We start from the raw sequence: 57,671 nt of genomic DNA, 5'->3' as shown, positions 1-57,671 counted from the left end.
CAGGTAGAGGTTGTCGAGCAACCAGTCGCCCGCCGGCGTCAGCCGGCGCTGGGCGTGCGCGGCATCGCTGAGCAGCCGGCTGGCGCGCTCGATCACCGCTTCGTTCGCGCTCAGCCGCGCCAGCAGCAGGTCGGCGCTGCGATGCCCGCTCAGCCGGTGCGCCTGCGCGAGCACGCGGCCGTGGCGCTCCATCTGTTCGGCGCTGAACAGCTGCGCGCGCAGCGGAGCCTCCTGCGGGCTGGCCGCGGCGTCGGCGGGCGTCCTGCGGCCCGCGGTACGGCGTGCCAGCCACTGCCGGCCGGTCTGGCCGGGATGTTTGCGGACCTGTTTCACGTGCCGCGCATCCGGATCAATGGCCGAGCGCGATCGCTACCCGGTGCACGCCTCCATCGTCGCTCAGCGGTATCAGGCAGGGCTCCACTTCCAGTGCGCGGCCATCGAGTTCGCAGCTGGCGATGCCGCGACATGCGCCGTGCGGATTGGCGATCTCGATCACATAGCGGCTGCCGCCGTGGCGATACTCGATCGAGAACCCCGGCCAGTCGCGCGGGATACACGGGTCCAGCCGCAGCTTGTCGCCCTGCAGGTAAAAGCCCAGGATCGCCTCGAGGCCTGCGCGGTACAGCCATGCGCCGGAGCCGGTGTACCAGGTCCAGCCGCCGCGGCCGACGTGCGGCTCGACCGAGTACACGTCGGCGACCGCGACGTAGGGTTCGACCTTGTAGCGCGCCACGCCCTCCGGCGTCGATGCATGGTGGACGGGGTTGATCAGTGAAAACAATTCCGCGGCACGGTCGCCGTCGCCCATCTTCGAGAAGGCGAAGATCGACCACTGCGCGCCGTGCGTGTACTGGCCGCCGTTTTCGCGCAGGCCGGGCGGATAGGCCTTGATGTAGCCGGGGTCGTGGTCGGTGTGCTGGAACGGCGGGGTGAACAGCAGCGCGACCTTCTCGTCGCGCAGGATCAGCTGGCGGTCGACCTGCTCCATCGCCGACTTCGCATGCGCCGGATCGCCGCCGCCGGCGATCACGCTCCACGACTGGGCGATGGTGTCGATGCGGCACTCGTCGCTCTCGTGCGAGCCCAGCGGCGTGCCGTCGTCGTAGTAGCCGCGGCGGTACCAGTGGCCGTCCCAGCCGCCGTCGTCCAGGCCCTTGCGCACGGTGGCTGCGACCTGCTCCCAGCGCGCCGCACGGTCGTGCTCGCCGCGTGCCTTCGCATGCGGCGCGAAGGCGTCGATGGTGGCGCACAGGAACCAGCCCAGCCACGAGCTCTCGCCCCTGCCCTGCTCGCCGACGCGGTTCATGCCGTCGTTCCAGTCGCCGGTACCGAACAGCGGCAGGTCGTGCGCGCCCAGCGACAGGCTCACGTCGATGGCGCGCGCGCAGTGTTCGTACAGGCTGGCGTCGGTGTCGGCCGTGGTCGGCCGGTAATAGGCTTCGTGCGCGCCGGGTTCGAGCTCGGGCCCTTCGATGAAGGGCTGGCGCGTGTCGAGTACATCGGTGTCGCCGGTCGTGTCCATGTAGTGGCAGGCCACGAAGGGCAGCCACAGGCGGTCGTCGGTCATGCGCGTTCGGATGCCCTCGCCGCCCGGCGGCAGCCACCAGTGCTGCACGTCGCCTTCCTCGAACTGGCGCCCGGCCGCGCGCAGCAGCTGCGCGCGGGTTTCGTCCGGTTTGGCGATACAGGTCGCCATCACGTCCTGCAGCTGGTCGCGGAACCCATAGGCGCCGCTGGCCTGGTAGTAGGCGGTGCGCGCCCATACCCGGCAGCACAGCGCCTGGTACAGCAGCCAGCGGTTGAGCAGCAGGTCCATGCCGCGGTCGGGCGTGCGCACCTGCACGGTGCCGAGGATGTCGTCCCACTGCCGCGTCGCGGCCTGCAGCACGGCGTCGAGGTCGGCCTCGCGGTAGCGCCGCACCAGCTCGCGCGCGGTGTCCGCATCCTTCGCGTCGCCTAGCAGGAGCACGATCTCGTCCTCGCCGTGGGCTGGCAGTTCAACCGAAGCCTGCAGCGCGCCGCAGGGATCGAAGCCGGCGCCGGTACGTCCGGCCAGCGGCTGCCCATCGCGCAGCGCCGCAGGCGATGACAGGTTGCCGTGGCGGCCAAGGAAACCGAGGCGATCGCCGTCGTGCGATGCCTGGCGCCCAAGCAGGTCGATGAACGCCACGCGTTCGCCGAACTCCGCGCGCCACGTATTGGTGGCCAGCAGCGCGCCGGTATCGCCGTCGAGCGAAGTGGCAACGAACGGCGCCGGCCGCGTGCCGTTGGGTCCCAGCGCCCACTGCACGAACGCGGTCACCGACAGCCTGCGCGTGCGCCCGGAACGGTTGCGCAGGCGCAGCCGCGAGATCTTCAGCCCATCGTCGATCGGCACGTACTGCAGCAGGTCGAGTTCGATGCCGTGCTCGGCGTGCTGGAAGCGGCTGTAGCCGTGGCCGTGGCGCGCGACGTACTCGCCGTCGTCGCCGCAGCGCGGCAGCGCGGTGGCGGTGAACAGCCGGCCGTCCTCGTCGTCGCGCACGTACAGCACTTCCTGCGGCGGGTCGGACACCGGATCGTTGGCCCAGGGCGTGATCGGATTGCGCTGGCTGTTCTGCGACCACGCATAGCCGCCACCTGCCTCGGTGGTGGTGAAGCCGAAATCGGGGTTGGCGACGACGTTGAGCCACGGCATCGGCGGCAGCACGCCGTCGCGGATCACGGTGACGTACTCGCGGCCGTCGTCGGCGAAGCCGCCGTGGCCGTTGGGGAATTCGAGCCTGGCTTCGTCGATGAAGCCACCGCGCTCCGCTGCGGGCGCGGCTGCGATGGCGGCGGCAGTGTCCGGCTTGGTTCCGCCGGTCGTGTCGTCATCGCGGAGCAACGCATCGACCTGCGCAGCCAGCGTGCCGTTGCGCTGCTCAAGGACAAGGCCTGCAGCAGTCACGAGGCCCGCCTGCAGTGACTCGACCGCCTCTCCCGCGACAAGGACGAACAGGTTCTGCCTGCCATCCGGCCGCGGGTACTGCTTCGCATGCGCGTCGAAGCGCGCCTGCAGCGCGTCGCGCAACGCGGTGGTGGCAGCGATGGCCACGAGGTCGGCGTCCAGGCCGTGCGCATTCCAGAACGCGCTGGCCTGCAGGAGTTCGTCCGTAAGCGCCAGCCCGGCGTCGTCGTCGATGCGCAGCAGCGCGATCGGCCGGTCGCCGGAAACGCCGCCGGCCCACAGCGTTGGCGGCCCGCCCTGCCCCTTCGCCAGGTCGTCGGGCGCGGCGCGCAGCGTCGGGTCCGGGTACAGCAGCGCGCCGGCCAGCCGCTGGAAGCGCTGCGCCTGATCGGCGTCGATGCCAAGTGCGGCCATCGTCTCCTTCGATCGCTGCGATGCGCTTTTCGAAGCGTCGACAAAGACGCCCGCACCACGGAATCGTCCGGCAAGCGCCAGCGCCTCTTCGCGCGTTCCGGCCGCGACCGTCCACAGCTGCAGCACGACGGTCGCGCCGGGTGCGATGCGCACGCGGCGGCGCAGGCCGAACACCGGATCAAGCACGGTGCCGACCGTTCCCGACAGCTCGCCGTCCAGCGCCGCCGGCGCACGCAGGTCGCGCCCGCGGCCGATGAAACGCGCGCGATCGGTTTCGCGCTGGGGTTCCTCGTCGCTGCCGCCTTCGACGTCGAGCCACTGCACCGCGCAGGCCGACGGGTCCCCCGGCGAGCGCACCCGCCGCGTGCCCACCAGGCACCGGTGTTCGGGCAGCCATTCGGTACGCACGAACATCTTCGAAAACGCCGGATGCGCCGAATCGCCCGCCTGCGGCGCAAGCACCAGTTCCGCGTAGCTGGTCACCTCGATGCTGCGTTCGCGTACGCCGTGGTTGCGCAGGCTGATGCGGCGCACTTCGGCGTCGCCGTCACCCGCCACCAGCACCTCGGTGGTGGCTTCGATATCGCCGTCGCGGCGGCGGATGCTTGCCCGCCCGGCTTCGAACCCGACTTCGTACTCGTCCGGCGCGCCGTCGACCGGCTGCAGGCCCGCCGACCATGCCGTGCCGTCGTCGAGGTCGCGCAGGTACAGCCAGCAGCCGTGATCGTCTCGGGTCGGGTCCGCGTGCCAGCGGGTGATCGCGCAGTTGCCCCAGTGGCTGTACCCGGCGCCCGACCGGGTCAGCATGACGGTGTAGCGTCCATTCGAGAGCAGCTGCAGCCCGGGCGGTTGGCGACGCGCGTGATCGTGCATGGAACGTGGACTCCGGACAGGCGACCACCCCTTATGGCACGAAGAGGGTAATGACCGGGTAAACGTCATGGCCCGCTAACGACATCCGGCATAGACTGCGGGCCAAGGTGCCGAACACGATCGACAACAGCCTGGCCGCAGCGGACGCGGATACGGCCGCTTTCGCCGCCCGCGAAGGCGGAGCACGGCAGGAAGGCGCCGCGACCGACGAAGCGCTGCTCGAGCGCTACCAGCGCGCGGCATTCGACTACTTCGTGCACAACCGCAATCCCGCCAACGGCCTGTACGCCGACAATTCGCGCGACTGGTCGCCGATCAGCATCGCGGTGGTCGGGTTCGCGCTGTCGGCGTATCCGGTGGCGGTCGATCGCGGCTGGATCGCGCGCGAGGAGGCGGTGGAACACTGCGTCGCCGCGTTGCGCTTCTTCCGCGACAGCAACCAGGACGGCAGCCCGGAGTCCACCGGCTACAAAGGCTTCTACTTCCACTTCCTCGACCGCGACACCGGCGCGCGCGTGTGGCGCTGCGAGCTGTCGATGATCGACACCGCGCTGCTGATCGTCGGCGCGCTCATGGCGGGCCGCTACTTCGATGCCGACACGCCCGCGGAGGCGGAGCTGCGCTCGATCGCCGACCTGCTTTACCGGCGCGTCGACTGGTGCTGGTCGCAGAACGGCGGCGAGACGATCATGCAGGGCTGGAAGCCCGAGTGCGGCTTCCTGCACTACGGCTGGGAGGGCTACAGCGAGGCGATCGTGCTGTACGTGCTGGCCCTGGGTTCACCCACGCACCCCATCGGCGTGGACTGCTACCGCGCGTGGACGCGCACCTACCAATGGGAAAACATCTACGGCCACGGCTTCCTGTATGCCGGACCGCTGTTCATCCACCAGTTCTCGCACGCGTGGATTGATTTTCGCGGCATCCAGGATCGCTTCATGCGCGAGAAGGGCTGCGACTACTTCGAGAACAGCCGCCGCGCCGTGCACGTGCAGCGCGCCTACGCCTGCATCAACCCGCGCGGCCACGCCGGTTACGACGAGGATTGCTGGGGCTTCAGCGCCTGCGAGGGTCCGACCGACGAAGTGCAGGCGGTCGATGCGGAACCGCGCCATCTGTTCGGCTATGCCGCGCGCGGCGTGCCGTACGGGCCGGACGACGGCACCCTGTCGCCGCCGGCGGTGCTGGCGTGCCTGCCGTTCACGCCGGACCTCGCGCTCGAAGCGCTGGCGACGATGTGCCGCCGCCATCCGGAGATCGTGCACGAGAACGGCTTCACCAGCGGCTTCAACGCCGACCTGCGCGACGGCGAAGGCAAGGTGTGGGTGTCGCCGGGCCTGTTCGGCCTCGACCAGGGAATCATCGTGCTGATGGTCGAAAACCACCGCAGCGGCCTGCCGTGGCGTCTCATGCGCGGCTGTCGCCCGATCGTCGACGGACTGCGCCGCGCGAGCTTCGACGGCGGCTGGCTCGATGCGACACCCGGCGGGGAGAAAGCCTGATGCACCATCGCGACTCCGGTTCCGGGACCACGGTCGATCCGGCCGTTCGCGACGAACTGCGCGAGAACCTGCGTCCGGTGCGCTGGCGCAACCCCGAACCGGCCGATCGCTACGGGCTGGTGGTGATCGGCGCCGGCGCTGCGGGCCTGGCGGCCGCACAGGAGGCCGCGGCCGGCGGCAGGCGCGTCGCGCTGATCGAGCGCGACCTGCTCGGCGGCGACCGGCTCAACTTCGGCTGCGAACCCTCGAAAGCCCTCGTCCGCACCGCCCGCGCCTACGCCGAAATGCGCGACGCCCGCAGCTACGGCGCGGTGGTGCCGCCGCGGGTCGACGTGGACTTCCACGCCGCGATGGAGCGCGTGCTGCGGCTGCGCGCGCGCCTGAGCCGCGCGACCTCGCCGCGGATGCTGCGCGAAGCCGGCATCGACCTGTTCTTCGGCCATGCCGTATTCAAGTCCCCCGACCACCTCGACCTCGACGGCGTCCGGCTGGGCTTCGACAAAGCCCTGATCGCCACCGGCGCGGAGCCCGACGTACCGGATATCCCCGGCCTGCACGACGTGGGCTTCTTCACCAACGAAACCATTTTCGGCATCGGCGCCCTGCCCCGGCGGATGCTTGTCATCGGCGGCGGCCCGCTGGGCTGCGAACTGGCGCAGGTGTTCCGCCGCTTCGGCAGCAGCGTGATCATCGTCCAGGACATGCCGCTGTTCCTGCCGCACGAGGAGCGCGACGCGGCGCAGATCCTGTCGGTGGCGTTCGCGCGCGATGCCATCGAGGTGCGCCTGAACACCGAAGTGACCGCGGTGCGCCGCGTCGGCAACGAGATCCACGCCGACCTGCGCAGCGACGACTACGTGTCCAGCGTGGTTGCCGACGCGATCCTGGTCGGCACCGGGCGCATTCCACGCATCGACGACATGGGGCTGGACACGGCCGGCGTCACCCACGACATCACTCGCGGCGTCCACGTCGACCAGCACCTGCGCACGCACAACCCGGCGATTTATGCGGCCGGCGACGCCTGCATGGCGCACCGCTTCACCCACGTGGCAGTCGCCACCGCGCGCATGGCCGTGGCCAATGCGCTGCACGATGCGCGGCAGCGGCTGGACGACCTGGTCATTCCCTGGTGCACGTACACCGATCCCGAGATCGCGCACGTCGGCCTGTACGTGCGCGAGGCGATGCGCGACGGCATCGCGATCTCGACCAGCACGATCCCGCTGCACGCCGTGGACCGCGCGGTGCTCGACGGCGACGATGTCGGCTTCATCAAGCTCCACGTCGCCGACGGCACCGACCGCATCCTCGGCGCGACGATCGTCTCGCGCAGCGCCGGCGAGCTGATCGGCCAGGTCACCCAGGCGATGGCCAACGGCATCGGCGTGCGCGGACTGGCACGGGTCATCCACCCCTACCCCACCGAATCCTCCGCGATCGGCGCGGCGGCGCAGGCCTGGTGCCGGGAGCATCCCGCGCCGCCCGGATCAGGACAACCCGCGTGACCCGCCACTGCGCGCGGCCACCTTCAATACATCGACTGCAGAAAGAGGAAATACAAATGGAACTCGGCATGATCGGCTTGGGCAAGATGGGTGCGAACATGGCGCAGCGCCTGGTGCGTGGCGGCCATGACGTGGTGGGCTTCGATCCGAAGCCCGAGGCGCGCTCGCTGGTCGAAGGATTCGGAGCGAAGTCGGCGGCGTCGCTGGAAGAACTCGTGGACAAGCTGCCGGCGCCGCGCGCGGTCTGGATGATGGTGCCGGCGGGCGAGATCACCGGCGGCACCGTCGACGCGCTGATGAAGCTGCTGTCGCCTGGCGACACGATCATCGACGGCGGCAATTCCAACTACAAGCACACGCTCGAGCGCGCGAAGGCAGTCGCCGACAAGGGACTGCATTACGTCGACTGCGGCACCAGCGGCGGCGTGTGGGGGCTGGCCGAGGGGTACAGCATGATGGTCGGCGGCGAGAAGGACGCGGTCGAGCGCCTGCGCCCGATCTTCGAAACGCTCGCGCCGGGCAAGGACCAGGGCTGGGGCCACGTGGGGCCGGTCGGCTCGGGCCACTACACCAAGATGGTCCACAACGGCATCGAGTACGGGTTGATGCAGGCGTATGCGGAAGGCTTCTCGATCCTCGGGCACAAGCAGGAATTCGGCCTGGACCTGCACCAGGTCGCGGAGATCTGGCGTTACGGCAGCGTCGTTCGCTCATGGCTGCTGGACCTGACCGCCGACGCGCTGGACAAGAACCCGACGATGGACGGCATCGCCCCGTTCGTGCCCGACTCGGGCGAAGGCCGCTGGACCGTGGCCGAGGCGATCGACCTCGACGTGCCCGCGCCGGTGATCACCCAGTCGCTGATCGCCCGCCTGCGCTCACGCGACGGCGAATCGTTCGCCGACCGCCTGCTGTCGGCGATGCGCAACGAGTTCGGCGGGCATGCGATGAAGAAGGAATAAGACGCCCGCGACCCCGGCTTCACGCAGGAGCGGCTTCAGCTGCGAGCTTTGGCCTGGCCCCTCCCCCTGCGACGGCAGGGGGAGGCTGGGAGGGGGTGCCCACGGTTCGGGCTGATCCAAAAGACACCCCTCCCCAACCCGCCCGGCCCGCCAGCGCAGCTGGCGAGCGTTCGTCGGCGCGCGAGCCAATGGCTCGCAAACGCGCCTCCTCACCCCCTGCCTTCGCAGGGGAGGGAGCAAAAGCCAAGGCTGCCATGACACCTGCGTAGGAGCGGCGGAAGCCGCGAGCTTTTGCTCTGGCCCCTCCCCCTGCGACGGCAGGGGGAGGCTGGGTGGGGGTGGTCACGGCTCGCGCTGATCCCGAAGACACCCCTCCCCAACCCTCCCCTGCCTTCGCAGGGGAGGGAGCTAACGCTCGCGGCTTCCGCCGCTCCTACAGGGCGGTGGCCCGGCGAAGGTGGCCGGTCAATCTTTCGACTTCTTCAACGCCCCGCCCTTGTGCACGGCGACGTGGTCGGTCTTGTCGCTCTTGATCTCATACTGCGGGTCGTCCTCGCTGCAGTGGCGGGTGTAGCCGTGCCAGTCGAAGTCCTTGACATGCACCTTCGTGATCTTGCCGCTGACGTGGCCGGCTTCGGAATTCCACGTCACGTGGTCGCCAACCTTGAATTCGTGGGACATCAGGACTCCTCCTTTCCGAGCAGCGCACGCGCCCGCGCGCAGACGTTGTCTACGGTGAACCCGTAGCGCTCCAGCATCTCGCCGCCCGGAGCCGACGCGCCGAAGCGATCGATGCCGAGCACGTCGCCGCGATCGCCGACGTAGCGGTGCCAGCCCTGCGGCGACCCCGCCTCTACCGCCAGCCGCGCGGGCACGGACGATGGCAGCACCGATTCGCGGTACTCACGCGGCTGTTCGTCGAACAGCTCCCAGCACGGCATCGACACCGCACGCGCGGCGACGCCTTCGCCCTGCAGCCTTTCCACGGCGGCCAGCGCGATGCCGGTTTCAGCACCGGTGCCAATCACGATGACCTCCGGCTTGCCGTCATCGGCATCGAGCAGCACGTAGGCGCCCTTGCGCAGGCCGTCGGCCGACGCGTACTTGCCGCGGTCGAGCGTGGGCACCTTCTGCCGCGACAGCGCCAGCGCCACCGGCCGGTCCTTTGCTTCCAGCGCGACGCGCCAGGCGACCGCCGTTTCGTTGGCGTCGGCCGGCCGGATCACCAGCAGCTCCGGCACCGAGCGCAGGCCGGCAAGCTGCTCGACCGGCTGGTGCGTCGGTCCGTCCTCGCCCAGCGCGATGGAGTCGTGGGTGAACACGTGCACCACGTGCAGGCGCATCAGCGCGGCCAGGCGCATCGGCGGGCGCATGTAGTCGGAGAAGATCAGGAACGTCGCGTCGTAGGGAATCACGCCGCCGTGCGCGGCCATGCCGTTGCAGATCGCGCCCATCGCGTGCTCGCGCACGCCGAAGTGCAGGTTGCGACCGGAATAGCTCCAGCCGCCGCCGGTCGAGCCCTGTTCGTCCTCGCCCGGCGTGGCGCGCGGGTCGAAGTCGCCCAGGCCCTTCACCGCGGTGAAGGTCGAGGGATCGAGGTCCGCGGAGCCGCCGGTCAACGCGGGCAGCTTCGGCGCGATCGCCGACAGCACCTTGCCGCCGGCCTCCCGCGTGGCCATGCCCTTCGCGTCGGCGGGGAACACCGGGATGTCCGCATCCCAACCGTCCGGCAATGTCGCTTCAAGGCTGACGCGCAGTTCGGCCGCCTCGCCGGGAAAGGCCTTGGCATAGGCGTCGAAGCGCTGCTGCCAGGCGTCCTCGTCGCGCTTGCCGCGGTCGAGTGCGGAACGGAAGTGGGCCATCGCGTCGTCCGGCAGCAGGAACGGCGGCTGTTCCGGCCAGCCCAGCTTGCGCTTGGTCGCGGCGACATCCTTCTCGCCCAGCGGCGAACCGTGTGCCTTGTAGCTGTCCTGCTCCGGCGAGCCGTAGCCGATGTGGGTGCGCACCAGCACCAGCGAAGGCCGCGTCGTTTCATCGCGGGCCTGCTGCAGCGCCTGTTCGATGGCGGCCACGTCGTTGCCGTCGTCCACGGTCTGCACGTGCCAGCCGTAGGCGGCGAAGCGCGCGGCGCGGTCTTCGGTGAAGGTGATGTCGGTGCCGGCGGCCAGCGTCACGCTGTTGTCGTCGTACAGCACGTTGAGCTTGCCCAGCCGCAGGTGGCCGGCGAGCGACGCGGCTTCGGACGCGACGCCTTCCATCAGGTCACCGTCGCTGGCAATCACCCAGGTGTGGTGGTCGATGACGGCGTGGCCGGGACGGTTGTAGCGCGCGGCCAGCTGCGCCTCGGCCATCGCAATGCCCACCGCGTTCGCCAGCCCCTGCCCCAGCGGCCCGGTGGTGACTTCCACGCCCGGCGTGTGGCCGCGCTCCGGATGACCCGGCGCCTTGCTGCCCCACTGCCGGAACTGCTTGATGTCGTCGAGCGACAGGTCGTAGCCGGTCACGTGCAGCAGGCTGTACAGCAGCGCCGAGCCGTGGCCGGCGGACAGCACGAAGCGGTCGCGACCGGTCCACAGCGGATTGGCCGGGTTGTGCCTGAGGAATCGCTGCCACAGCACGTAGGCCATCGGCGCGGCGCCCAGCGGCAGGCCGGGGTGGCCGCTGTCGGCGTGCTGCACCATGTCGACGGAGAGGAAGCGCAGCGTGTCGATGCAGCGCTGGTCGAGGGATTGGGGGCTGGAGTTGGGTGACATGGAGTCCTCTTGGGTGAAGTGGCCGCGGGGCGCAGGTGGCAGGGCCGGTTTTCTCGCGTGATGACGCGTGATACATCCGTTCGCACGCGGCGACGCGTGATGTATCCGTTCGCACGCGACGGCGCGTGATGTATCCGTCCGTCATTCCCGCGAAAGCGGGAACCCAGCGGCTTTGCACTCCAAGGAACCAAAGTCACTGGGTCCCCGCTTTCGCGGGGATGACGACACTTCCTGATGGCCGCGATTGGCGCGAATCGCGGCCGCTGCCGCTCCCACCTGGGGAAGTGCGTCTTCAGGTGGCGGCGAGCGCCGCATCCACGATCCCCTGCGCCTCGGCGAGGATCGCCTGCAGGTTGTCGCGGCTTTCGAAGCTTTCGCCGTAGATCTTGTAGATGTCCTCGGTGCCCGACGGTCGCGCGGCGAACCAGCCGTTGTCGGCCACCACCTTGATGCCGCCGATCGCGGCACCGTTGCCCGGCGCCTTGTCCAGCACCTGGCTGATCGCGGCGCCGGCGAGAGTATCGGCCTTGAGCTGCGCGGGCGCGAGCTTCGCCAGCACCTGCTTCTGCTGCGCGCTGGCCGGCGCCTCGACGCGGTCGAAGAACACCTCGCCGAAGGCGTCGCACAGGCCGCGGTAGTGTTCGGCCGGGTCGTGGCCGTTGCGCGCGGTGAGTTCGGCCGCGAACAGCGCCGGCACCATGCCGTCCTTGTCGGTGGTCCACACGCTGCCGTCGCGGCGCAGTAAGCTCGCACCCGCGCTCTCCTCGCCGCCCAGCCCGAGCGATCCGTCGAACAGCCCGTCAGCGAACCACTTGAAGCCCACCGGCGTCTCGTACAGCTTGCGGCCAAGCCGCGCGGCGACGCGGTCGATCATGCTGCTGCTGACCACCGTCTTGCCCACGGCGGCGTCCGCGCTCCACTGCGGGCGGTGGCGGAACAGGTCGTCGACCATCGCCGCCATGTAGTGGTTCGACGGCAGCAGGCCGGCCTTGGTCACCACGCCGTGGCGGTCGTGGTCGGTGTCGCAGGCGAAGGCGACGTCGAAGCGGTCCTTCATCCCGATCAGCCGCTGCATCGCGTACGACGAGGACGGATCCATGCGGATCTGCCCGTCCCAGTCCAGGGTCATGAACGAGAACGTCGGGTCGACCTGGTCGCTCACAACCTCCAGCCCGAGCGAATAGCGCTCGGCGATGCGCGCCCAGTAGTGCACACCGGCGCCGCCGAGCGGGTCGACGCCCATGCGCACGCCGGAGCCGCGGATCAGGTCGAAGTCGAGCACGTTGCCAAGGTCTTCGACGTAATGGCCAAGGAAGTCGTGCTCGCGCGTGGTCGCCGCGCCGCGTGCCTGTGCCAGCGGCATGCGCGCCACGCCCTTGAGGCCGGCTTCGAGCAGCGCGTTGGCGCGGTCCTGCACCTGGCGGGTGATCGTGGTGTCGGCCGGGCCGCCGTTGGCAGGGTTGTACTTGAAGCCGCCGTCGCCGGGCGGATTGTGCGAGGGCGTGACCACGATGCCGTCGGCCAGTCCCGATGTGCGGCCGCGGTTGTGGACCAGGATCGCGTGCGACACCGCCGGCGTCGGCGTGAACTCGTCGCCCTGCGCGATGCGCACCTCAACGCCGTTGGCGGCCAGCACTTCCAGCGCGCTGTCGCGGGCGGGCGCGGACAGCGCGTGGGTATCGATGCCGAGGAACAGCGGGCCGTCGATGCCCTGCGCCTTGCGGTACTCGCAGATCGCCTGGGTGATGGCCAGCACGTGCTGCTCGTTGAAGCTGCCGTCGAACGCCGTGCCGCGGTGGCCCGAGGTGCCGAACGCCACCCGCTGCGCGGCGACCGAGGGATCGGGCTTCACGTCGAAATAGGCAGCGAGCAGCTTGTCGATGTCGACCAGCTGCGCGGCCTGCGCCGGCTTGCCCGCCAGCGGACTGACGTTGGTGCCCATCAGCGGCTGCCCCGCTGGTCGAGGTAACGGCGGATCAGCTCGTTCGTGGAGCTGTCATGGCGCAACTCCGGCGGGCTGTCGGCGCCGAGCTCGCTGGCGGTCTGCTTCGCCAGCACCTTGCCCAGCTCCACGCCCCACTGGTCGAAGGAATCGATGTCCCACACCACGCCCTGCACGAACACGCTGTGCTCGTACAGCGCCACCAGCGCGCCCAGCGCGTGCGGCGTGAGCTTCTGCGCCAGGATGGTGCTGCTCGGGCGGTTGCCCTCGAAGGTCTTGTGCGCCACCAGCGCCTCGGCCACGCCCTCGGCGCGCACCTCGTCCGCCGTCTTGCCGAACGCCAGCGCCTCGCCCTGCGCGAACAGGTTGGCCATCAGCAGGTCGTGCTGCTCGTGCAGCGGACTGAGCGGCTCGCAGAAGCCGATGAAATCGCAGGGCACCAGCCGCGTGCCCTGGTGGATCAGCTGGTAGAACGAATGCTGGCCGTTGGTGCCCGGCTCGCCCCAGTACACCGGCCCGGTCTGGTAGTCCACGCGCCGGTCGTCGAGCGTCACCGACTTGCCGTTGCTCTCCATCGTCAGCTGCTGCAGGTAGGCCGGGAAGCGCTTGAGGTACTGCGCGTACGGCAGCACCGCCACCGTCTCCGCGCCGAGGAAGTTGTTGTTCCACAGCGCCACCAGCGCCATCAGCACCGGCAGGTTGCGCTCGAACGGGGTGTCGCGGAAATGCACGTCCATGGCGTGGAAGCCCGCGAGCATGTCGCGGAAATTCTCCGGGCCGATCGCGATCATCGTCGACAGCCCGATCGCCGAATCCATCGAATAGCGCCCGCCGACCCAGTCCCAGAATCCGAACATGTTGTCAGTGTCGATGCCGAAATCGCGCACGCCGTCGGCGTTGGTCGACACCGCCACGAAATGCTTCGCCACGGCAGCGTCGTCGCCGCCGAGCCCGTCCAGGCACCACGCGCGCGCGGCGTGCGCGTTGGCCAGGGTTTCCAGCGTGGTGAAGGTCTTGGAGCAGACGATGAACAGCGTTTCGGCCGGGTCCAGCCCGCGCACGGCTTCGCTGAAGTCGGTGCCGTCGACGTTGGAGACGAAGGCGAAGTGCATGTCGCGCCGGCTGAAGTCGCGCAGCGCCTCGTAGGCCATCACCGGGCCGAGGTCCGAGCCGCCGATGCCGATGCTCACCACGTTGCGGATGCGCTTGCCGGAATGTCCCGTCCACTGCCCGCCGCGCACGCGCTCGGCGAACGCCGCCATGCGGTCGAGCACCTCGTGCACCTGCGCGACCACGTCGACGCCGTCGACCTCCAGCCGCTCGCCCTTCGGCATGCGCAGCGCCACGTGCAGCACCGAGCGGTCCTCGGTGCGGTTGATGCGCTCGCCGGCAAACATCGCGGCCGTGCGCGCGGGCAGACCGCAGGCCTCGGCCAGTTCCAGCAGCAGGCGCAGTGCGTCCTCGTCGACGCGCTGCTTCGAATAGTCCAGGTACAGGCCCGCGCCCTCCGCGCTGAGCCGCTGGCCGCGCGCCGGGTCGGCGGCGAACAGTTCGCGCAGGTGCGTGCGCGCAATCCTGCCTGCGTGCGCCTGCAGCGCCGCCCACTGCGGGCGCTGCGTCAGTGCGGTCGGTTGCGTATCCATGGGCACCCGCACTCAGCCGCCGGCCAGCGACTGCGCCTTGTCGGCGATGCGCTGCATCAGCTGGTTCCAGGACTTGACGAACGCCTCCGCGCCTTCGCGCTGGAGCTGCGCGGCAAGCGCGTCGATGTCGACGCCGGCCGCTGTGATCTTCTCCAGCGTGGCGGCGTAGTCGCCACCGTCCTCGGCCATCGCGCCGCGCACCTTGCCGTGGTCGGCGAATGCGCGCAGGGTCTTCTCCGGCATGGTGTTGATCGTGTCCGGCGCGGCCAGCGCCTCGATGTAGAGCGTGTCCGGCGCCTTCGGGTCCTTGGTGCCCGTGCTGGCCCAGAGCAGGCGCTGCGGTTGTGCACCGGCGGCGGCAAGCTTCTTCCAGCGCTCCGACGCCAGCAGTTCGCGATACGCGCGGTAGGCCTGTTGCCCGACGGCGATGCCGAGGCGGTTGTGCAGTTCCTCCGGCAGCTGGTCCGCACTGCCCTTGTCCCAGCGGCTGATGAACAGCGAGGCGACGGAGCCCACCACCGGGCCCAGGCCAGCTTCGATGCGGCGCTCGATGCCACGCAGGTAGGCTTCCGCGGCCGCCATGTACTGCTCCGTGGAGAACAGCAGGGTCACGTTGATCGGCACGCCGGCGAAGATCGATTCCTCGATCGCCGGGATGCCTTCCGGTGTGCCGGGGATCTTCACGAACAGGTTCTCGCGTTCGGCCTGGGCGTGGATGCGCTTGGCGGCCTCGATGCTGCCGGCGGTGTCGGCGGCCAGCAGCGGCGACAGTTCCATCGACACCCAGCCGTCGACCCCGCCCGTGGCGTCGAACACCGGGCGGAACATGTCCGCGGCGCGCCGCAGGTCCTCCAGCGCCAGTTCCACGAACAGCCCCGCGTCGCGCTTGCCCGCCGCGGCCTTCTCGCGGATGCCCGCGTCATAGGCGCTGCTGCCGCCGATCGCCTGGTCGAAGATCGTGGGGTTGGAGGTCAGCCCGGTGATGTCGTACTCGTCGATGTAGCTCTGCAGCGTGCCGTCGTCGAGGATCTCGCGGGTGATGTTGTCCAGCCAGAGGCTCTGGCCGATGTCGCGCAGGGATTGCAGGTGGGTCATGTCGATTCCTGTCAGTGCGTTGCGAATTCCGTTGGTCCGCCGGGCGCTGCCTGGCGGCAGGCCCGTGGCCCGAATTGTTGCAGGTCGAAGGTAGCCAGCTCGCCGATGTCGTCGATGGCCAGGTCCGGCGCCGGGTCGATCGTCCTTCCGGCCGCTTCGTCCGCGTAGTGCCCCTGGCGCACGAAGACGGTGGTCAGGCGGTCGCCCATCACGTCCTTCATCTGCGCCAGCAGCGCCGGCTTGTCGTCGACCATCACGTAGTGGCGCGCGGGATAGCGGCGCTGCACCGCGTCGAGCATGTGCTGCTTGTGCAGGTAGATCAGCACCCTGCCCCGCATCGCCTCCCACAGGCCGGATCGCTGCACCTTGCGCGGCTGGAACACCACGTCGCCGTCGGACAGCACCACCGGCGTACCCAGGGCGTGCAGTCGTTCCACGGCTTCCAGCGCGCCGGGGTAGACACGCTCGGCGAAGGGATAGTCGAGCATGTAGCCGGACATGCGCAGCAGGTCGGGATCGTCCTCGCGGCCCTCGCGGAACGCCTGCAGCGCGGCGAGGTAGTCGGCGTAGCCGAGCCGCTTGCGCTCGCGCTCGTACAGCTGCCAGTAGTCGTCGCCCGCATCGTTGCCGAAGTCGCGCCGCAGGCGTGCGTCGAGGTCGGCCTTGAAGCGGTCGTTGTCCAGCAGGGTGTTGTCGACATCCAGCAGGAAAACCACGTCCGTGGCGGGATCCCGGTCTAGCACGGCGCGCTCGTCTCGGGCTGCGGATCGTGCCAGCCCTCCTCGCCCTCGACGATGCCCGTCGCCGATGGCGGGCCCCAGGTGCCGGGCTCGTAGACCTCGACCGGGGGGTGCTCGCGCAGCACCGGCTCGACCACTTGCCAGGCCGCCTCCACCGCTGCGTCGCTGGTGAACAGGCCGGCGTCACCGCGGACCGCGTCGCCGAGCAGGCGTTCATACGGCGACTTCTCGTCCACGTGCTGGTGGCGCGCCGTCAGCTCCACGTCCTCGCCCCGCATTTCGTCCCCGGCGCGTTTGACCCGCACGCCGGTGGAGATCACCACCTCCGGGCTCAGGCGCAGGCGGAAATAGTTCGAATGCGCCGGCGCGACCTCGTCGAAGATCTGCATCGGCGGGCACTTCAGGTCCACCACCACCTGGGTGGAAGTGATCGGCAGGCACTTGCCGGCGCGGATGTAGAACGGCACGCCGGCCCAGCGCCAGGTGTCGATGTACAGGCGCAGGGCGGCGAAGGTTTCCACGTCCGAATCCGCCGCCACCCCGGCCTCGTCGCGATAACCGCGGAACTGCCCCCGCACCAGATGGCCAGCCTCGAGCGGGCGCATGGCGCGGAACAGGCGCAGCTTTTCCATGTGGATCGACTGCGGGTCGCGGCCGATGGGCGCGTTCATCGCCAGCAGCGCGACCACCTGCAGCAGGTGGTTCTGGACCACGTCGCGCACCGCGCCGACGCCGTCGTAGAAGCCGCCGCGCCCCTGCACGCCGAATTCCTCGGCCATGGTGATCTGCACGTTGTCGACGTGCTCGCGGCTCCACAGCGGTTCGAGGAAGGCGTTGGCGAAGCGGAAGTACAGCAGGTTCTGCACCGCCTCCTTGCCCAGGTAGTGGTCGATGCGGAAGATCGCCGACTCGTCGAAGACCTCGTGCAGGGTCGCGTTGAGCGCCTGCGCCGAGGCCAGGTCACGGCCGAAGGGCTTCTCGACCACCACCCGCGCGCCGCGGGCGCTGCCGCTGGCGTCGAGCGCCCGGACCACGGTGCCGAACAGGCTTGGCGGAATGGCCAGGTAATGCAGCGGGTGTTCGGCGTCGCCCAGCTCCGCGCGCAGACGCTCGAAGGTGCCGGCGTCGTTGTAGTCGCCGTCGATGTAGCGCAGCTGCGAGGAAAGCTTTTCGAATGCCGCCTCGTCCACGCCGCCGTTGTGCTCCAGGCTGTCGCGGGCGCGTTCGCGCAGCCGCTCGACCGTCCAGCCCGAATGGGCCACGCCGATCACCGGCATGTCGAAGCCGCCGCGCGCGACCATGGCCTGCAGCGCGGGAAAGATCTTCTTGTAGGCAAGGTCGCCGGTGGCGCCGAAGAACACGAATGCGTCGGAAACGGGAGTCAAGCGGAGTCCAGTCCATGAAACAGTGCACCGGCCATGCTAACGGCGGCCGGGTTAATAACGGGTCATCGCCCTCCAGCCCTGAACCCACTGCCGTAGGTCGGGGCTACGCCCCCGACGGCTCTTGACCTCCGCCGTTCCGTCCCGCCCCTCCGAAACGCGTACGCCGCATCACCCGAAAGCCGTCGGGGGCGTAGCCCCGACCTACGAAGGCAGGGGGAGGTTGGGAGGAGGTACCCACGGCACGCACTTCAATGCCCGGCATACACCCCGGCATCCCGCTCCGGGTAGCTCTCATACACATGCTCGAACAGCGCCGCGCACTTGGCGCGATAGATCTCCGGCGTGTAGGCGCGCGGCAGGCCCGAGTCCAGCGTGTCCTCGATCGCCAGCTTCAGCGACGAGCACGCGGCGGCCTTGTGCCGCCAGTCCAGCACCAGCAACTGCTTCAGCTTCGCCAGCAGTTCGCGCGCCACCTTCTTCACTTCCGCCCGCTCGTCTGTGTCCAGGGCCCGGTACGGATGGGACAGGAAGCCGCAGCGATGCGGCTTTTTGTTTGGGCGCCGGCACGGAATGCGGCGGCCGTGCCGTCCGAAGTGGCGCCGGCGCCCCATTTTGGTGCATGAAAGGCGCTGCGGGCGGCGGCGTTGCCGTCTGGAACGGCGGTAGGGGCGAAAAAAGCGGCACGACTGGCGCCCGGTGCGGCAATGATGCCGTAGGTCGGGGCTACGCCCCCGACGGCTCTTGATCCGCGGGCATTTGATTCCCGTCCTCCGAAACGACCGCCACGCCTCCGAAAGCCGTCGGGGGCGTAGCCCCGACCTACGCGGCTGTCCCCTGCCCCACGACGCGGGCCGGGGGATTGATCCAGATCAAGTCGGCGGGGCCGCCCTTTCAGGACAATGCGCGGGCACGAAACAAGGGTGTTCCATGGGCATTGAAACCACGCAGCCCGCGCCGGCAGGCGCGCCGGGCGCGCTACTGCGCGTCGACTCCGCCGCGACCTACAACGACAAGGTGGTGCACCAGTTCACGGTGGCCACGGTGTTCTGGGGGATCGTCGGCATGGCGGTGGGCGTGTTCATCGCCGCCCAGCTGTACTGGCCGGCGCTCAACTTCGACATCGCGTGGCTGAGCTACGGCCGGCTGCGGCCGCTGCATACCAACGGGGTGATCTTCGCCTTCGGCGGCTCGGTGCTGTTCGCCACGTCGCTGTACGTGGTCCAGCGCACCTGCCACGTGCGGCTGATCTCCGACAGGCTGGCGCAGTTCGTGTTCTGGGGCTGGCAGGCGGCGATGGTCGGCGCGGTGATCACGCTGCCGCTGGGCATCACCCAGGGCAAGGAATACGCCGAACTCGAATGGCCGCTGGACGTGCTGATCGCGGTGGTCTGGGTCGCCTACGGCTGGCTGTTCTTCGGCACGATTGCCAAGCGTCGGGTCAAGCACATCTACGTCGCCAACTGGTTCTTCGGCGCCTACGTGATCGCGGTCGGCCTGCTGCACATCGTCAACAACCTGGTCATGCCGGCCAGCCTGTGGAAGTCGTACCCGGTCTACAGCGGCGCGGTCGACGCGATGGCGCAGTGGTGGTACGGCCACAACGCGGTGGCGTTCCTGCTGACCGTCGGCTACCTGGCAATGATGTATTACTTCGTGCCCAAGCAGGCGCAGCGGCCGATCTATTCCTACCGGCTGTCGATCGTGCACTTCTGGGCGCTGATCTCGATCTACATGTGGGCGGGCCCCCACCACCTGCACTACACCGCGCTGCCCGACTGGGCGCAGTCGCTGGGCATGGTGTTCTCGGTGATCCTGCTGGTGCCGAGCTGGGGCGGCGCGATGAACGGCATCCTCACGCTCTCGGGCGTCTGGTACAAGCTGCGCACCGACCCGATCCTGAAGTTCCTGATCGTGGCGATCAGCTTCTACATGATCGCGACGTTCGAAGGCCCGCTGCTGTCGATCAAGACGGTCAACTCGCTGAGCCACTACACCGACTGGACCATCGGCCATGTCCACGCCGGCACCCTGGGCTGGGTGGCGATGATCTCGATCGGTTCGATCTACTCGATGTACCCGCGCCTGCTCGGCCTGTCGAAGATGCACTCGACCAAACTGATCGACGCGCACTTCTGGCTGCACACGCTGGGCGTGGTGTTCTACATCGTCTCGATGTGGATCGCAGGCATCACCCAGGGCCTGATGTGGCGCGCCACCAACGCCGACGGCACGCTGACCTACAGCTTCGTCGAGTCGCTGGTCGCGACCTATCCCTACTACCTGGGCCGTTTCTTCGGCGGCGTGCTGGTGCTGGCCGGCATGGTGCTGATGGCGTGGCACATGTGGCGCACCTGGCAGGACGCGCGCGGGCTGGCGGTCAACCCGGTCCTCGCGCCCGACAGCCCCGAAGCGGCCTGAGGACCGGACATGGGCATTGCACACGAGAAGATCGAGAAAAACATCGGCCTGCTGGCCGTGCTGGTGGCGGTGGCGGTTTCACTCGGCGGCCTCGCCGAGATCGTGCCGCTGATGTTCCAGGCCGAGGCGATCAAGCCGCTGCCGGGCATCAAGCCCTACCCCGCGCTGGAACTGGCCGGGCGCGACGTGTACATCCGCGAGGGCTGCTACAACTGCCATTCGCAGATGGTGCGCACCCTGCGCTTCGAGACCGAGCGCTACGGCCACTATTCGCTGGCGGGCGAGTCGGTGTACGACCGCCCGTTCCAGTGGGGTTCCAAGCGCACCGGGCCTGACCTGGCGCGCGTGGGCGGCCGCTATTCCGACGACTGGCACCGGGTGCACCTGATCGACCCGCGCGCGGTGGTGCCCGAATCCAACATGCCCGGGTTCCCGTGGCTGCAGGACAACCGGCTCGACGGCAGGCAGATCGCCGCGCACATGACCGCGCTGCAGCGCCTGGGCGATCCCTACACCGACGAGGAAATCGCGCAGGCGCCGGCCGAGGTCGCCGGCAAGACCGAACTCGACGCCGTGGTCGCCTACCTGCAGGGCCTCGGCAAGCACGCACCGCGCGGGAACTGACATGGTCTCCGGAATCTTCACCCTGATCCTGATGCTGCTGTTCGTGGCCCTGTGGGCCTGGGCCTGGCAGCCGCGCAAGCGCAGCGACTTCGACGAGGCCGCACGGCTGGCGCTGGACGACGAGGAGCCGCAGGCATGAGCACCGGCTGGACCGTCTTCATCGTCGTCCTCACCGCCTTCAACATCCTCGGCTGCGCGTGGCTGCTGTGGTGGACGGCCAAGCGCCGCCCCGGCGACCCGAAGCCGGAGGAGACCAGCCACTACTGGGACGGCGACATCACCGAGTTCAACAAGCCGATGCCGCGCTGGTGGATCAACTGGTTCTACCTGATGATCGTGTTCGGCATCGGCTACCTGGCCTGGTACGGCGGCCTTGGCGGGATCGACGGCCTGAGCAGCTGGAGTTCGCACGACGAGCACGCACTGGCCAAGGCGGCCGATGACGCGCGGCTCGAAGAAACGTTCGCGCCCTACAAGGGCCGGCCGATCGACCAGATCGCAAGGGACCCGGCGGCGATCAAGCTGGGCCAGTCGATCTTCAGCAACAACTGCGCGACCTGCCATGGCTCGTCGGCGCAGGGAGCGATCGGCTTTCCGAACCTGGGCGACGACATCTGGCACTGGGGCGGCTCGCCCGAGGAGATCCTCACCTCCATCCTCGACGGCCGCGAAGGCGTGATGCCCGAATGGGGCACCGTGCTGACCGGCATGGGCGGCGACAGCGCGGTGATCTCGGTGGTTGCCTACGTGCGCTCGCTGTCCGATCCCGCGCGCAGCAAGGATTACCTCGCCGTGCAGGGCCAGCGCCTGTACGAAGGCGTGTGCATCGCCTGCCACGGCGTCGACGGCAAGGGCAACACGGCGCTCGGTTCGCCGGACCTGACCGACGACTACTGGATGTACGGCGACAGCACCGCGCAGCTGACCCAATCCATCGCGCACGGCCGCCACGGCGTGATGCCGGCCTGGCGCGATATGCTGGGCGAAACCCGCTCGCGCCTGGTGGGCGCCTACGTCTGGTCGCTGTCGCACCCCGGCGGCGAAACGGCCACGGCCACGGCCACGCCCGCCGCGCAGGAGACAGCCAGCCAGTGACCGACTTCACCGAGCCACGCTTCGACCACCCGCCGCGCCCGATGGCGCAGCGGGTCGGCGCGATCCTGTGGCCGAGTTTCTTCTCCGCGGGCGTTGCGACGATGGCGTTCTTCGCCTTCGTCGATCCGCTGATGCTGCGCGACATGACCTTTCCTTCGATGCCGATGACGCGCGGGGTGGGCTACACGATCGGCTTCTTCATGTTCTGGGTCGCGACCGCCTCCGCGAGCCTGTTCACCTGGATCCTGCTGCGCCCGGCCAGCCGCTTCAACAGGCCGATCCCGCACAAGTGACGCCGCACAAGTAATCCGGCACCGGTAAGGCAATGAGCAAGAAGATCGAACTGGACCTGCTCGACGAGGGCGGGTCGCACTACGTCAGCGAGCGCAAGGTCTATCCGCGCGACGTCGCCGGCACGCTCAACCGTTTGCGCGTGGCGGCGGTGTTCTGGCTGCTGGGCATGTACTACGTGTTCCCGTGGCTGCAGTGGGATGGCCGCCAGGCGGTGCTGTTCGACCTGCCGGCGCGCAAGTTCCACGTCTGGGGGCTGACCTTCTGGCCGCAGGACTTCACCTTCCTGGCGATGCTGTTGATCATCCTGGCGCTGGTGCTGTTCTTCGCGACCGCCCTGCTGGGCCGCGTGTGGTGCGGCTACGCCTGCCCGCAGACGGTGTGGACCGAGGTGTTCCTGTGGATGGAGCGCTGGACCGAGGGTGACCGTGCGAAGCGCATGAAGCTCGACGCCGGCCCGTGGACGCGCGAAAAGGTCCTGCGCAAGGGCGCCAAGCACGCGCTGTGGCTGGTGTTCGCGCTGTGGACGGGTTTCACCTTCGTCGGCTTCTTCACCCCGATCGTGGACCTGGGCGCGCGCCTGTGGCCGTTCGACTGGAACGGCTGGGAGGTCTTCTGGGTGCTGTTCTACGCGTTGGCGACCTGGGGCAACGCCGGTTTCCTGCGCGAGCAGGTCTGCAAGTACATGTGCCCGTATGCACGCTTCCAAGGCGCGATGTTCGATCGCGACACCCTGATCATCGCCTACGACCCGATGCGCGGCGAGCCGCGCGGGCCGCGCAAGCGCACGCTCAAGGACGTGTTCGAGCGCGGCCGCGGGCTGCTCGACGTGGCCACCGCCTACGACTACGTGTTCCGCGCCACCCGCCATCCGAGCGCCGCCGACAACCGCCTGCAGGCGGCCGGCACGATCGTGCTCGGCGACGTGAACGCGGAGGCCAAGCCGCTGCCGAAGTTCGCGCCCGAGGAACTGGGCGACTGCATCGACTGCACCATCTGCGTGCAGGTCTGCCCGACCGGCATCGACATCCGCAACGGCCTGCAGTACGAGTGCATCGCCTGCGGCGCCTGCATCGACGCCTGCAACGACGTCATGGACAAAATGGGCTACGCGCGCGGGCTGATCCGCTACACCACGCAGAACGCGATCGACGGCGGCAAGACCCGGGTGGTGCGCCCGCGCATCCTGGTCTATACCGCGCTGCTGGTGGCGCTGGTCGCGGCCTGGACCTGGGGCGTGACCACCCGCAGCCCGCTGATCGTCGACGTGCTGCGCGACCGCAACGCGCTGTACCGCAGCGCCAGCGACGGGCGGATCGAGAACGGCTACACGATCAAGCTGGTCAACAAGGTGGCCGACGCGCGCGCCTTCACCATCGATGTGGAATCGAAGACCCCGGGCATTACGCTGCGCGGCATGGAGCAGCCGGTGCGCGCCCTGCCCGAGGAAGTGCTGTCGCTGCCGGTGGTGCTCAGCGCGCCGGCCTCGGTGAAGGGACGCCAGGACGTGGTCTTCACCATCCGCAGCGTGGACGGCGAAGCCAGCGAAACCGTTGAAACCACCTTCTTCGGGCCGATGTAATGACCGACGAACGTGACGGGAAGGACCCGATGGAAGACAAGCGCCGCCACCCGCTGCGCGAGCCGATGGTCTGGCTGGTCATCGCCCTGCCGCTGGCCGCGGTGATCGGCGGCATCTCGATGATGGTGCTGTCTTCGCGCAGCGGCAGCATCGACTCGGTCCCGGACGACGTGCAGCGCACCGGACAGATCCAGACCACGGACCTGGGCCCGGACGAGCGCGCCGCGCAGCTCAAGCTCGGCGCGGTGCTGCAGTCGGAGGAAGGCGTGCTGCGCGTGTTTCCCGCCGGTGGGCAGTTCCGCCGCGGCGAGCCGCTGCAGCTGCACGTGCTCCACCCGTACGAGGCGGATGCCGACCAGGTGATCACGATGGCGCCCGACGCCACGGGCTGGCAGGCGGAGTTCGTGCTCGACGCCAGCCACGACTGGAACCTGCAGCTCGCCGACGAAGCAGGCAGCTGGCGGTTGCGCGGCCGCCTGCCGCGCGGCCAGCACGCCGCGCACCTGGGGCCCGCGCTGGAAACGCAGTGAACGCCCGGCCCGACAACGCCTGCTTCCACTGCGGCGAACCGCTTCCTCCCCACCCTGCCACGGCCACCATCGACGCAGTCGCGCAGGCGTTCTGCTGCGAAGGCTGCGCCGGCGCAGCGCAGTGGATCCGCGACGCCGACCTCGGCGACTACTACCAGCTGCGCAGCGCGCCTGCCGGCCAGGTGGGCGTGGAGCCGATGGATTTCTCGGCCTGGGATCGCGACGACCTGCTGCACGAGCACGTGCACGCGGTCGAGGGCGGGCGCGAGATCACCGTGCTCACCGACGGCATGCGCTGCGCCGCCTGCGCCTGGCTGGTCGACCGCGCGCTGCGTCGCGAGCCGGGCGTGCTCGACACCAGCGCCAATGCGGTGACCGGGCGCATCCGCATCGCCTGGGACCCGGCCCGCGCCGTACTGTCGACGCTGCTGCTGCGTATCGCCGCGCTGGGCTACCGGCCCTACCTGAGCGGCGGCGAGGCCCGCGAGCAGGCGCGCCGCAGCGAGCGCAACCGCTGGCTGCTGCGGCTGGGCATCGCTGGCATCGGCGCGATGCAGGCGATGATGTTCGCCGAGGCGCTGTATCTCGACTTCAACAACGAGATGCCGCTGGCCACGCGCGACTTCTTCCGCTGGATCACGCTGATGGTGTCGTCGCCTGTGGTGTTCTACTCGGGCTGGCCGTTCATCGCCGGCATGGTCCGCGAGTTGCGCGGGCGCAGGCTGGGCATGGACACGCTCATCGCCAGCGCCACCCTGCTCGCCTACGGCGCGAGCCTGGTCGAGACGATCCGCGGCGGCGTGCACGTGTGGTACGACGCGGCGGTGATGTTCGTGTTCTTCCTGCTGGCCGCGCGGATGCTCGAACAGCGAGCACGCAACACCGCCAGCGCGCAGGTCGATGCGCTGGCGCGGGCGCGGCCGGTGATCGCAACGCGTGAACTGGCAGACGGCGGCCGCGAGGCCGTCCCGGTCGCCGCGCTGCGCGTGGACGACGTCGTGCGCGTGTCCGCCGGCGACGTGGTCCCCGCCGACGGCCGCCTGCTGGACGACGACGCCTGCTTCGAGGAAGCCCTGCTGACCGGCGAATCCACGCCGGTGCGCAAGCGCGCCGGCGCGCAGGTCTACGCCGGCACGGTCTGCCGCGAGCATCCGGCGCGCGTGCACGTGCAGGGCGTCGGCGCCGATACGCGGCTGTCGCAGTTGGCGCGCCTGGTCGAGCACGCGCAGGCGCACCGGCCGCCGCTGGCGCGGCTGGCCGACCGCATTGCCGGCTGGTTCGTGGCCGCGCTGCTGCTGGTCGCGCTGCTGGTGTGGCTGGGCTGGCGCATCCACGATCCTTCGCGCGCGTTCGAGGTGACGCTGGCGCTGCTGGTGATCAGCTGCCCGTGCGCGCTGTCGCTGTCGATTCCGGCCGCGCTCGCGGTGGCGCACGGCGCGCTGGCGCGGATCGGCGTGCTGGCGCTGCGCCCGGACGCGCTGGAAACGCTGGCCGGGGCCACCGACGTGGTGTTCGACAAGACCGGCACCCTCAGCGACGGCCGGCCGCGCCGCGCGACGGTCGACACCTTCGACGGCTTCGACCCGCAGGCCGCGCTGCGCATCGCCGCCGCGCTGGAGCGCGACAGCGGCCATCCACTGGCACATGCGTTCTCCGACGTCGACGACGCGCCGCCTGCCGACGGCGTGCGCGCGGTGCCCGGCGCGGGCATCGAGGGCTCGGTCGAAGGCGTCGCCTGGCGCCTGGGCCACGCCGGCTTCGCCTGCGGCGGCGAGGACGACGGCAGTCTCTGGCTTGGCGACGGGCGGCGCAGCGTCGCGCGTTTCGGCGTGCAGGAATCCGCGCGGGCAGAAGCCGGCGAGGCAATCGCGGCGCTGCGCGAACTGGGGCTGCACGTGCACCTGTCCAGCGGCGATTCGTCCGCGGCGGTGGCGCGCTTCGGCGAGGCGCTGGGCATCGACGACGCGCACGCGCGGCAGACGCCGGAGCAGAAGCTGGCATTCGTGCGCGCGCTGCAGGCCGAAGGCCGGCGCGTGGCGATGGTCGGCGACGGCCTCAACGATGCCCCGGTGCTCGCCGGCGCCGACGTCTCGCTGGCCGTGGCCGACGGCGCGGCGCTGGCGCAGCGCGCCGCGGACCTGGTGGCCACCCATCCCTCGCTGATGCGCATCCCCGACGCCATCGTGCTGGCGCGGCGCACGCGCAAGGTCATCCGCCAGAACCTCGCCTGGGCGCTGGGCTACAACGTGCTGGCCCTGCCACTGGCCGCCGCCGGGCTGGTGACGCCGTGGCTGGCCGCGCTGGGCATGGCGGCATCGTCGCTGGCGGTGACAGTCAACGCGCTGCGGCTGGCGCCGCGCGGCAAGCGGCACGAGCGGCCGGCGGCTGAGATGATTCCGCCCGCGCCCGCGCCGGTGAAGTGACCGATGGCCATCCTGCTGTTCCTGATCCCCATCAGCCTGCTGCTGCTCGGCGTGGCGATCTGGGCCTTCGTCTGGTCGGTGCGCGGCGGGCAGTACGACGACCTGGACACGGCGCCGCTCGACATCCTGCGCGACGACCCGCCGCCGCAGGCGCCTTCCACCGGCGACGCCACCCCGAACGACAAGGCCAAGCCCGGCGATGCCGATTGACTGGCCCGTCCTGCTCGCGGCCCTGCTCAGCGGGCTGACCGGCGGCCTGCACTGCGCCGCGATGTGCGGCGGCATCGCCACGTCCTTCCCGGCGATGGGGCCGCGCGGCGACCTGCGTTACGTGATCGAGCCCAACCTCGGACGCGTGCTCGGCTACGTGATCGCAGGCGCGGTGGCCGGCGGCATCGGCGGCGGCATCGTGGCCGTGGCGCGCTCGCCGTGGCTGGGCGTGGGGCTGCGCGCGGCGGTGGGCCTGGTACTGGTGGTCGCGGCGGTGCGCCTGCTCGACAGCCGCGGGCGGCTGGCCTTCCTGCGCGGCAACGGCGCGATGTGGCGCTGGCTGCGCCCGCTGCAGCGGCGCCTGCTGCCGGCCAACACGCATGCGCGCAGGATCGGGCTGGGCGTGCTCTGGGGCTGGCTGCCCTGCGGGCTCAGCACCACCCTGCTGGCTGCGGCGTGGCTGCAAGCCGATGCGCGCAACGGCGCGCTGACGATGGCTGCGTTCGGCCTCGGCACGCTGCCGACGATGCTGCCGCTGACCTGGTCCGGCGCGCGCCTGAAGCTGTGGCTGCAGCACGGCCATTGGCGGATTGCCGCGGCGCTGCTGATCCTCGTGGCGGGCCTGCTGACGATCGCCGCGCCGTGGCTGATGCACGTGCCGGCGCTGCACGACACGCTCGCAGCGCTGGGCTGCACGCCTGCGCCGATCTGAGGCTCAGGCGCGGCGGCGCTGTTCCGGCTGTGGCTGCTGCGGCTCCCCGCCGTGCGCCAGGCGCGCCAGTTCGGCCGGGTCCAGCACTTCGACCTGGCGGCCGGCCACCGCGATCACGCCATCGTCCTGCAGCCGGGTGAAGCCGCGGCTGACGGTTTCGATGGCAAGCCCGAGGTAGCTGGCGATGTCCTCGCGGCTCATCGCCAGCCGGAACTGCCGCGGCGACTGCCCGATGTGCTGCAGGCGCTCGGCCAGCCCGTGCAGGAACAGCGCGATGCGCTCGTTGGCGTGGCGCCGCGACAGCATTTCGACATGCTCCTGGTCGAGCAAGATGCTCTGCCCGATCACGCGCATCAGCTGCCGCTGCAGGCCCGGCAGCTGGGCGGCCACGTCGGTGAGTTCGTCGAACGGCACTTCGCACACGTCCGAACCGTCCAGCGCGACCGCCTCGCAGCGGTGGTCGCCGCCGACCAGCGCGTCCAGGCCGATCAGTTCGCCCGGCAGGTGGAAACCGATCACGCGCTCGTCGCCGCCTTCGCTGAGGCTGACGGTCTTGAATGCGCCGTTGCGCGCGACGTAGACGGACGATGACGCGTCGCCGATGTGGAACAGGCGCTCGTCCCGCTTCAACGGCCGCCGCCTGCGGACCAGGCTGTCCAGGCGCGCCAGGTCTTCGGCGCCGATGCCGGCGGGCAGGCACAGCTGGCGCAGCGAGCAATGCCCGCAACTGCGGCGCAGGCTGGCGAGGTCGACGGGGGCGGGATCGGCCATGCGGGCATTCTAGCCCGCGGCGACGGATTCCCGCCCCGGCACCGTGGCGGCGCTCAGCCGCCGGTCAACCCGAAGCTGGCCGGCGTGCGCACGTGGAACAGCGAAAGCCCCGCGGCGGCGATGCGCTGCAGCAGGCGCCCGGCCTGTTCCTCCGACAGCGCCAGCCCCACCTCGACCGGCAGCGTGCCCTGCAGTTCGACGAACGACTGGCTGTGCAGCTGCCGATGGTGGCCGTAGCCGCCGATCGAGCGGAACACCGAGCAGCCGGGCAGGTCCAGTTCGGGGGCGAGGTCGACCAGCCATTCGTGCACCAGCCGGCCCTCGTGGCGCAGGTTTTCCTGCAGGTAGAACCTCAGGTAGATGCCTTCCATCAGGGTGTCCTCCGGATTCATGCCGCCACCGTGCGCAGCGCGCGCAGCGTGGCCAGGCCGAGCACGGTCATCGAGAACGAACCCAGCACGTGCAGGGCCACCGATGCGCCCGCCCAGGCGTACTGCTGGCGCAGCAGCATCTGCACGGTTTCGGCGGAAAAAGTGGAAAACGTGGTCAGGCCGCCCAGCAGTCCGGTGATCACGAACAGCCGCCACTCCGGTGACAGCCCCGGCGCGTGTGCGAACCAGCCCAACGCCAGGCCGATGCCGTAGCCGCCGACCAGGTTGGCCGCCAGCGTGCCCAGCGGCAGCGTGGCGTGGGCGGGATTGAGCCAGAGTCCGAGGCCCCAGCGCAGCCAGGCGCCAAGCGCGGCGCCGGTGCCGATCGAGAACAGGGAAAGCAGCATGCGTGTCTCCTGCGGTTGGCGCGGGCAGGAGGACGACGACACGGCCTACCGTCCCGCGAGGGATCCGGTAGGCATCATCAGCCGCGGAGTGCGGCGGTTCGGGGAGGATGCCATCTCCCGTGCGGGCGGATTATGCGCCGCCTTGGCCACGCACGCGAGCGCGCTGTTCGCGCAGGCGGTCGAGTTTTTCCTTGAGCTTGATCTCCAGTCCGCGTTCGACCGGTTCGTAATAGACGCGTTCGCCCATCACGTCGGGGAAGCCGGTCTGGTCGAGCGCGACGCCGCCGTCGGCGTCGTGGTCGTACTGGTAGCCCTTCGAATAGCCGAGCTGCTTCATCAGTTTGGTCGGTGCGTTGCGCAGGTGCAGCGGCACGTCCGCGCTGCCGTATTCGCGCACGTCGCGTTTGGCGGCGCCGAAGGCGAGGTAGCCGGCGTTGGACTTGGCGGTGCTGGCCAGATAGATCACCAGCTGCGCCAGCGCGAGGTCGCCCTCGGGGCTGCCGAGGCGGTCGTAGGTGTCCCAGGCCTCGATCGCCATCGCCAGTGCGCGCGGGTCGGCCAGGCCGATGTCCTCCACCGCCATCCGGGTCAGGCGCCGGGCGAGGTAGGCCGGGTCGCAGCCGCCGTCGAGCATGCGCGCGAACCAGTACAGCGCGGCGTCCGGGTTGGAGCTGCGCACCGATTTGTGCAGCGCCGAGATCTGGTCATAGAACTGTTCGCCGCCCTTGTCAAAGCGGCGGGTGCGGTCGGCCAGCACCTGTTCGAGGATGGCGTCGGTGATGGTGCCGCCCTGCCCTTCGCCGGCTTCGTCGGCAAGCTCGGCGGCGATTTCCAGCAGGGTGAGGCCGCGGCGCACGTCGCCGTCGGCGGCGGTGGCGATGAGCAGCAGCTGGTCGTCGCCGATCGAGAGGTTGCGGTCGGCGAGGCCGCGCTCGTCGTCATCCAGCGCGCGGCGCAGGGCGGCGAGGATGTCGTCGGGCGACACCGCCTCCATCACGTGCACGCGGCAGCGCGAAAGCAACGCGGAGTTCAGTTCGAACGAGGGGTTCTCGGTGGTCGCGCCGACGAACACGATCGTGCCGCGCTCGATGTGCGGCAGGAAGGCGTCCTGCTGGGTCTTGTTGAAACGATGCACCTCGTCGACGAACAGGACGGTGCGCCGGCCTTCGACGAAACGCTGCTCGGCCTCGGCCAGCACCTTGCGCACGTCCGGCAGGCCGGACAGCACCGCGGAGATCGCGCGGAAGTCGGCGTCGGCGTACTTGGCCAGCAGCAGCGCGAGCGTGGTCTTGCCGCATCCCGGCGGGCCCCACAGCACCATCGAATGCACGCGCCCGGATTCGACCGAGCGGCGCAGCGCGCTGCCCGGCGCGAGCAGGCGGCGCTGGCCGACCATTTCGTCGATCGTGCGCGGGCGCATGCGTTCGGCGAGCGGGCGCAGTGCTTCGCGGTCGACGTGCAGCAGGTCGTGTCCGGGGGCGGGCGTGGGCTTGCGGGGCAAGGCGGTCGGGGGCGGCGGGAGGCCGGACACGATAGCAAGGCGGCGCACGAGTGAGGGTGTTTGCCTTGTGGGAGCGGCTCCAGCCGCGAGCTTTTCGCGCCCCGTCAGGGAGAGCTCGCGGCTGAAGCCGCTCCTGCAAGGACAAGGTCCGCCGGCTTGTCCAGCGGTTTGACCAGCGCGTCCAGCTCCTGCCGCAGGCCGGCGCCAGGGCCCAGTTCGTAATCGACGCGCAGCCAGGCCCGGTCGCGGAGGTCGTACAGCGCCTCGATCCGTGCCGACGAAGTGCCTTCGGGGCCGAAGTCGGCAATGCCAGTGGCATCGATCCGCAGGTAGTGGCTGCCTGCCTCGACGGTGCTGATCCGGTCAAGCTGCAGGCGCACGGTCTGTTCGGCGAATTCCTGCCCCAGGCGTTCGACCACGCGCTCGTCGAGCTGGCGGACCAGCATCGGGTCGTTGGGCATGTCGCGCTCTTCGCTGGTGACCCCGCCCAGGGTGATCTCGGGCCAGGCGGCGCTGTTGAACGCGGTGTCGTAGAGGGTGCTGAAGCGGAACCCGATCCACTCGTCGTCATTTCCGATCCGGGCGCGCCCCTGCCCGCTGACGGTGCTGTCGCGGATGCTGGCCGGCTCCGCGCTGACCTTGTCGAGCATGATCGACACGCTGCGGCCGTCGAACTGCTCGGTGAGCGCGGCGACCAGCACGCCGGCCACCGCACCGCTCATCGTGTCGCTGACGGCCGTGGCTGGCGCGGGCGATGCCGGCACCGACATGGAATCGGGCACCCGCGCGCCTGCGGCCGGCAAGGCGGCTGCGCTCAACAGCACGATCAGGAGCAGTGGCAGGCGGCGCATGGTGTTTCCGGTCCGGTTGCCCGGCTCATGTCGGAACCGGGCTTACCCTGCGAAAACGACGACGGCCGCACGAAGCGGCCGTCGGGGTGCGATGTCCGTTCAGTCAGCCGGCGTCGACGACGTCCACGCCCTCTGCAGGCGTGTAACGGAAGGTGCCATCGGCGAACGCCGGGTTCTTCTTCCAGTTGCTGAACGAGATTTCGGTGCGCTGGCCGAGCATGTCGACCACTTCCATCCGCGCCAGGCCGTTGTCGTCGAAGCCCAGCCGCGCGCGCTGGAAGGTGGCGTTGTCCTCATCCTTCGGGGTCAGTTCCAGCCAGTCGAGGCCGCCCTGCGCGCCGGTTTCGGCGACGTTGAAGTCGCTGTCCAGGCGCGCCGGGTCGATCAGCGTGGCCAGCGGCGAGTTCTGTTCCTCCGCGCCCTGCGGGCGCACGGTGGCCTGGGCGAGGTCGGGATCGTAGACCCAGACCTTGTTGCCATCGGCGATGACCAGCTGCTCGTAGGGCTTGGCGTACTCCCAGCGGAACAGGCGCGGCGCGGAAAGCGCGACGCGGCCGCTGGAGGTTTCCTTGAGCTTGCCGTTGACGTCGTAGACGGTCTGCGTGAACTGCCCGTCCAGGCCCTTGAGGCCGCTGGTGAAGGCACTGAGATCATCGCGCGCGCCGGCGAAGGCGGCGGTCGAGAGCAGCAGGGACAGCACGGCGAGGAAGCGGATGGCGCGCATGGCGGGGTTCCGGGTTTGACTGGCGGCGAGTGTGCCGCGGGAAGGCTGAATAGGCGTGAAAACGGCGCCGGGCGGCGGGTTTTTTGCCCCTCCCCCTGCGAAGGCAGGGGGAGGTTGGGAGGGGGTGGCGACGGTTCGCGCTGATCCGGAAGACACCCCTCCCCAGCCCTCCCCTGCCTTCGCAGGGGAGGGAGCTCAAGCTCGCGGCTGAAGCCGCTCCCACAAGATCAGGGGGCAGGGGTGGGCGCTTATTTGGGCGGTGGGGGCGCCAGCACGGCGCGGTCACCGTTGTGCTCGGGCGGCGACACCACGCCCGCGGCTTCCATCGCCTCGACCAGGCGGGCGGCGCGGTTGTAGCCGATCTTCAGGCGGCGCTGCACGCCGGAAATCGACGCGCGGCGGGTCTCGGTGACGATGCGCACGGCTTCGTCGTACAGCGGGTCGCTCTCGTCGCCGCTGCTGCTGGACTCCGGCAGGCCGGTGGCGCCGACCACGACGCCGTCGCCCATGGTCTGCACTTCCTCCAGCACGCCCTCGATGTAGTCGGGGCCGCCGCCGCTCTGCTTGAGGTGCTCGACGACGCGGTGCACTTCCTCGTCGGACACGAACGCGCCGTGCACGCGCTCGGGCAGCGCGGTGCCGGGCGGCAGGTAGAGCATGTCGCCGTGGCCGAGCAGCGTCTCCGCGCCGGACTGGTCGAGGATGGTGCGCGAGTCGATCTTGCTCGACACCTGGAACGCGATGCGGGTGGGGATGTTGGCCTTGATCAGGCCGGTGATCACGTCCACCGACGGCCGCTGCGTGGCGAGGATCAGGTGGATACCGGCCGCGCGCGCCTTCTGCGCCAGGCGTGCGATCAGTTCTTCCACCTTCTTGCCGACGATCATCATCATGTCGGCGAATTCGTCGATGAACACGACGATGAAAGGCAGGGTCTCCAGCGGCTGCGCGACTTCGTCCGACTCCGGGTTCGGCTTGAACAGCGGGTCGAGCAGCGGCTGGCCGCTGTCCTGCGCGTCCTTGACCTTCTTGTTGAAGCCGGCCAGGTTGCGCACGCCCACCGCGCTCATCAGCTTGTAGCGGCGCTCCATCTCGGCCACGCACCAGCGCAGGCCGTTGGCGGCCTCCTTCATGTCGGTGACCACCGGCGCCAGCAGGTGCGGGATGCCCTGGTAGACGGACAGTTCCAGCATCTTCGGGTCGATCATCAGCATCCGCACGTCCTTGGCGGAGGCCTTGTACAGCAGCGACAGCACCATCGCGTTGACCGCGACCGACTTGCCCGAGCCGGTGGTGCCGGCCACCAGCAGGTGCGGCATGCGGCCGAGGTCGGCGACTGTCGGTCGGCCGGCGATGTCCTTGCCCAGGGCGAGCGTCAGCGCGCTGGACGCCTTGTCGTATTCCTTCGAGCGCAGCAGCTCGCTGAGGTAGATCATCTCGCGGTGGGTGTTCGGCGTTTCCAGGCCGATCACCGACTTGCCGGGGATCACGTCGACCACGCGCACCGACTTCACCGACAGGCCGCGCGCGATGTCCTTGTCCAGCGAGCTGATCTGGCTGACCTTGATGCCCGGGGCCGGTTCGATCTCGAAGCGGGTGATCACCGGCCCCGGATAGGCGCCGACCACCTGCGCCTCGATGCGGAAGTCCTTGAGCTTGAACTCGATCTGCCGCGACAGCGTCTCCAGCGTGTCCTCGTCGTAGCCCTTGGGCTGCGGCTTGGGATCGTCGAGCAGGGCCAGCGGCGGGATGCCGGTGCCGTCGCCGACGTGGAACAGCGGGATCTGCTGCTCGCGCTTGGCGCGGTCGCTCTTTTCCACCTGCGCTGCCGGCGGCGGTTCGATCTTCACTTTCTCGCGCCTGGCTCGCAGTTCGGTCTCGACCTTGCGCGTCTCGGTGCGCTCCTCGCGGTAGGCGCGTGCTTCCTGCCACTCCGCCGCCTGCTGGCTGCCGCGGCGGAACAGGTCCGGCAGCTTCAGCACCCACTGGCCGATGCGGTCCATCACCGCCAGCCAGGACAGCCCCGTGGCCAGCGTCACCGACACCAGCAGCAGCGCGAGCAGGAACAGGTTGCCGCCCACCGGCCCGAACCCGGCGTACAGCGAGTTGCCGACCAGGCGGCCAAGGATGCCGCCGCTGCCGCCGGTGAAATCCTCGGCGGCACCGAAGCGCAGGTACAGCAGGCCGGTGGCCGAGACGAGGAAGCCGACGATGCCCATCAGGCGCAGCGCCGGGCCGAGGTCGGCCTCGCCGTCGCCGTCGGTGTCCATGCCGAACAGGGCGATCCAGGCGATCGCGCCCAGCATCAGCGGCAGCAGGTAGGCGACGTAGCCGGTCAGGTGCAGCAGGACGTCCGCCAGCCAGGCGCCGACGCGGCCACCCACGTTGTGCAGCGGCGCAGTCAGGCTGCCCGAGTGCGACCAGCCCGGGTCGCTGGGCGAAAACGACAGCAGGCTCGCCAGCAGGTACAGCAGCAGCGGTGCGATCAGGATCAGCGCGATGTCGCGCCACAGCCGCTGCCGGCGCGGGTTGGGCGCCTTCTCGGCCCCCTTCGCCGCGCTCGCGCGCTGCCGCTTGCTGCGTTCCGTGATCGGGCGTGCCACCGTGCGGTCAGACCTTAAGAAAACCCTGCAATTGGATGATTCTACGCAATTATTGTCGGATTGCGACCGCCTTCCCGCGGTGCCTGCCACCCGCCCCCTTCGACTGGTCCACGGCCCGGCGGGCGCCGGGTGCGGACCTTCGGGGCACGATCAGAGCTGCATTCCCTCGAGTGCAGGATGCACCAGCTTGCCGCCCTCGACGTTGATGCCCCGCACCAGCGCCTGGTTGCCGCGCCAGTCGTTGCCGGCCGCCAGCTTGTTGACCCACGGCAGGATCGCCGCGCAGATCGCCTGCGAGGAAGTCTGCGGCACGGCGCCAGGCATGTTGGTCACGCAGAAGTGGGTCACTCCCTCCTCCACGTAGGTCGGCTCCTTCCAGTTGGTCGGGCGCGACGTCTCGAAGCAGCCGCCCTGGTCGATGGCGATGTCGACCAGCACGCTGCCGTCCTCCATGTCGCGCAGCATCTCGCGGGTGACCACGTGCGGCGCCCTGGCGCCGGTGACCAGGACCGCGCCGACGACCAGGTCGGCGGCCGCCACCGCGCGCGCGACCACGTCGTGGTACGGGTACAGCGCGGTGACGTTGTTGCCCAGCCGCATCATTTCGTCCATGCGGTCCTGGCGCATCTCGAACACGGTGACGTTGGCGCCCGCCGAGGCCGCCAGCGCCGCCGAGGCGCCGCCCGCCTTGCCGGCACCGAACACCACCACGTTGCCGCGCTCGGTCGACGGCAGGCCGCCGAGCAGCTTGCCCTTGCCGCCCATGGGCTGGTGCAGCAGGTGGGTGCCGACCTGCACGCCGATCTTGCCGGCGACGATCGACATCGGTGCCAGCAGCGGCAGGTCGCCGTTGGGCAGCTCGACGGTCTCGAAGGCCACGCCGGTCAGGCCGATGTCCAGCAGCTGCTTGGTCAGCGCCGGCTCGGCGGCCAGGTGCAGGTAGCAGAACAGCAGGTGATCCTGGCGCAGGTGCTGCAGGTCGCCGGCGATCGGCTCCTTGACCTTGACGATCATCTCGCCCTTTTCGTACAGGGCCGCGGCATCCGGCGCGATCTTCACGCCCAGCGCGGTGTAGGCCTCGTCCCGGAAACCGGACTTCACGCCCGCGTCCTTCTGCAGCCACACCTCGTGGCCGCGCTTGACCAGGTCGCCGGCCGCTGCAGGCACCAGTGCGACACGGCCTTCGAGGGTCTTGGTTTCGCTGGGTACGCCGATACGCATCTGCTTTCTCCGTTGTTCCCCGGCCGCGGATTGCGCATCCACGTGCCCGACATGGTGAAAGCCCGCACACACGTGTGCGCGGGCTTTGAAGTTGTTCTCGCGCAACCGTGATGCACTCGACGCATGCGGCACGCTCAGGTCTGCCGGCGCACCTTGATAAGCGGCGTTGCGGTCGCCAAGCTAATGGTCCCGCAACGTCGCCCGGAGCGCGGTGGTTTCCACCGTTTCCAGGCGCGTTTCATTCCGCCCGCGAGTATACATGAGCACTTCCAAGCACTGCCGCCTGCTGATCCTCGGTTCCGGCCCCGCCGGCTGGACCGCCGCCGTCTACGCGGCACGCGCCAACCTCAAGCCCGTCGTCGTCACCGGCCTGCAGATGGGTGGCCAGCTGATGACCACCACCGAGGTCGACAACTGGCCCGGCGACGCCCACGGCCTGATGGGCCCCGACCTGATGGCGCGCATGCAGGCGCATGCCGAGCGCTTCGAAACCGAAACCATCTTCGACCACATCCACACCGCCGACCTGTCGCAGCGGCCGTTCCGCCTCAAGGGCGACAACGGCGACTACACCGCCGACGCACTGGTCATTGCCACCGGCGCCACGGCCAAGTACCTGGGGCTGGAGTCGGAGGAGAAGTTCAAGGGCCGCGGCGTTTCCGCCTGCGCGACCTGCGATGGCTTCTTCTACAAGGAGCAGGACGTGGCCGTGGTCGGCGGCGGCAACACCGCGGTCGAGGAAGCGCTGTACCTGTCCAACATCGCGCGCAAGGTGTACCTGGTGCATCGCCGCGACACGTTGCGCGCAGAGAAAATCATGCAGGACAAGCTGCAGGCCAAGATCCAGGCCGGCAAGATCGAACCGGTCTGGCACCACGTCGTCGACGAAGTGCTGGGCAACGATGCCGGCGTCACTGGGCTGCGCCTGAAGTCGGTGCAGGACGACAGCACCCGCGAGATCGATGTGCACGGCTTCTTCGTCGCTATCGGCCACACGCCGAACACCTCGTTGTTCGAGGGCCAGCTGGCGATGAACAACGGCTACCTGGAGATCCGCTCCGGCCTGGGCGGCGGTGCCACGGAAACCTCGGTCAAGGGCGTGTTCGCCGCCGGTGACGTGGCCGACCAGCACTACCGCCAGGCGATCACCTCGGCCGGCTTCGGCTGCATGGCGGCGCTGGATGCGGAGCGGTTTCTGGACAAGGGCGAGTAGCGACAGGCGCCCCTTCGCTCCTGTGGGAGCGGCTTCAGCCGCGAGCTTTCGCTCAGCAGGTCGTTCGGCAAGAGCTCGCGGCTGAAGCTGCTCCCACGAGGTTTTCGACACCTCCGGCATCGCGTGGATCGCGCAACGTAGGAAGACGGAGGAACAGCTTCTTGGCCGATATCCGCACGCACGAACGCCTGGCCGACGTGCCCGCGGTGGCTTGGGACGCGCTGCATGACGGTCGCAACCCTTTCGTCGCGCATGCCTTCCTCGAAGGCCTGGAAAGCCACGGCTGCATCCGCGAAGAGTGGGGCTGGACGCCGCATCACCTGACGCTGTGGGACGGTGACGAGCTTGTCGCCGCCGCACCCGGCTACCTCAAGGACAACTCGCACGGCGAGTTCGTGTTCGACCATGCCTGGGCGCATGCGTATGCGCGCTACGGGCAGGACTACTTTCCGAAATTCCTGTGCGCGGTGCCCTACTCGCCCGTAACCGGGCCGCGCTTGCTGGCACGTGACGACGCCGCGCGGCGACCACTGGTTGAGGCGATCATCGCGACCACGCGCGACGCCGGCCTGTCCTCCGCGCACGTGAACTTCCACCTGCACGACGAAGACGAAGCATTCGGGCCGGAATGGTTGTCGCGGACCGACCTGCAGTACCACTGGCACAACGACCGCGGCTGGCGGGACTTCGACGACTTCCTCGCCGCGATGGACCACAAGCACCGCAAGAACATCCGCCAGGAACGCGCCCGCGTGGCGCGCGAGGGCGTGACGTTCCGCATCGTGCACGGCGACGAGGCGACGCCGCGGGATCTCGAAGTCATCCACGCGCTCTACCTGCAAACCTTCGCCGAATACGGCAACCACCCCGCCCTGACGCCCGGTTTCATCAGCCACCTGGCGGAAACGATGCCGCGCGCGCTGGTGCTGGTGCTCGCCGAACATCGCGGCAGGCCGGTCGCCGGCGCGCTATGCCTGCGCGGCGGGAACACGCTGTACGGCCGCTACTGGGGCGCGTTCGGCCAGCTGCCAGGATTGCACTTCGAGACCTGTTACTACCAGGGCATCGAATACTGCCTGCGCGAGGGGCTGACCACGTTCGAGCCCGGCGCCCAGGGCACGCACAAGATCGCGCGCGGCTTCCTGCCGACGCCGGTGCGCAGCCGACACTGGATTGCCGACCCGGCCTTCGCCGCGGCGTTGCGGGAGTGGTGCGCGGAGGAGTCAACCGAGGTCGGCCGGCACGCGGCGATGCTCGCGCAACGCTCCCCGTTCCGCGCATCGCCGTAGGAGCGGCGGAAGCCGCGAGCTTTCCCAGGTTCCTTGAGGATGCCGGCGAAGGGCTCGCGGTTTCCGCCGCTCCTACAATGGGGCCGATGAGCACCGAGCTGCCAGCGTGGCTGGGCAACGACCCGGGAGCGCCGTTCCCGCCGGTGTCGCGCGCGCTGCGCGAGCCGGACGGCCTGCTTGCGGCCGGCGGCGACCTGTCGCCACCGCGCCTGCTCGCGGCCTACGCCCGCGGCATCTTCCCCTGGTATTCGGAAGGCCAGCCGATCCTGTGGTGGTCGCCGGACCCGCGAATGGTGTTCCGCACCGACCGGGTGCACCTGTCGTCCAGGTTCCGGCGCAGCCTGCGCGGCAGTCGCTGGCAGGTGCGTGCCGATACCGCGTTCGAGGACGTGGTCGCTGCCTGCGCCGACGCGCCGCGCGCCGGGCAGCGCGGTACCTGGATCACCGCGGACATGCGCAACGCCTACGCGGCGTTGCACCGGCTCGGCCATGCCCACAGCGTGGAGGCCTACGACGACGAGTGCCTGGTCGGCGGCATCTATGGCGTCGCCATCGGCCGGATGTTCTTCGGCGAAAGCATGTTTTCCGCCGCCAGCGGCGGCTCCAAGGTCGCGCTGGCCGCCCTCGCCCACCGGCTGCGGCAGTGGGGCTGGCCGCTGATCGACGCGCAGGTCGAGAACGACCACCTGCTCCGGCTTGGCGCGGAATCCTGGCCACGCCCGCGCTTCATCGACACGATCGACCGCCTGTGCCGCCAGCCGGTCGCCCCGGAGCCATGGACGGAGCGCTTCGGCGAACTCCCGGCCAGCGCGCTGGCCGCGCCGGCGGAGGCCGATTAACGGAAATTTTGCGCCGGGGCCCGCTGCGTGGCAGAATGCGCGGCTTGTCGGTCGCTCCCTCGCCCGACCTCACGCAGCAGTCCAGGACGCATGGCGAAAGACGACGTCATTGAATTTGAAGGCACGATCTCCGAAACCCTCCCGAACACCATGTTCCGGGTGAAGCTGGAGAACGGCCACGAGATCATCGCGCACATCTCCGGGCGGATGCGCAAGAACTACATCCGCATCCTCACCGGGGACAAGGTCAAGGTGGAAATGACGCCTTACGACCTGACCAAGGGCCGCATCACCTACCGCATGAGGTAGGCGAGCCATCGCGATCGATACAGGCAGAAGAAAGGCGGCCACCGGCCGCCTTTTTCGTGGGGCGAGTATTGACCCGCCCCGTATCAGGTACGCCGCAGGCCCTACACCGTCACCGGCAACAACTTCTCCGGCTCGGCCTGCACGTCGAGCACGATCTCGTCGTCGACCGCATCCACGCCCACGCGCCCGCCCTTGACCAGCTTGCCGAACAGCAGCTCGTCGGCCAGCGGACGCTTGATCTTGTCCTGCAGCAGGCGCGACATCGGGCGCGCGCCCATCAGCGGGTCGAAGCCGTTCCGGGCCAGCCAGTCGCGCGCGGCCGGGGTCGTGGACAGCGTGACGCCCTTCTCGTGCAGCTGCGCTTCCAGCTCGATCAGGAACTTGTCCACCACCCGCAGGATGTGGTCGAAGCCCAGCGCCTGGAACTGCACGATCGCATCCAGCCGGTTGCGGAACTCCGGGCTGAAGCCCTTGCGGATCACTTCCATCGCATCCGTGCTGTGGTCCTGGGTGGTGAAGCCGATCGTGCGCCGCGACGCCTGCGCCGCGCCGGCGTTGGTGGTCATCACCAGGATCACGTTGCGGAAGTTGGCCTCGCGCCCGTTGGTGTCGGTGAGGATGCCGCGGTCCATGACCTGCAACAGGATGTTGAAGATGTCCGGATGCGCCTTCTCCACCTCGTCGAGCAGCAGCACGCAGTGCGGCGTCTTGACGATCTTCTCGGTCAGCAGGCCACCCTGGTCGAAGCCGACGTAGCCCGGAGGCGCGCCGATCAGGCGGCTGACCGAGTGCGATTCCATGTACTCGCTCATGTCGAAGCGCACCAGCTCGATGCCCAGCTGCAGCGCGAGCTGCCTGGTCACCTCGGTCTTGCCCACGCCGGTGGGGCCGGCGAACAGGAAGTTGCCGATCGGCTTGTCGGGGTTGGCCAGGCCCGAGCGGGCCAGCTTGATCGCCGAGGTCAGCGATTCGATCGCCGGGTCCTGGCCGAAGATCACCATCTTCAGGTTGCGCTCCAGGTGTTCGAGCACGTCCTTGTCGGAGGCGCTGACCTGCTTGGCCGGGATGCGCGCCATCTTGGCGACGATCTGTTCGATCTCCTCGACGTCGATCAGGGTGTGGCGCTCGTCGTCGGGCAGCAGCTGCTGGCGGGCGCCGGCCTCGTCGATCACGTCGATGGCCTTGTCCGGCAGCAGGCGGTCGCCGATGTGCTTGACCGACAGGTCCACGGCAGCCTGCAGCGCGTCGTCGGTGTAGAGCACGTCGTGGTGCTCCTGGTAACGCGGGCGCAGGCCACGCAGGATCTCCACCGCCTCGCCCACGGTCGGCTCGACGATGTCGATCTTCTGGAAGCGGCGCGCCAGCGCGTGGTCCTTCTCGAAGATGCCGCGGTATTCCTGGAACGTGGTCGAGCCGATGCAGCGCAATTCGCCCGACGCCAGCGCCGGCTTGATCATGTTGCTGGCGTCCATCGTGCCGCCGGACGCCGAACCGGCGCCGATGATGGTGTGGATCTCGTCGATGAACAGCACCGCGTTGGGCACGTCCTTCAGCGCCGCCAGCACCGCCTTCAGGCGCTTCTCGAAGTCGCCGCGGTACTTGGTGCCGGCGACCAGCGCGCCAAGGTCCAGCGAATAGATGACCGCCTCCCTCAGCACCTCGGGCACGTCGCCTTCGACGATGCGCCGCGCCAGCCCCTCGGCCAGCGCGGTCTTGCCCACGCCGGCCTCGCCGACGTAGAGCGGGTTGTTCTTGCGCCGGCGGCACAGTACCTGGATGGTGCGCTCGATCTCCTCTGCGCGGCCGACCAGCGGATCGATCCTGCCCTCCTCGGCCATCGCGTTGAGGTTGGTGGCGTACTCGACCAGGGGGTCGCTGCCGCCCTTGCCGGTCTCTCCCTCCATCTCGGCCTTCGCGGCTTCGTGGCTCTCGTGCAGTTCGTCGAGCTGCGACTTGGCGATGCCGTGCGAGAGGTAGTTCACCACGTCCAGGCGCGCGACGTCCTGCTGGTTGAGGTAGTAGACCGCGTGCGAGTCCTTCTCGCCGAAGATCGCCACCAGCACGTTGGCGCCGGTGACCTCCTTCTTGCCCGACGACTGCACGTGGTAGACGGCGCGCTGCAACACGCGCTGGAAGCCGAGCGTGGGCTGGGTGTCGCGGCCATCGTCCTCGGGCAGGCGCGACACCGAGCTGGCGATCGCCTGTTCCAGGTCGCCGCGCAGGCGGTGGAAGTCGGCGCCAGTCGCCTTCAGGACGGCCTCTGCCGACGGGTTGTCGAGCAGCGCCAGCAACAGGTGTTCGACCGTCATGTACTCGTCGCGCGCCTCGCGGGCGCGCTTGTAGCACTGGCCGATGGTGTATTCGAGATCCTTGCTGAACATGGGGCGGGAGCCTCCGGAAATCACTACAACCCAGATGGGGGTGGCCGCGGGGTTTTCCACTTCCCCGCCATGGCTTCCTTGTAGGTCTATCCAGCCCGTCCCGCAAGTCGCCCGGGTAAACCGCGCAGTGGGACTCAGCGTTCCGCCGGTATGCCCTCAGGCTTTCTCCATCGTGCACAGCAGCGGGTGCTGGTTGAGCCTCGAATACTCGTTGACCTGCGCCACCTTGGATTCAGCGACTTCGCGCGTGAAGACCCCGCAAACGCCGCGGCCGCGGGTGTGGACGTGCAGCATGACCTGGGTGGCCTTGTCGAGGTTCATGCCGAAAAACCGGATCAGCACGTCGATCACGAAGTCCATCGGGGTGTAGTCGTCGTTCAGCAGCAGGACGGAGTACAGCGGCGGCCGCGCCACTTCCGGCTTGCCTGTTTCCACGGCAACGCCGTGATCGTGTTCCTGGTCGCGGTCGGGTGGTCTGGACATCGCGCAATTATAGCGGTGGCCGGTCAAAGCCCGGCCGTCGCCGGATCGCATGGGGGCGAATGTTCGCGACGCCGCCGGCACCGGGCGCCCGCTTCCGCGGCGCGGGCTGAACGCAGCGGCGGCGCGGCGATGGACGCCTTCGCGACGCGATAGGCAGAATGCGCAGTTCGCCCCTGCTGCCGGTTCCCACTTGAGCTACCGCGAAGGCCGCTTCTGGCAACCCGATGTCACCATCGCCACCGTCGTGGTCTACGGCGGCCGCCTGCTGTGCGTGGAGGAACGCGCCAATGGCTCGGTCGTCATCAACCAGCCAGCCGGTCATCTGGAGCCGGATGAGAGCCTGGAACAGGCCGCGCTGCGCGAAACCCGCGAGGAAACCGGCTGGGACGTACGCCTGACCGCCTTCCTCGGCGCCTATCAGTGGAAGGCGCCGGCGCGCGACGGCGAAAGCGACGGCAGGCACTACCTGCGCTTCGCGTTCGCGGCGCAGCCGCTGCGGCACGACCCTGCGCGCCCGCTCGACGACGGCATCGTCCGCGCGCTCTGGATGACTCCGGACGAACTGATGGCCGCACGCGACCGCCATCGCAGTCCGCTGGTGTGGCAGGTGGTGGCCGACTTCCTCGCCGGCCAGCGATATCCGCTGTCGCTGCTGCGGCAGGTGGAATGATGAGCGTGTGCGCCACCGTCCCCCGCCCCCACCCGACCGTCCGGCCCGGTGCAGCGCACCAGGCGTTCGAGTGGCCTGCGCGGCAGTGCCGCGCAAACAGGCCTGTCTCACTCCCCGCAAGCGGGGGAGGAGATTTCGTGCCGGGCGGGAGCGCCTTCGATGACTGCTCGGCAACCTTGCGGGCCAGCTCCCCATGAACGCACGGGTCATTGTCGGCATGTCCGGCGGCGTCGATTCGTCCGTGGCCGCCTTGCTTCTGCGCGACTCTGGCGAGTCGATCGCCGGGCTGTTCATGCAGAACTGGGCCGATGACGGCAGCGGCGACTGCCGCGCCGAGGACGATCGCCGCGACGCCGTTGCCGTCTGCGGCCGGCTCGGCATCCCGATCCACTTCCGCGATTTTTCCGGCGAGTACTGGGACGGCGTGTTCGCCCACTTCCTGGCCGAGTACGCCGCCGGGCGCACGCCGAACCCGGACGTGCTGTGCAACCGCGAGATCAAGTTCAAGCACTTCCTCGACGCCGCGCGCGACCTGGGCGCCGAGCGCATCGCCACCGGCCACTACGCCAGGATCGACCGGCAGCACGGCAGCTGGCGCCTGCTGCGCGCACGCGACCGGGGCAAGGACCAGAGCTATTTCCTGCACCAGCTGGGACAGGCGCAACTCGCGGCCACCGTGTTCCCGCTCGGCGACCTGCCCAAGGCCGACGTGCGCCGCATGGCTGCCGAAGCCGGCCTGCCGACCGCGGCGAAGAAGGACTCCACCGGCATTTGCTTCATCGGCGAGCGCGACTTCCGCGAATTCCTGTCGCGCTACCTGCCTGCGCGCCCCGGCGAAATGCGCACGCCCGACGGCCGCGTGGTCGGCACCCACCCGGGCGTGTTCCATTTCACCCTCGGCCAGCGCGAAGGGCTGCAGATCGGCGGGCTGCGCGGGTTCGAGGCGGCGCCGTGGTACGTGGTCGGCAAGGACGTCGAGCACAACGTGCTGGTCGTCGACCAGGGCAGCGACAGCCGCTACCTGCGGTCGGACACCACCTGGACCGAAGCCGCGCACTGGATTGCCGGGACGCCGCCGGCGACGAGGTTCCGCTGCTCCGCGCAGTCGCGCTACCGGCAGCCCGCCCAGGCCTGCGAAATCGAGGTACGCGACGACGGCAGCCTGTGCGCGCGTTTCGCGCAGCCGCAGCGCGCCGTGACGCCGGGGCAGTCACTGGTGCTTTACGATGGCGACCATTGCCTCGGTGGCGCGGTGATCGCCGCCACCGACGCGCCGCTGGAGCGGCGCCACCACGACACGAATCCCCGGAGCAGCACCGCATGATGCACGAACGAGTCCTCGCCCTCGCCGGCCTGGTGCAGGCGCTGAAGCAGGTCCGGCGCATCGCCGACACCGGCCAGGCCGACGCATCGGCGCTGTCGACCGCGCTCGACAGCGTGTTCCGCATCGACGCCGATTCACCGGAGTCGGTCTACGGCACCGCCGCCGACCTGCGCCCGGGCCTGGTCGTGCTCCGCGACTATTTCGGCAACCGGAACAAGGACGAGGCCCTGCCCCGGCTCGCACTGGCCGTCATGCAGATCGAACGACGCTTCGTGCGCGACGGCCGGATGGCGCAGCAGGTGCATGACGGCATCGTCGCCACCGCGCCGATCGCCGAGCGCCTGGGCAGCGACCACCCGGACGTGCTCACCGCCTTGGGCAAGCTGTACGCCGACACGGTCAGCAACCTGCGGCCGAAGGTGATGGTGCAGGGCAACCCGCACTACCTCGGCCAGGCCGACATCGTCTCGGAGATCCGCGCCCTGCTGCTCGCCGCGCTGCGCTCGGCGGTGCTGTGGCGGCAGATGGGCGGCAGCCTGTTCGACTTCCTGCTCGGGCGCCGGCAGATGCTGGCGGCGATCGAAAGCGCGTTGCGCTGAAATCCCGGCGGGTCGAGACCCGCCCTACATCGCTGGCACCGTTGGCGGCTCCTGTAGGAGCGACGGAAGTCGCGATGCCTTCCCGGGAGAGCATCTCGACTTCCGTCGCTCCTGCGAGAACCGAACCGCTCTCACAGGCTTGCTCAGCCTTCCGCCACCGCCGGCACGATCAGCTTCAACCCTTTGAAATAGTCCCGGTAGAAGCGGTCGTCGCGGGTAATCAGCCCGCTGCACTGCATCAGCGCATGGGCGCCGGTCAGGAAGTCCGGCACCGCGCGGACATCGCCGCCGCCGCGCTGGCGGTGCCTGCGCTGCATCTCGCCGGCACGCAGAGCCGACCTGGCCTCGGTGGGCAGGTAGCGGATGCTCATTTCCTCCAGCACCGCCAGCGCCTCGGAGCCGTCCTTGAGCGCGCTGCACAGCTCGGCCAGCACCACGTCGCAGACCACCACCGGGCCGCTGCCCAGGCACTGGCGCAGGCACAGCTCCACCGCGTCGGCGTCGGGGCCGTCGGCCAGCAGGTCGACCAGGGCGGGCGTGTCGATCGCGATCATCGAAGCGGCCTAGGGCTTGGCCGGATCGCCGGGCTTGCGCCCGCGGATGGTGGTCATCGCCTCGCCGGTGTCGGCGAAGCCGTCGAGCTTGAAACGCCCGCGCGCGCGTGAAATCGCATCGTCAACACTCTTGCGCAGGATAATGCGGCCACCCTCCAGCTCGACCTTCAGGATGGTGCCCTTGCTCAGGCCCAGCGCATCGCGCACCGCCTTGGGCAGGGTGATCTGGCCGCGTTCGGCGACGGTCGCTTCCATCGGCTTCCTCCGGAGAGCTGAAGTATGGACGAAGTTTACATACTTCAAAAATCATACTCAATCCATCATACTGTGCCGATTCCCAGCCCCCTCCGGCCATCCCGCCAGGGTCTTCCGCCCCCAGCCACAGGAGTTTTCGCCCCATGAGCGATTCCTTCGCCACCCGCGCCCAACTGGACGTCAACGGCAAGTCCTACACCTACGCCAGCCTGCCGAAGCTGGGCGAGAAGTTCGACATCGCCCGCCTGCCCTACTCGATGAAGATCCTGCTGGAGAACCTGCTGCGCCACGAGGACGGCGGCGCAACGGTCGGCAAGGAGCACATCGAAGCGGTCGCCAAGTGGGACCCGAAGGCCGAGCCGGACACCGAGATCGCCTTCATGCCCGCGCGCGTGGTGCTGCAGGACTTCACCGGCGTGCCCTGCGTAGTGGACCTGGCCGCGATGCGCGACGCCGTGGTCAAGCTCGGCGGCCAGCCGGACCAGATCAACCCGCTGATCCCTTCCGAGCTGGTGATCGACCACTCGGTGCAGGTCGACGTGTTCGGCCGTCCGGATGCGCTGGACCTCAACGGCAAGATCGAGTTCGAGCGCAACAAGGAGCGCTACGGCTTCCTGCGCTGGGGCCAGAAGGCGTTCGAGAACTTCAAGGTGGTGCCGCCCAACACCGGCATCGTCCACCAGGTGAACCTGGAGAACCTCGCCCGCGTGGTGATGGAGCGTGAACTGGACGGCGAAACCTGGGCGCTGCCGGACACCGTGTTCGGCACCGACTCGCACACCACGATGATCAACGGTATCGGCGTGCTCGGCTGGGGCGTGGGCGGCATCGAGGCCGAGGCCGCGATGCTGGGCCAGCCGTCGTCGATGCTGATCCCGCAGGTCGTCGGCTTCAAGCTCACCGGCAAGCTGCCCGAGGGCGCCACCGCCACCGACCTGGTGCTGACCGTCACCCAGATGCTGCGCAAGCAGGGCGTGGTGGGCAAGTTCGTCGAGTTCTTCGGCGACGGCCTGCAGCACCTGCCGCTGGCCGACCGCGCCACCATCTCCAACATGTCGCCCGAGTACGGCGCGACCTGCGGCATCTTCCCGGTCGACGCCGAGGCCATCCGCTACCTGCGCCTGTCCGGCCGCAGCGAGGAGCAGATCGCGCTGGTCGAGGCCTACGCGAAGGCACAGGGCCTGTGGCACGAGCCCGACTCCCCGCACGCCGAATACTCGGCCACGCTCGAACTCGACCTGTCCACGGTGCAGCCGTCGCTGGCCGGCCCCAAGCGCCCACAGGATCGCGTGCTGCTGCGTGACATGAAGGCCAACTTCCACGACAACGTCGGCGGCATGACCAAGGGCCGCAAGAACGGCGTTGGCTGCGCGGTCCACGAACTCGACGCCGAAGGCGGCGACCAGCAGCAGGCGCAGCGCCTGGCTGCCAAGCCGATCTCGAAGATCCGCCTGCAGGACGAAGACCACGAACTGACCGACGGTTCGGTCGTCATCGCCGCGATCACCTCGTGCACCAACACCTCCAACCCGGCGGTGATGCTCGGCGCCGGGCTGCTCGCGCGCAACGCCGCGGCGAGGGGCCTGAAGTCCGCGCCATGGGTCAAGACCTCGCTCGGGCCGGGTTCGCTGGTGGTCACCGACTACCTGAAGAAGGCCGGGCTGATGGACGACCTGGAGAAGCTCGGCTTCTACGTCGTCGGCTACGGCTGCACCACCTGCATCGGCAACTCCGGCCCGCTGCCGCAAGCGGTCTCCAAGGGCATCGCCGAGAACGACCTGGCCGTGGCCGCGGTGCTCTCGGGCAACCGCAACTTCGAGGGCCGCATCCACGCCGAAGTGAAGATGAACTACCTCGCCTCGCCGCCACTGGTGGTGGCGTACGCGATCGCCGGCACCATCGACATCGACCTGACCAACGATCCGATCGGTCACGATCCGGACGGCAAGCCGGTCTACCTGCGCGACATCTGGCCGAGCAACAAGGAAATCGGCGACATGATCGCCGCCACCGTCGGTCCGGAACTGTTCGCGCAGAACTACGCCGACGTGTTCAAGGGCGACAACCGCTGGAACCAGATCCAGTCGCCGGACACCCTGGCCTACCAGTGGGACGAGGCCTCAACCTACATCAAAAACCCGCCCTACTTCGAGGGCATGACGATGGACGTCGGCGCGATCTCCGACATCCATGGCGCGCGCGTGCTCGGCCTGTTCGGCGACTCGATCACCACCGACCACATCTCGCCGGCCGGCAGCATCAAGCAGGACTCGCCCGCGGGCCGCTTCCTGCAGGAACGCGGCGTGCAGCCGGCCGACTTCAACAGCTACGGCTCGCGCCGCGGCAACGACGACGTGATGGTGCGCGGCACCTTCGCCAACATCCGCATCAAGAACCAGATGCTCGACGGCGTCGAGGGCGGCTTCACGAAGTACTTCGGCAAGGACGGCGGCGACGGCGAGCAGCTGGCGATCTACGACGCGGCGATGAAGTACAAGGCCGACGGCACGCCGCTGGTGGTCATTGCCGGCAAGGAATACGGCACCGGCTCGTCGCGCGACTGGGCGGCCAAGGGCACGATCCTGCTGGGCGTGAAGGCGGTGATCGCCGAGAGCTTCGAGCGCATCCACCGCTCCAACCTGGTCGGCATGGGCGTGCTGCCGCTGCAGTTCAAGGACGGCGAGAACGCTAAGTCGCTGGGCCTGGATGGTTCGGAGACATTCGACGTCACCGGCCTGCAGGACGGCGCGTCGAAGACCGCGACGGTCACCGCCACGAAGGCCGATGGCAGCACGAAGGCGTTCGAGGCCCACGTGATGCTGCTGACGCCAAAGGAAGTCGAGTACTTCCGCCACGGCGGCCTGCTGCAGTACGTGCTGCGCCAGCTGGCGGCGAAAAAGGCCGCCTGACGCAGCCCGGGGCCGGGCGGAAGCCCGGCCCACCGCAGCGCAACGGGCGTTCGGGAAAACTGCGCGGCGGTGCCGGCGGGCAGTCTTCCCTCACCCGCCACGGCGGCCTGCCGTAGTACGTGCTGCGCCAGCCGGCGGCGAAGAAGGCCGCCGGATCGTCAGCCGAAGCCAGGGCTGCCGGCTACCGCCCGCTCAACGACTCTCCCACTCCAGGCTCGTCATCAGCCAATCGTCATCTTCGCGTCGCCAACTGGCGGTGACGTCCCGGATGCGCCCGGCGTCGGGCAGGATGCCGCCGCTCCCGCCAGTCAGCACGACGGTCGTACGGACCGTGGCATGGTCGCCCTGCATCTGGACGTCGAGCGGCCCCGGCGTGACGCCGATGCTGGCATTGCGCATGAAATGGACCGCGGCAAGGCGCCGGGCGCCGTCGCGGTCGAGTCCATCGTTGCCGACGAAATCCTCGGCCAGGAACTTGGCCATCTCCCCCGCATCGCGCGCTTCGATCGCCGCCTGCAACGAGGCGATGTCCCCGCGCAGCGCCTGCTCGGCGGATTCACTACGGCAGCCGCTGGCCATCGAAACAAGCGCGATCACGATGGCCAGCACAGCCGCCGTGCCGGCACCCCGGGCCGCGCTTCGGGTCTTGATCCGATGCATCAGGCGTCATGGTCCGTATCGCTTCCAAGCGGATCAGGTTACCCGCTTTGCAAGCCCTTGGGCAGCGTCCATACGGATGCGTCTGCCGTCTTGCGGGGGCCTAGAGCCTATGCTCCAATCGATCAAGGCACGTCCGCATGGTCGCGGCCGGCAACGAGGCACTGGAGAGAGAGAACGAGATGACTGTCGAACGCCCCTGGCTTGCCCAATATCCCGCTGGCATCCCGGCGCAGATCGATGCCGACGAGTTTTCCTCGATCCCGGCCGTGCTCGAAGGCTCGATCCGCAAGTTCCGCGACCGCCCGGCCTTCACCAACATGGGCAAGACGCTCACCTACGCTCAGATCGACGAGCTCAGCCGCCAGTTCGCCGCCTACCTGCTCGGCGAGCTGAAGCTCAAGAAGGGCGATCGCGTCGCGATCATGATGCCCAACTGCCTGCAGTACCCGATCGCCACCTTCGGCATCCTCCGCGCCGGGCTGACGGTGGTGAACGTCAACCCGATGTACACGGCGCGCGAGCTCAAGCACCAGCTGGTCGACTCGGGCGCGTCCGTCGTCCTCGTCCTCGACAACTTCGGATGCACCGTGGAGAAGGCGCTGGAAGGCAGCGCGGTCACGCAGGTCATCACCACGGGCCTGGGCGACATGCTCGGCTTCCCCAAGGGCGCGATCGTCAACTTCGTGCTCAAGTACGTGAAGAAGATGGTGCCGGACTACGACATTCCCGACGCGATCCGCTTCAACGACGCCCTCGCCCTGGGCCAGCGCCACGAGTTGCCCGAGGTTTCGATCAGCCACGACGACATCGCCTTCCTGCAGTACACCGGCGGCACCACCGGCGTGGCCAAGGGGGCGATGCTCACCCATCGCAACCTGGTCGCGAACATGCAACAGGCCGCGGCCTGGGTGAGCCAGCTGGTGCATGAAGGCAACGAGATCATCATCACCGCGCTGCCGCTGTACCACATCTTCTCGCTGACGGCGAACGGCCTGGTCTTCATGAAGATCGGCGCGCTCAACTACCTGATCACCAACCCCCGCGACATGCCCGGCTTCGTCAAGGAATTGTCGAAGGTGAAATTCACGTCGATCACCGGCGTCAATACCCTGTTCAACGGGCTGCTCAACACGCCCGGCTTCGACAAACTCGACTTCTCGCGCCTGCGGTTGACGCTTGGCGGCGGCATGGCGGTGCAACGCGCGGTGGCCGAGCGCTGGAAGAAGGTCACCGGCGTGACCCTGGTCGAGGCCTACGGCCTGACGGAAACCTCGCCCGCGGCCTGCATCAATCCGATGGACCTGGCCGAATACAACGGCTCGATCGGCCTGCCGGTGCCCTCCACCGACGCCTGCATCAAGGACGAGAACGGCACGATGCTGCCGGTGGGCGAAGTGGGCGAGTTGTGCATCAAGGGCCCGCAGGTGATGAAGGGCTACTGGAACCGCCCCGAGGACACCGCACAGGTCATCGACGCCGACGGCTGGCTGCACACCGGCGACATGGCGAGGATGGACGAGAAGGGCTTCTTCTACATCGTCGACCGCAAGAAGGACATGATCCTGGTGTCGGGGTTCAACGTGTATCCCAACGAGGTCGAGGACGTCATCGCGATGATGCCCGGCGTGCTCGAGGTGGCCGCCGTCGGCGTGCCGGACGAGAAGTCCGGCGAGGCGGTCAAGCTGGTCATCGTCAAGAAGGACCCGGCGCTCACGGCCGAGCAGATCAAGGCGCACGCGCGCGAGAACCTCACCGGCTACAAGCAGCCGCGCTACGTGGAATTCCGCGACGAGCTGCCCAAGAGCAACGTGGGCAAGATCCTGCGCCGCGAACTGCGCGAATCGCCTGCCAAGGCCGGCTGACAGCGGCACCTGCGGGCAGGACAGCACGGCACCGGCCCGACCGACCGCGCCGGCCGGAATCCATGGCGACGGCGCGAATCCTGCCCCCCGGGGGCGGAAAACGCGGAAAATCGGCAGAAATGGCCATTTTTGCTTGCGATCCGTGCATTTTGGGCGCATAGAATCTCCATTCGGGCATTCGTAGACCTCGTATGGCCGCCAGCCGGGTAGCCCGGCCCGCTTGCGGCCAGCCTCAGGGGATTAGTCGCCATGCGTAACGTCGAGCCGCTTCACCGCGAGAACCCGCTGTCCACCATCCGCATCGAGCACGACGCGTCGAATGACTCGCACTGGTGCTTCATGCATGGGCAGCAAGCCTTTTCCGACCCGAACTACCGGGCCTGCTTCTCGCCCAGGTTGCTGCGCGAGCTGCGCCTGTTCGCGCAGGAAACGATCGACGGCATTGCCGGCGAGGCAGCGAAGTCGGAGACCCACCTGGCCCACATCGTGCTCTCGTCGGATGCGCACGTGTTCAACCTCGGCGGCGACCTCAACCTGTTCTCGCAGCTGATCCGCACGCGCGACCGCGACGGCCTGCTGCGCTACGCCACCGAGTGCGTCGACAGCATCCACCTGCTGCACACGCGCCTGCATCCAGCCGCGCACACCGTCGCGCTGGTCGACGGCGACGCGCTGGGCGGCGGCTTCGAACTGGCGCTCGCCTGCCAGACCATCGTCGCCGAGAGCGGCGTGCAGATGGGTTTCCCCGAAGTGCTGTTCGGCCTGTTCCCGGGCATGGGCGCCTACTCGCTGCTGTCGCAGCGCGTCAGCCCCAAGGTCGCCGAGCAGATGATGCTCAACGGCGTGATGTACAGCAGCGACGAATTGCACAAGATGGGCATCGTCGACGTGCTGGTGCCCAAGGGCGAAGGCGTGCGCGCGGTGCACGAAGTCATTCGCCAGAACCGCCGCATCGCCTCCGCGCGCCTGGCCCTGCATCGCGTCTGCGACGCGGTGCACCCGATCAGCCACGACGAGCTTATGCGGATCACCGAGATCTGGGTCGATACCGCGCTGCAGCTCGGCGACCGCCAGCTGCGCATGATGGAGCGCCTGGTCCGCGCCCAGCTGCGCCGCCCCGAACCGGAAGAAATGCCGGCGGAAAGCGCCAAGGCGCGCTGACCGGAGCCGTCCGGTGGCTGTCCCGCGTGGCGGTCAGCTGCCTTCCGAACCCGCGTCCGAGGACGCCAGGTCGCCGCGCTCACGCAGCGCGGCGGAAGCCTGTTCAAGCTGCTGGCGCAGCAGGTTGACCAGGCCGCTCCATTCGGCGAGCAGGCGATCTGACGCCATGCGCATGCCTTCGGATGCGGTGTCTGCGAGCCGGACGGCACCCATGTTGCCGGCCGCGCCCTTGAGCGCGTGGCAGGCATCGCGGAATTCTTCCCAGCTCGCCTTCCTGCCGGCCGCGTCGAGATCGGCCAGGCACTTGCGCGCGTCGCGCACGCACTCGACCAGGAAGCGCTGGACGAATTCCTCGCCCAGCCCCATCTCGCGCAGCTCGTCGAGGATGTGCTGGGAAATCAGGCTCCGGTCCGCGGCAGGTGCCGTGGCCACTTCCGCGGCGGCAGGCGCCGCGCCCTCGGCGATCTCGGCCAGCTTCTCGAGCAGCTTCTCGACGATCACCGGTTTGGTCATGAAGGCGTAAGCGCCGGCACGTTCGCACTCAAGCCTCGCTTCGGACGTGGCGTCGGCGGTCAGCACGATGAACGGCGTGCGCTTGCGGCCGGCTTCCATGAAGCGTGTCTGCTTCATGATCTCCACGCCGCTGGCGCCGGGCATGTGCAGGTCGATGATCACCGCATCGAAGGACTGGTTCTCGATCGCGGTCAGCACGTCCTCGCCGTCGTCCACGATCTGCGGCCGGTGCCCCGCCTTCTCCAGCAGGCGCCGCAGGACCATCAGGTTGGCCGACTGGTCGTCCGCGACGAGGACGCGCATCGGGCGCACGCGTGCGCGATGGCGGACGAACGGGTCGGCGAAGGCGATGATGTTGCTCGCCATCGCGGATTCGTCCTGCATCTGCTGTTCGGCCAGCAGGAACGGCACGTCGATCCAGAAATGCGAGCCGGCGCCGGCCTGGCTGTCCATGCCGATCCGGCCGCCGAGCAGTTCGGTCAGCGCCTTGGCGATGGTCGTCCCGAGGCCGGTGCCGCCGAATCGGCGCCCGCGGCCGGACTCGACCTGTTCGAACGCGTCGAAGATCCGCTCGCGGTGCGCCTCCGGGATGCCGATGCCGGTGTCGCGGACCGAGAAATGCAGGTGTGCGATGTTGTCCGCCTGCACAGCCTGCTCCGCCCGGGTGACCTCGAGCGCGACGCGCCCGCTCTCGGTGAACTTGATCGCGTTGGACAGCAGGTTGACCAGCACCTGGCGCAGGTGGTTGCTGTCGCCGTGGAGCAGGTTCGGCACGTCCCTGGCCACGTCGACGTCGAAGCCGATGCCCTTGGCCTGCGCGCCGGGCAGGAGCATGACGTGGATGCTCTTGACCAGGTCGGACAGCGAGAAGTCCGCGTCGGTGCGCTTGAGCTTGCCCGCCTCGATCGCCGAGATGTCCAGGACATCGTCCACCAGCAGCTGCAGCGCCCGCGCCGAGGTCTGGATGACCTGCGCGCTGTCGCGCTGTTCGGCGGTCAGCGGTGTGGTGGCCAGCAGTTGCGACATGCCGACGATGCCGTTGAGCGGCGTGCGCAGCTCGTGGCTCATGTTTGCGAGGAACCGGCTCTTGGCCTCGTTGGCCGCCTTGGCCGCATCTGTCGCGCGGACCAGCGCCTTGAGCAGCGAACTCAGGTAGAGCGGCACCGCGACCAGTCCGGCCAGCAGCCCCCAGCCGAGCCAGGCGTTGGCCTGCCAGTACGGCGTGTTGAGGATGACGATCGTGTGCGTGATGACCGCGAAGCAGATCGCGGTGTAGAGGAATCGCGGGCCGTAGCGCAGGCCGTTGCCGACCGTGACCCAGAGCACGATCACGTACAGCGGTGACAGCAGGTCGCCGATCAGGTACATGCCCACGCCCATCAGGCTGTAGTCGGCGACCATGCCCAGCACGCGCCGCGGGTACGACACCCCCGGCCGCGCGGCGATCCAGCCGAGGATCCCGATCGCGACGACGAACTCCAGGGCGAGGAAGTTCAGCGACAGCGCGAGCCCGCGCTCGACGCCCGCATGGCCCCTGACCACGAACTGCAGGTACGCCAGCACCACCACCAGCATGGCCACGCGCGTCAGCGCCTGCCCGTGCTCGCTGTCGGGGCGATTGTCGAAACGCGACATCAGCGTTTGCAGCAGTGCAGTCATCGGCGGTGCGCCTACTGCAGGCCCGCCGGGGCGACGCCCGACCCGGAATGCGCGCAGATCTCCAGCAGCCGTTCGCGGCCGCGCAACAGCGCGTCGACGCACCTGGGATCGAACAGCTTGCCGCTCTGCGCGGAAATGAAGTCCATCGCCTCGTCGAAGCTCCACGCGCGCTTGTACGGCCGCACCGAGATCAGCGCGTCGAAGACGTCCGCGACGGCGACGATCCTGGCCTCGACCGGGATCTCGTCACCGGCCAGGCCGTCGGGATAGCCGCTGCCGTCGTAGCGTTCCTGGTGGCGCAGCGCGATCGTGGCGCTGAGCTGGATGAAGCGGTTCTGGCTGCCGCTGAGCAGCTCGTGGCCGATCTCCGGATGCCGGCGCATCAGCCGCGTTTCCTCGTCGGTCAGCGGCCCGGGCTTCATCAGCAGCGCGTCGGGAATGGCGATCTTGCCCAGGTCGTGCAGCGGCGCGGCCAGTTCGATCATCCGCACCTCGTCCTCGAACAGGCCCATCTCCTCGGCGACCATGCCGGCGATCCGGGCCAGGCGCTCGAGGTTGGCGCTGGTGCCCGAGTCGCGATAGGCGATCGCACGCGCCAGCCGGGTCAGGGTCTCGCGTTCGCGCTCCTCGACCTCGTGCATGCTCGACAGCAGCCGCTGCTCCAGCGACAGCGCGCGCTGCTTGACCGATTCCGCCTGCTGGCGCAGCTGCAGCAGGTTGCGGCAGCGGGCGCGCAGTTCGCGCGGCCGCACCGGCTTGACCAGGAAGTCGATGACGCCGACATCCAGCGCGGCCTGGCGGATGGGCTCGTCGCCAACCACCGTCACCAGCACGATCGGCACGTCGCGGTGCAGCAGCGGGCGGCGGAAGCGACGGGCGAACTCCAGGCCGTCGATGACCGGCATGCGGTAGTCGAGCAGCAGCAGGTCGGGACGGTTGTCTTCGCACCAGCGCAGCGCGTCCTGCGGGTCGCCGAAGTCGAGTACCTCCAGCTCGGGGCTGATGTCCTCGAGGATATGGCGCAGCATCGTGCGCGCTGAGGTCTGGTCGTCGACGATGACGATGTTCACGTGGTTTCCGCCCTCTTGAGCGCAGGTCCCCTGCCAGCGCCGGATACTCGCCCGTGAGTACATGGCAAGCAAGTCCCGTGCCCCGGCGGGAACCGCCGATTCAGGCGATCGGGCGCCATTTCCCACTCGCGGCAACGGCGCAACCGGGGGATTGCGGTCAGGAAATGACCAGCGGCGTCATGGTTTGTCGCTTGCGACGGTTCCATCCGTCTCCTCCCCCTGCCTCCGGCAGGATCCTTGCTGTCAGCCCGCGCTTTCGGGCCGCATGTAGGGGAACAGCAGGACGTCGCGGATCGACGCCGAGCCCGTGAACAGCATCACCAGCCGGTCGATGCCGACACCCAGCCCCCCGGTGGGCGGCAGGCCGACCTCGAGGGCGCGGATGTAGTCCGCATCATAATGCATGGCCTCGTCGTCGCCCCCGGCCTTGGCCTCGACCTGGGCGCGGAAGCGCGCGGCCTGGTCTTCGGGGTCGTTCAGTTCGGAGAAGCCGTTGGCCATCTCCTTGCCGCCGATGAACAGCTCGAAGCGGTCGGTGATGCCCGGCTCGGTGTCCGATTCGCGCGCCAGCGGCGAGACCTCGACAGGGTAATGGGTGATGAAAGTCGGCTGCACCAGGCCACCCTCGACCGTCTTCTCGAAGATCTCCAGTAGCAGCTTGCCCCAGCCGTAGCCGGGCTTGACCTGGATGCCCAGGCGCTTGCAGTGCGCGGCCAGCGCCTCGCGGTCGCGGCAGTCGGCCGCGGAGATTTCCGGATTGAGCTCGCGCACGGCTTCTTCCAGCTTCCAGCGGCGGAAGCGCGGGCCGACATCAATCGCGTTGCCTTCCCACTCCAGCGCGGTGGTGCCCATGGCTTCGAGCGCAACGTCGCGGATCATCGACTCGGTCAGGTCCATGACCTCGTCGTAGCTGGCGTAGGCCTCGTACAGCTCGAGCATCGTGAACTCGGGGTTGTGCCGGGTGCTCACGCCCTCGTTGCGGAAGTTGCGGTTGATCTCGTACACGCGCTCGAAGCCGCCCACGACCAGGCGCTTGAGGTACAGCTCCGGCGCCACGCGCAGGAACAGGTCCAGGTCGAGCGCGTTGTGGTGGGTGGTGAACGGCTTGGCCGTGGCGCCGCCGGCGAGGTAATGCATCATCGGCGTCTCGACCTCGAGGAAGCGCCGCGCGTCGAGCCAGCGGCGGATCGCGCCGATCACCTGCGAGCGCTTGACGAACACCTCGCGCGCCTCCGGGCTCACGATCAGGTCGACGTAGCGCTGCCGGTAGCGCTGCTCCACGTCCGCCAGCCCGTGCCACTTGTCCGGCAGCGGCCGCAGCGACTTGACCAGAAGCCGCAGCGTGTCGGCCTTGACCGACAGCTCGCCGGTCTTGGTGCGCATCAGCGTGCCGGTGGCGGCGACGATGTCGCCCACGTCCCAGCCCTTGAACGCGTCGTAGGCATCTTCCAGCGTGGTCTTCTGCAGGAACAGCTGGATCCGCCCGGAGACATCCTGGATCTGGGCGAATGCAGCCTTGCCCATCACCCGCTTGGCCAGCAGCCGGCCCGCCAGCGCGACGCGCCTGCCCTCGCCTTCCAGCGCCTCGCCGGTCCAGCGTTCCACGTCGGCGTAGGCGTCCTGCAGGTCGCCGGCATGGTCGGCGCGGCGGAAGTCGTTCGGGAACGCGATGCCCTGCCCGCGCAGCGCGGCCAGTTTGGCGCGGCGCTCGGCGATCAGGTGGTTCTCGTCGGCGGCTGGCTGCGGTGAGGGGGGCTGGTCGGTCATGGTCTCGGGTGGATCGTGGCTATCATGGATGTTGTGGGAGCGGCTTCAGCCGCGAGCTTTGGATCTGGCACTCG

At 69.0% G+C, this 57,671-nt stretch carries 49 protein-coding genes and 1 riboswitch (1 of these 50 cut by a window edge); of the genes, 23 read left to right on the top strand and 26 right to left on the bottom strand.

The features are described from left to right. On the bottom strand, positions 1–192 hold the start of the coding sequence (locus tag ACFONC_RS05165; protein WP_449284280.1) for a GH36-type glycosyl hydrolase domain-containing protein. It extends 8,352 nt beyond the left edge of the window; the window shows 192 of its 8,544 coding nt (coding positions 1–192); the start codon lies at positions 190–192; its stop codon lies beyond the left edge, outside the window. 157 nt (positions 193–349) lie between these two features. Next, complete coding sequence (locus ACFONC_RS05160; protein WP_386742645.1) at positions 350–4,216, bottom strand: GH36-type glycosyl hydrolase domain-containing protein; 3,867 nt, start codon at positions 4,214–4,216, stop codon at positions 350–352. Between the two features lie 107 nt (positions 4,217–4,323). Between ACFONC_RS05160 and ACFONC_RS05155 the strand changes: the two genes are divergently transcribed. Genes ACFONC_RS05155 through gnd form a run of 3 tightly spaced genes read left to right on the top strand, consistent with a single transcriptional unit; the run spans position 4,324 to position 8,188 of the window. Then, complete coding sequence (locus ACFONC_RS05155; RefSeq protein WP_386742644.1) at positions 4,324–5,718, top strand: glucoamylase family protein; 1,395 nt, start codon at positions 4,324–4,326, stop codon at positions 5,716–5,718. Next, positions 5,718–7,226, top strand: a complete 1,509-nt coding sequence (locus ACFONC_RS05150; RefSeq protein WP_386742643.1) for a mercuric reductase — start codon at positions 5,718–5,720, stop codon at positions 7,224–7,226. Before ACFONC_RS05155 ends, ACFONC_RS05150 begins: the two co-directional genes overlap by 1 nt. 56 nt (positions 7,227–7,282) lie before the next feature. Continuing rightward, a complete protein-coding gene (gnd, locus tag ACFONC_RS05145) occupies positions 7,283–8,188 on the top strand; it encodes a phosphogluconate dehydrogenase (NAD(+)-dependent, decarboxylating) (RefSeq protein ID WP_386742642.1) in 906 nt (301 codons plus the stop codon). A gap of 465 nt (positions 8,189–8,653) precedes the next feature. On the opposite strand, the gene ACFONC_RS05140 is transcribed toward gnd, so the two are convergent. From ACFONC_RS05140 to ACFONC_RS05105, 8 genes are all read right to left on the bottom strand, one after another. Next, positions 8,654–8,869: a hypervirulence associated TUDOR domain-containing protein gene (locus ACFONC_RS05140; protein ID WP_386742641.1), complete on the bottom strand. Its 216-nt coding sequence runs from the start codon at positions 8,867–8,869 to the stop codon at positions 8,654–8,656. Further along, a complete protein-coding gene (tkt, locus tag ACFONC_RS05135; protein ID WP_386742640.1) occupies positions 8,869–10,941 on the bottom strand; it encodes a transketolase in 2,073 nt (690 codons plus the stop codon). Before tkt ends, ACFONC_RS05140 begins: the two co-directional genes overlap by 1 nt. Positions 10,942–11,233: 292 nt before the next feature. Continuing rightward, a complete protein-coding gene (gene pgm / locus ACFONC_RS05130) occupies positions 11,234–12,883 on the bottom strand; it encodes a phosphoglucomutase (alpha-D-glucose-1,6-bisphosphate-dependent) (protein ID WP_386742639.1) in 1,650 nt (549 codons plus the stop codon). Then, positions 12,883–14,526: a glucose-6-phosphate isomerase gene (pgi, locus tag ACFONC_RS05125; RefSeq protein ID WP_386742638.1), complete on the bottom strand. Its 1,644-nt coding sequence runs from the start codon at positions 14,524–14,526 to the stop codon at positions 12,883–12,885. The genes pgm and pgi overlap by 1 nt, the downstream gene beginning before the upstream one ends. Positions 14,527–14,538: 12 nt before the next feature. Further along, positions 14,539–15,621: a transaldolase gene (gene tal / locus ACFONC_RS05120; RefSeq protein ID WP_386742637.1), complete on the bottom strand. Its 1,083-nt coding sequence runs from the start codon at positions 15,619–15,621 to the stop codon at positions 14,539–14,541. A gap of 11 nt (positions 15,622–15,632) precedes the next feature. Then, complete coding sequence (locus ACFONC_RS05115) at positions 15,633–16,364, bottom strand: HAD family hydrolase (protein WP_386742636.1); 732 nt, start codon at positions 16,362–16,364, stop codon at positions 15,633–15,635. Next, a complete protein-coding gene (gene zwf, locus ACFONC_RS05110; RefSeq protein WP_386742635.1) occupies positions 16,358–17,746 on the bottom strand; it encodes a glucose-6-phosphate dehydrogenase in 1,389 nt (462 codons plus the stop codon). Before zwf ends, ACFONC_RS05115 begins: the two co-directional genes overlap by 7 nt. 248 nt (positions 17,747–17,994) lie before the next feature. Then, a complete protein-coding gene (locus ACFONC_RS05105) occupies positions 17,995–18,228 on the bottom strand; it encodes a hypothetical protein (protein WP_386742634.1) in 234 nt (77 codons plus the stop codon). A 445-nt stretch (positions 18,229–18,673) separates the two neighbouring features. On the opposite strand from ACFONC_RS05105, the gene ccoN reads away from it, so the two are divergent. From ccoN to ACFONC_RS05055, 10 genes are read left to right on the top strand one after another with little or no spacing between them, the layout of a single operon-like run. Beyond that, positions 18,674–20,164: a cytochrome-c oxidase, cbb3-type subunit I gene (gene ccoN, locus ACFONC_RS05100; protein WP_386742633.1), complete on the top strand. Its 1,491-nt coding sequence runs from the start codon at positions 18,674–18,676 to the stop codon at positions 20,162–20,164. 9 nt (positions 20,165–20,173) lie between these two features. After that, entirely contained in the window at positions 20,174–20,788 is a 615-nt protein-coding gene (gene ccoO / locus ACFONC_RS05095) for a cytochrome-c oxidase, cbb3-type subunit II (RefSeq protein WP_386742632.1), read from the top strand. 1 nt (position 20,789) lies between these two features. Continuing rightward, positions 20,790–20,927 (top strand): cbb3-type cytochrome oxidase subunit 3, encoded by a 138-nt coding sequence (locus ACFONC_RS05090; RefSeq protein ID WP_386742631.1) that lies wholly within the window; start codon positions 20,790–20,792, stop codon positions 20,925–20,927. Then, positions 20,924–21,883: a cytochrome-c oxidase, cbb3-type subunit III gene (gene ccoP / locus ACFONC_RS05085; protein ID WP_386742630.1), complete on the top strand. Its 960-nt coding sequence runs from the start codon at positions 20,924–20,926 to the stop codon at positions 21,881–21,883. Before ACFONC_RS05090 ends, ccoP begins: the two co-directional genes overlap by 4 nt. Beyond that, on the top strand, positions 21,880–22,176 hold the full coding sequence (locus ACFONC_RS05080; RefSeq protein ID WP_386742629.1) for a hypothetical protein: 297 nt from the start codon (positions 21,880–21,882) through the stop codon (positions 22,174–22,176). Before ccoP ends, ACFONC_RS05080 begins: the two co-directional genes overlap by 4 nt. Positions 22,177–22,208: 32 nt before the next feature. Then, positions 22,209–23,756 (top strand): 4Fe-4S dicluster domain-containing protein, encoded by a 1,548-nt coding sequence (locus tag ACFONC_RS05075; protein WP_386742628.1) that lies wholly within the window; start codon positions 22,209–22,211, stop codon positions 23,754–23,756. Further along, positions 23,756–24,286, top strand: coding sequence for a FixH family protein (locus tag ACFONC_RS05070; RefSeq protein WP_386742627.1), 531 nt, complete (start codon positions 23,756–23,758; stop codon positions 24,284–24,286). The genes ACFONC_RS05075 and ACFONC_RS05070 overlap by 1 nt, the downstream gene beginning before the upstream one ends. Beyond that, positions 24,283–26,709, top strand: a complete 2,427-nt coding sequence (locus tag ACFONC_RS05065; RefSeq protein WP_386742626.1) for a heavy metal translocating P-type ATPase — start codon at positions 24,283–24,285, stop codon at positions 26,707–26,709. Before ACFONC_RS05070 ends, ACFONC_RS05065 begins: the two co-directional genes overlap by 4 nt. A gap of 3 nt (positions 26,710–26,712) precedes the next feature. Further along, complete coding sequence (ccoS, locus tag ACFONC_RS05060) at positions 26,713–26,919, top strand: cbb3-type cytochrome oxidase assembly protein CcoS (RefSeq protein WP_386742625.1); 207 nt, start codon at positions 26,713–26,715, stop codon at positions 26,917–26,919. After that, positions 26,909–27,631, top strand: a complete 723-nt coding sequence (locus tag ACFONC_RS05055; protein WP_386742624.1) for a sulfite exporter TauE/SafE family protein — start codon at positions 26,909–26,911, stop codon at positions 27,629–27,631. Before ccoS ends, ACFONC_RS05055 begins: the two co-directional genes overlap by 11 nt. Positions 27,632–27,634: 3 nt before the next feature. Here the strand turns inward: ACFONC_RS05055 and fnr are convergent, their stop codons facing one another. From fnr to ACFONC_RS05015, 8 genes are all read right to left on the bottom strand, one after another. Beyond that, positions 27,635–28,402 carry a fumarate/nitrate reduction transcriptional regulator Fnr gene (gene fnr / locus ACFONC_RS05050; protein ID WP_386742623.1) on the bottom strand — a complete coding sequence of 256 codons (768 nt, stop codon included), beginning with the start codon at positions 28,400–28,402 and terminating at the stop codon, positions 27,635–27,637. 53 nt (positions 28,403–28,455) lie between these two features. Continuing rightward, complete coding sequence (locus ACFONC_RS05045; protein ID WP_386742622.1) at positions 28,456–28,794, bottom strand: DUF190 domain-containing protein; 339 nt, start codon at positions 28,792–28,794, stop codon at positions 28,456–28,458. Then, positions 28,791–29,180 carry a fluoride efflux transporter CrcB gene (gene crcB / locus ACFONC_RS05040; RefSeq protein WP_386742621.1) on the bottom strand — a complete coding sequence of 130 codons (390 nt, stop codon included), beginning with the start codon at positions 29,178–29,180 and terminating at the stop codon, positions 28,791–28,793. The genes ACFONC_RS05045 and crcB overlap by 4 nt, the downstream gene beginning before the upstream one ends. Positions 29,181–29,241: 61 nt before the next feature. Beyond that, positions 29,242–29,307: riboswitch (Fluoride riboswitch) on the bottom strand. Between the two features lie 3 nt (positions 29,308–29,310). Beyond that, positions 29,311–30,681 (bottom strand): replication-associated recombination protein A, encoded by a 1,371-nt coding sequence (locus ACFONC_RS05035; protein WP_386742620.1) that lies wholly within the window; start codon positions 30,679–30,681, stop codon positions 29,311–29,313. A gap of 104 nt (positions 30,682–30,785) precedes the next feature. Further along, on the bottom strand, positions 30,786–31,532 hold the full coding sequence (locus ACFONC_RS05030; RefSeq protein ID WP_386742619.1) for a hypothetical protein: 747 nt from the start codon (positions 31,530–31,532) through the stop codon (positions 30,786–30,788). Between the two features lie 103 nt (positions 31,533–31,635). Next, positions 31,636–32,256: an outer membrane lipoprotein chaperone LolA gene (gene lolA, locus ACFONC_RS05025; protein ID WP_386742618.1), complete on the bottom strand. Its 621-nt coding sequence runs from the start codon at positions 32,254–32,256 to the stop codon at positions 31,636–31,638. Positions 32,257–32,504: 248 nt separating this feature from the next. After that, positions 32,505–34,847, bottom strand: a complete 2,343-nt coding sequence (locus tag ACFONC_RS05020; RefSeq protein WP_386743070.1) for a DNA translocase FtsK — start codon at positions 34,845–34,847, stop codon at positions 32,505–32,507. Between the two features lie 162 nt (positions 34,848–35,009). Continuing rightward, positions 35,010–36,080 (bottom strand): alanine dehydrogenase, encoded by a 1,071-nt coding sequence (locus ACFONC_RS05015; RefSeq protein WP_386742617.1) that lies wholly within the window; start codon positions 36,078–36,080, stop codon positions 35,010–35,012. Positions 36,081–36,339: 259 nt separating this feature from the next. Here ACFONC_RS05015 and trxB point away from each other — a divergent pair, with 259 nt between their 5' ends. The 4 genes from trxB to infA all read left to right on the top strand — a co-directional run bounded on the left by trxB (position 36,340) and on the right by infA (position 39,730). Then, positions 36,340–37,293 carry a thioredoxin-disulfide reductase gene (trxB, locus tag ACFONC_RS05010; protein WP_386742616.1) on the top strand — a complete coding sequence of 318 codons (954 nt, stop codon included), beginning with the start codon at positions 36,340–36,342 and terminating at the stop codon, positions 37,291–37,293. 161 nt (positions 37,294–37,454) lie between these two features. Beyond that, positions 37,455–38,582 carry a GNAT family N-acetyltransferase gene (locus ACFONC_RS05005; RefSeq protein WP_386742615.1) on the top strand — a complete coding sequence of 376 codons (1,128 nt, stop codon included), beginning with the start codon at positions 37,455–37,457 and terminating at the stop codon, positions 38,580–38,582. Between the two features lie 86 nt (positions 38,583–38,668). Further along, positions 38,669–39,421: a leucyl/phenylalanyl-tRNA--protein transferase gene (aat, locus tag ACFONC_RS05000; protein ID WP_386742614.1), complete on the top strand. Its 753-nt coding sequence runs from the start codon at positions 38,669–38,671 to the stop codon at positions 39,419–39,421. Between the two features lie 90 nt (positions 39,422–39,511). Beyond that, on the top strand, positions 39,512–39,730 hold the full coding sequence (gene infA / locus ACFONC_RS04995; RefSeq protein ID WP_027080044.1) for a translation initiation factor IF-1: 219 nt from the start codon (positions 39,512–39,514) through the stop codon (positions 39,728–39,730). Between the two features lie 101 nt (positions 39,731–39,831). Here infA and clpA read toward each other — a convergent pair whose 3' ends face one another. Continuing rightward, entirely contained in the window at positions 39,832–42,111 is a 2,280-nt protein-coding gene (clpA, locus tag ACFONC_RS04990) for an ATP-dependent Clp protease ATP-binding subunit ClpA (RefSeq protein WP_386742613.1), read from the bottom strand. Positions 42,112–42,267: 156 nt separating this feature from the next. After that, the gene (gene clpS / locus ACFONC_RS04985) at positions 42,268–42,594 is read right to left on the bottom strand and encodes an ATP-dependent Clp protease adapter ClpS (protein ID WP_386742612.1); all 327 of its coding nucleotides are present in this window, start codon (positions 42,592–42,594) and stop codon (positions 42,268–42,270) included. 190 nt (positions 42,595–42,784) lie between these two features. Here clpS and ACFONC_RS04980 point away from each other — a divergent pair, with 190 nt between their 5' ends. The 3 genes from ACFONC_RS04980 to hflD all read left to right on the top strand — a co-directional run bounded on the left by ACFONC_RS04980 (position 42,785) and on the right by hflD (position 45,187). Then, positions 42,785–43,264: an NUDIX hydrolase gene (locus ACFONC_RS04980; protein WP_386742611.1), complete on the top strand. Its 480-nt coding sequence runs from the start codon at positions 42,785–42,787 to the stop codon at positions 43,262–43,264. A 193-nt stretch (positions 43,265–43,457) separates the two neighbouring features. Further along, positions 43,458–44,588 carry a tRNA 2-thiouridine(34) synthase MnmA gene (gene mnmA / locus ACFONC_RS04975; protein WP_386742610.1) on the top strand — a complete coding sequence of 377 codons (1,131 nt, stop codon included), beginning with the start codon at positions 43,458–43,460 and terminating at the stop codon, positions 44,586–44,588. Next, on the top strand, positions 44,588–45,187 hold the full coding sequence (hflD, locus tag ACFONC_RS04970; protein WP_386743069.1) for a high frequency lysogenization protein HflD: 600 nt from the start codon (positions 44,588–44,590) through the stop codon (positions 45,185–45,187). The genes mnmA and hflD overlap by 1 nt, the downstream gene beginning before the upstream one ends. 143 nt (positions 45,188–45,330) lie before the next feature. Here the strand turns inward: hflD and ACFONC_RS04965 are convergent, their stop codons facing one another. Together ACFONC_RS04965 and ACFONC_RS04960 are read right to left on the bottom strand one after the other, a co-directional pair. Continuing rightward, positions 45,331–45,741 (bottom strand): type II toxin-antitoxin system VapC family toxin, encoded by a 411-nt coding sequence (locus ACFONC_RS04965; protein WP_386742609.1) that lies wholly within the window; start codon positions 45,739–45,741, stop codon positions 45,331–45,333. Between the two features lie 9 nt (positions 45,742–45,750). Further along, positions 45,751–45,996: an AbrB/MazE/SpoVT family DNA-binding domain-containing protein gene (locus ACFONC_RS04960; RefSeq protein ID WP_386742608.1), complete on the bottom strand. Its 246-nt coding sequence runs from the start codon at positions 45,994–45,996 to the stop codon at positions 45,751–45,753. Between the two features lie 143 nt (positions 45,997–46,139). Between ACFONC_RS04960 and acnA the strand changes: the two genes are divergently transcribed. After that, entirely contained in the window at positions 46,140–48,905 is a 2,766-nt protein-coding gene (acnA, locus tag ACFONC_RS04955; RefSeq protein WP_386742607.1) for an aconitate hydratase AcnA, read from the top strand. Between the two features lie 192 nt (positions 48,906–49,097). On the opposite strand, the gene ACFONC_RS04950 is transcribed toward acnA, so the two are convergent. Continuing rightward, positions 49,098–49,565 (bottom strand): nuclear transport factor 2 family protein, encoded by a 468-nt coding sequence (locus ACFONC_RS04950; RefSeq protein WP_386742606.1) that lies wholly within the window; start codon positions 49,563–49,565, stop codon positions 49,098–49,100. Between the two features lie 179 nt (positions 49,566–49,744). Here ACFONC_RS04950 and ACFONC_RS04945 point away from each other — a divergent pair, with 179 nt between their 5' ends. Next, positions 49,745–51,427 carry a long-chain fatty acid--CoA ligase gene (locus ACFONC_RS04945; RefSeq protein ID WP_386743068.1) on the top strand — a complete coding sequence of 561 codons (1,683 nt, stop codon included), beginning with the start codon at positions 49,745–49,747 and terminating at the stop codon, positions 51,425–51,427. A 249-nt stretch (positions 51,428–51,676) separates the two neighbouring features. After that, positions 51,677–52,588 (top strand): crotonase/enoyl-CoA hydratase family protein, encoded by a 912-nt coding sequence (locus ACFONC_RS04940; RefSeq protein ID WP_386742605.1) that lies wholly within the window; start codon positions 51,677–51,679, stop codon positions 52,586–52,588. A gap of 33 nt (positions 52,589–52,621) precedes the next feature. Here the strand turns inward: ACFONC_RS04940 and ACFONC_RS04935 are convergent, their stop codons facing one another. From ACFONC_RS04935 to lysS, 3 genes are all read right to left on the bottom strand, one after another. Continuing rightward, positions 52,622–54,760 (bottom strand): ATP-binding protein, encoded by a 2,139-nt coding sequence (locus ACFONC_RS04935; protein WP_386742604.1) that lies wholly within the window; start codon positions 54,758–54,760, stop codon positions 52,622–52,624. Positions 54,761–54,771: 11 nt separating this feature from the next. After that, positions 54,772–55,830, bottom strand: coding sequence for an HD domain-containing phosphohydrolase (locus ACFONC_RS04930; protein ID WP_386742603.1), 1,059 nt, complete (start codon positions 55,828–55,830; stop codon positions 54,772–54,774). A gap of 243 nt (positions 55,831–56,073) precedes the next feature. Further along, a complete protein-coding gene (gene lysS, locus ACFONC_RS04925; RefSeq protein ID WP_386742602.1) occupies positions 56,074–57,597 on the bottom strand; it encodes a lysine--tRNA ligase in 1,524 nt (507 codons plus the stop codon). Between the last annotated feature and the right edge of the window lie 74 nt (positions 57,598–57,671).

The sequence above is a fragment of the Luteimonas soli genome (assembly GCF_042648865.1).
GTDB lineage: Bacteria > Pseudomonadota > Gammaproteobacteria > Xanthomonadales > Xanthomonadaceae > Luteimonas > Luteimonas soli.
Note: the sequence above shows the minus strand (reverse complement) of the source record. Positions and strands in the feature narration are given on the sequence as shown.

Coding starts and splice junctions, on each gene's coding strand:
- ACFONC_RS05150 (WP_386742643.1), top strand. CDS start 5,718: ATGCACCATCGCGACTCCGGTTCCGGGACCACGGTCGATCCGGCCGTT.
- ACFONC_RS04945 (WP_386743068.1), top strand. CDS start 49,745: ATGACTGTCGAACGCCCCTGGCTTGCCCAATATCCCGCTGGCATCCCG.
- hflD (WP_386743069.1), top strand. CDS start 44,588: ATGCACGAACGAGTCCTCGCCCTCGCCGGCCTGGTGCAGGCGCTGAAG.
- ccoS (WP_386742625.1), top strand. CDS start 26,713: ATGGCCATCCTGCTGTTCCTGATCCCCATCAGCCTGCTGCTGCTCGGC.
- clpA (WP_386742613.1), bottom strand. CDS start 42,111: ATGTTCAGCAAGGATCTCGAATACACCATCGGCCAGTGCTACAAGCGC.
- infA (WP_027080044.1), top strand. CDS start 39,512: ATGGCGAAAGACGACGTCATTGAATTTGAAGGCACGATCTCCGAAACC.
- ACFONC_RS05140 (WP_386742641.1), bottom strand. CDS start 8,869: ATGTCCCACGAATTCAAGGTTGGCGACCACGTGACGTGGAATTCCGAA.
- ACFONC_RS05075 (WP_386742628.1), top strand. CDS start 22,209: ATGAGCAAGAAGATCGAACTGGACCTGCTCGACGAGGGCGGGTCGCAC.
- ACFONC_RS05045 (WP_386742622.1), bottom strand. CDS start 28,794: ATGAATCCGGAGGACACCCTGATGGAAGGCATCTACCTGAGGTTCTAC.
- tal (WP_386742637.1), bottom strand. CDS start 15,621: ATGACCCACCTGCAATCCCTGCGCGACATCGGCCAGAGCCTCTGGCTG.
- lolA (WP_386742618.1), bottom strand. CDS start 32,256: ATGCGCGCCATCCGCTTCCTCGCCGTGCTGTCCCTGCTGCTCTCGACC.
- ccoP (WP_386742630.1), top strand. CDS start 20,924: ATGAGCACCGGCTGGACCGTCTTCATCGTCGTCCTCACCGCCTTCAAC.
- pgm (WP_386742639.1), bottom strand. CDS start 12,883: ATGGGCACCAACGTCAGTCCGCTGGCGGGCAAGCCGGCGCAGGCCGCG.
- crcB (WP_386742621.1), bottom strand. CDS start 29,180: ATGCTGCTTTCCCTGTTCTCGATCGGCACCGGCGCCGCGCTTGGCGCC.
- aat (WP_386742614.1), top strand. CDS start 38,669: ATGAGCACCGAGCTGCCAGCGTGGCTGGGCAACGACCCGGGAGCGCCG.
- fnr (WP_386742623.1), bottom strand. CDS start 28,402: ATGGCCGATCCCGCCCCCGTCGACCTCGCCAGCCTGCGCCGCAGTTGC.
- ACFONC_RS04940 (WP_386742605.1), top strand. CDS start 51,677: ATGCGTAACGTCGAGCCGCTTCACCGCGAGAACCCGCTGTCCACCATC.
- ACFONC_RS04950 (WP_386742606.1), bottom strand. CDS start 49,565: ATGCATCGGATCAAGACCCGAAGCGCGGCCCGGGGTGCCGGCACGGCG.
- pgi (WP_386742638.1), bottom strand. CDS start 14,526: ATGGATACGCAACCGACCGCACTGACGCAGCGCCCGCAGTGGGCGGCG.
- ACFONC_RS04960 (WP_386742608.1), bottom strand. CDS start 45,996: ATGGAAGCGACCGTCGCCGAACGCGGCCAGATCACCCTGCCCAAGGCG.
- clpS (WP_386742612.1), bottom strand. CDS start 42,594: ATGTCCAGACCACCCGACCGCGACCAGGAACACGATCACGGCGTTGCC.
- gnd (WP_386742642.1), top strand. CDS start 7,283: ATGGAACTCGGCATGATCGGCTTGGGCAAGATGGGTGCGAACATGGCG.
- acnA (WP_386742607.1), top strand. CDS start 46,140: ATGAGCGATTCCTTCGCCACCCGCGCCCAACTGGACGTCAACGGCAAG.
- trxB (WP_386742616.1), top strand. CDS start 36,340: ATGAGCACTTCCAAGCACTGCCGCCTGCTGATCCTCGGTTCCGGCCCC.
- ACFONC_RS05160 (WP_386742645.1), bottom strand. CDS start 4,216: ATGCACGATCACGCGCGTCGCCAACCGCCCGGGCTGCAGCTGCTCTCG.
- ACFONC_RS04935 (WP_386742604.1), bottom strand. CDS start 54,760: ATGACTGCACTGCTGCAAACGCTGATGTCGCGTTTCGACAATCGCCCC.
- ACFONC_RS05070 (WP_386742627.1), top strand. CDS start 23,756: ATGACCGACGAACGTGACGGGAAGGACCCGATGGAAGACAAGCGCCGC.
- ACFONC_RS05030 (WP_386742619.1), bottom strand. CDS start 31,532: ATGCGCCGCCTGCCACTGCTCCTGATCGTGCTGTTGAGCGCAGCCGCC.
- mnmA (WP_386742610.1), top strand. CDS start 43,458: ATGAACGCACGGGTCATTGTCGGCATGTCCGGCGGCGTCGATTCGTCC.
- tkt (WP_386742640.1), bottom strand. CDS start 10,941: ATGTCACCCAACTCCAGCCCCCAATCCCTCGACCAGCGCTGCATCGAC.
- ACFONC_RS05055 (WP_386742624.1), top strand. CDS start 26,909: ATGCCGATTGACTGGCCCGTCCTGCTCGCGGCCCTGCTCAGCGGGCTG.
- ACFONC_RS04965 (WP_386742609.1), bottom strand. CDS start 45,741: ATGATCGCGATCGACACGCCCGCCCTGGTCGACCTGCTGGCCGACGGC.
- ACFONC_RS05090 (WP_386742631.1), top strand. CDS start 20,790: ATGGTCTCCGGAATCTTCACCCTGATCCTGATGCTGCTGTTCGTGGCC.
- ccoO (WP_386742632.1), top strand. CDS start 20,174: ATGGGCATTGCACACGAGAAGATCGAGAAAAACATCGGCCTGCTGGCC.
- ccoN (WP_386742633.1), top strand. CDS start 18,674: ATGGGCATTGAAACCACGCAGCCCGCGCCGGCAGGCGCGCCGGGCGCG.
- lysS (WP_386742602.1), bottom strand. CDS start 57,597: ATGACCGACCAGCCCCCCTCACCGCAGCCAGCCGCCGACGAGAACCAC.
- ACFONC_RS05015 (WP_386742617.1), bottom strand. CDS start 36,080: ATGCGTATCGGCGTACCCAGCGAAACCAAGACCCTCGAAGGCCGTGTC.